The 54,112-nt window shown below is 67.4% G+C and carries 61 protein-coding genes and 3 pseudogenes (1 of these 64 cut by a window edge); 28 read left to right on the top strand and 36 right to left on the bottom strand.

Annotated elements, in window-relative coordinates:
* Positions 1 to 200 precede the first annotated feature (200 nt).
* The 7 genes from AC5Y6X_RS13065 (at position 201) to AC5Y6X_RS13095 (ending at position 5,713) form a co-directional block, all read left to right on the top strand.
* Entirely contained in the window at positions 201 to 485 is a 285-nt protein-coding gene (locus AC5Y6X_RS13065; RefSeq protein ID WP_499986813.1) for a type II toxin-antitoxin system Phd/YefM family antitoxin, read from the top strand.
* Positions 482 to 760, top strand: coding sequence for a type II toxin-antitoxin system RelE family toxin (locus AC5Y6X_RS13070; protein ID WP_499986815.1), 279 nt, complete (start codon positions 482 to 484; stop codon positions 758 to 760). Before AC5Y6X_RS13065 ends, AC5Y6X_RS13070 begins: the two co-directional genes overlap by 4 nt.
* A gap of 361 nt (positions 761 to 1,121) precedes the next feature.
* Positions 1,122 to 1,769: a cutinase family protein gene (locus AC5Y6X_RS13075; RefSeq protein ID WP_499986817.1), complete on the top strand. Its 648-nt coding sequence runs from the start codon at positions 1,122 to 1,124 to the stop codon at positions 1,767 to 1,769.
* A 9-nt stretch (positions 1,770 to 1,778) separates the two neighbouring features.
* The gene (gene lpqN, locus AC5Y6X_RS13080) at positions 1,779 to 4,073 is read left to right on the top strand and encodes an envelope biogenesis lipoprotein LpqN (protein ID WP_499986819.1); all 2,295 of its coding nucleotides are present in this window, start codon (positions 1,779 to 1,781) and stop codon (positions 4,071 to 4,073) included.
* A 209-nt stretch (positions 4,074 to 4,282) separates the two neighbouring features.
* Positions 4,283 to 4,459, top strand: coding sequence for a hypothetical protein (locus tag AC5Y6X_RS13085; protein ID WP_499986822.1), 177 nt, complete (start codon positions 4,283 to 4,285; stop codon positions 4,457 to 4,459).
* A gap of 25 nt (positions 4,460 to 4,484) precedes the next feature.
* Complete coding sequence (locus AC5Y6X_RS13090) at positions 4,485 to 4,727, top strand: hypothetical protein (protein WP_499986825.1); 243 nt, start codon at positions 4,485 to 4,487, stop codon at positions 4,725 to 4,727.
* A gap of 101 nt (positions 4,728 to 4,828) precedes the next feature.
* Entirely contained in the window at positions 4,829 to 5,713 is an 885-nt protein-coding gene (locus AC5Y6X_RS13095; RefSeq protein WP_499986828.1) for an alpha/beta fold hydrolase, read from the top strand.
* On the opposite strand, the gene AC5Y6X_RS13100 is transcribed toward AC5Y6X_RS13095, so the two are convergent.
* On the bottom strand, positions 5,702 to 6,904 hold the full coding sequence (locus tag AC5Y6X_RS13100; protein WP_499986831.1) for an ATP-grasp domain-containing protein: 1,203 nt from the start codon (positions 6,902 to 6,904) through the stop codon (positions 5,702 to 5,704). The two genes, AC5Y6X_RS13095 and AC5Y6X_RS13100, sit on opposite strands and share 12 nt — an antisense overlap.
* The gene (locus AC5Y6X_RS13105) at positions 6,901 to 7,668 is read right to left on the bottom strand and encodes a helix-turn-helix transcriptional regulator (RefSeq protein ID WP_499986833.1); all 768 of its coding nucleotides are present in this window, start codon (positions 7,666 to 7,668) and stop codon (positions 6,901 to 6,903) included. The genes AC5Y6X_RS13100 and AC5Y6X_RS13105 overlap by 4 nt, the downstream gene beginning before the upstream one ends.
* Before the next feature lie 389 nt (positions 7,669 to 8,057).
* Here AC5Y6X_RS13105 and AC5Y6X_RS13110 point away from each other — a divergent pair, with 389 nt between their 5' ends.
* Positions 8,058 to 8,492: a hypothetical protein gene (locus AC5Y6X_RS13110; protein WP_499986836.1), complete on the top strand. Its 435-nt coding sequence runs from the start codon at positions 8,058 to 8,060 to the stop codon at positions 8,490 to 8,492.
* Between the two features lie 112 nt (positions 8,493 to 8,604).
* Here AC5Y6X_RS13110 and AC5Y6X_RS13115 read toward each other — a convergent pair whose 3' ends face one another.
* The 5 genes from AC5Y6X_RS13115 to AC5Y6X_RS13135 form a co-directional block, all read right to left on the bottom strand.
* On the bottom strand, positions 8,605 to 9,063 hold the full coding sequence (locus tag AC5Y6X_RS13115) for a hypothetical protein (RefSeq protein WP_499986838.1): 459 nt from the start codon (positions 9,061 to 9,063) through the stop codon (positions 8,605 to 8,607).
* Complete coding sequence (locus AC5Y6X_RS13120; protein ID WP_499986839.1) at positions 9,047 to 9,262, bottom strand: hypothetical protein; 216 nt, start codon at positions 9,260 to 9,262, stop codon at positions 9,047 to 9,049. The genes AC5Y6X_RS13115 and AC5Y6X_RS13120 overlap by 17 nt, the downstream gene beginning before the upstream one ends.
* Positions 9,249 to 10,124 (bottom strand): alpha/beta fold hydrolase, encoded by an 876-nt coding sequence (locus tag AC5Y6X_RS13125; protein WP_499986840.1) that lies wholly within the window; start codon positions 10,122 to 10,124, stop codon positions 9,249 to 9,251. Before AC5Y6X_RS13125 ends, AC5Y6X_RS13120 begins: the two co-directional genes overlap by 14 nt.
* A gap of 112 nt (positions 10,125 to 10,236) precedes the next feature.
* Positions 10,237 to 10,725 carry a glutathione peroxidase gene (locus AC5Y6X_RS13130; RefSeq protein WP_499986841.1) on the bottom strand — a complete coding sequence of 163 codons (489 nt, stop codon included), beginning with the start codon at positions 10,723 to 10,725 and terminating at the stop codon, positions 10,237 to 10,239.
* Between the two features lie 19 nt (positions 10,726 to 10,744).
* A complete protein-coding gene (locus AC5Y6X_RS13135) occupies positions 10,745 to 11,740 on the bottom strand; it encodes a glycoside hydrolase family 6 protein (RefSeq protein ID WP_499986842.1) in 996 nt (331 codons plus the stop codon).
* Positions 11,741 to 11,831: 91 nt separating this feature from the next.
* Here AC5Y6X_RS13135 and AC5Y6X_RS13140 point away from each other — a divergent pair, with 91 nt between their 5' ends.
* Complete coding sequence (locus tag AC5Y6X_RS13140) at positions 11,832 to 12,731, top strand: TPM domain-containing protein (RefSeq protein ID WP_499986843.1); 900 nt, start codon at positions 11,832 to 11,834, stop codon at positions 12,729 to 12,731.
* On the opposite strand, the gene AC5Y6X_RS13145 is transcribed toward AC5Y6X_RS13140, so the two are convergent.
* From AC5Y6X_RS13145 to AC5Y6X_RS13165, 5 genes are all read right to left on the bottom strand, one after another.
* Complete coding sequence (locus AC5Y6X_RS13145; RefSeq protein ID WP_499986847.1) at positions 12,728 to 14,470, bottom strand: MFS transporter; 1,743 nt, start codon at positions 14,468 to 14,470, stop codon at positions 12,728 to 12,730. The genes AC5Y6X_RS13140 and AC5Y6X_RS13145 overlap by 4 nt on opposite strands.
* A 160-nt stretch (positions 14,471 to 14,630) precedes the next feature.
* Positions 14,631 to 15,716, bottom strand: a complete 1,086-nt coding sequence (locus AC5Y6X_RS13150; protein WP_499986848.1) for a hypothetical protein — start codon at positions 15,714 to 15,716, stop codon at positions 14,631 to 14,633.
* Between the two features lie 119 nt (positions 15,717 to 15,835).
* Positions 15,836 to 16,537: a Type 1 glutamine amidotransferase-like domain-containing protein gene (locus AC5Y6X_RS13155; RefSeq protein ID WP_499987046.1), complete on the bottom strand. Its 702-nt coding sequence runs from the start codon at positions 16,535 to 16,537 to the stop codon at positions 15,836 to 15,838.
* Entirely contained in the window at positions 16,537 to 17,247 is a 711-nt protein-coding gene (locus AC5Y6X_RS13160; RefSeq protein WP_499986849.1) for a VldE C-terminal domain-containing protein, read from the bottom strand. Before AC5Y6X_RS13160 ends, AC5Y6X_RS13155 begins: the two co-directional genes overlap by 1 nt.
* A 70-nt stretch (positions 17,248 to 17,317) precedes the next feature.
* Positions 17,318 to 17,821: a DUF2505 domain-containing protein gene (locus AC5Y6X_RS13165; protein WP_499986850.1), complete on the bottom strand. Its 504-nt coding sequence runs from the start codon at positions 17,819 to 17,821 to the stop codon at positions 17,318 to 17,320.
* Between the two features lie 402 nt (positions 17,822 to 18,223).
* On the opposite strand from AC5Y6X_RS13165, the gene AC5Y6X_RS13170 reads away from it, so the two are divergent.
* Positions 18,224 to 18,859 (top strand): class I SAM-dependent methyltransferase, encoded by a 636-nt coding sequence (locus tag AC5Y6X_RS13170; protein WP_499986851.1) that lies wholly within the window; start codon positions 18,224 to 18,226, stop codon positions 18,857 to 18,859.
* 153 nt (positions 18,860 to 19,012) lie between these two features.
* Here the strand turns inward: AC5Y6X_RS13170 and AC5Y6X_RS13175 are convergent, their stop codons facing one another.
* Positions 19,013 to 19,714 carry a histidine phosphatase family protein gene (locus tag AC5Y6X_RS13175; protein WP_499987047.1) on the bottom strand — a complete coding sequence of 234 codons (702 nt, stop codon included), beginning with the start codon at positions 19,712 to 19,714 and terminating at the stop codon, positions 19,013 to 19,015.
* Between the two features lie 46 nt (positions 19,715 to 19,760).
* Here AC5Y6X_RS13175 and AC5Y6X_RS13180 point away from each other — a divergent pair, with 46 nt between their 5' ends.
* A complete protein-coding gene (locus AC5Y6X_RS13180) occupies positions 19,761 to 20,684 on the top strand; it encodes a TIGR03619 family F420-dependent LLM class oxidoreductase (RefSeq protein WP_499986852.1) in 924 nt (307 codons plus the stop codon).
* Positions 20,685 to 20,696: 12 nt separating this feature from the next.
* Here AC5Y6X_RS13180 and AC5Y6X_RS13185 read toward each other — a convergent pair whose 3' ends face one another.
* From AC5Y6X_RS13185 to AC5Y6X_RS13195, 3 genes and pseudogenes are all read right to left on the bottom strand, one after another.
* On the bottom strand, positions 20,697 to 21,224 hold the full coding sequence (locus AC5Y6X_RS13185) for a lipoprotein LppJ family protein (RefSeq protein ID WP_499986853.1): 528 nt from the start codon (positions 21,222 to 21,224) through the stop codon (positions 20,697 to 20,699).
* A 10-nt stretch (positions 21,225 to 21,234) separates the two neighbouring features.
* Positions 21,235 to 23,186: pseudogene (locus AC5Y6X_RS13190) on the bottom strand (putative alpha/beta hydrolase).
* Complete coding sequence (locus tag AC5Y6X_RS13195) at positions 23,168 to 23,311, bottom strand: DUF2563 family protein (protein ID WP_499986854.1); 144 nt, start codon at positions 23,309 to 23,311, stop codon at positions 23,168 to 23,170. The pseudogene AC5Y6X_RS13190 and the gene AC5Y6X_RS13195 overlap by 19 nt, the downstream one beginning before the upstream one ends.
* 247 nt (positions 23,312 to 23,558) lie before the next feature.
* On the opposite strand from AC5Y6X_RS13195, the gene htpG reads away from it, so the two are divergent.
* On the top strand, positions 23,559 to 25,496 hold the full coding sequence (gene htpG / locus AC5Y6X_RS13200) for a molecular chaperone HtpG (RefSeq protein WP_324679153.1): 1,938 nt from the start codon (positions 23,559 to 23,561) through the stop codon (positions 25,494 to 25,496).
* 80 nt (positions 25,497 to 25,576) lie between these two features.
* Positions 25,577 to 25,792, top strand: a complete 216-nt coding sequence (locus AC5Y6X_RS13205) for a hypothetical protein (RefSeq protein WP_324679151.1) — start codon at positions 25,577 to 25,579, stop codon at positions 25,790 to 25,792.
* A gap of 33 nt (positions 25,793 to 25,825) precedes the next feature.
* Here AC5Y6X_RS13205 and AC5Y6X_RS13210 read toward each other — a convergent pair whose 3' ends face one another.
* Entirely contained in the window at positions 25,826 to 26,062 is a 237-nt protein-coding gene (locus tag AC5Y6X_RS13210) for a hypothetical protein (protein ID WP_499986855.1), read from the bottom strand.
* 34 nt (positions 26,063 to 26,096) lie between these two features.
* On the opposite strand from AC5Y6X_RS13210, the gene AC5Y6X_RS13215 reads away from it, so the two are divergent.
* The 3 genes from AC5Y6X_RS13215 to AC5Y6X_RS13225 all read left to right on the top strand — a co-directional run bounded on the left by AC5Y6X_RS13215 (position 26,097) and on the right by AC5Y6X_RS13225 (position 28,881).
* Positions 26,097 to 26,363 carry a hypothetical protein gene (locus AC5Y6X_RS13215; RefSeq protein WP_499986856.1) on the top strand — a complete coding sequence of 89 codons (267 nt, stop codon included), beginning with the start codon at positions 26,097 to 26,099 and terminating at the stop codon, positions 26,361 to 26,363.
* 173 nt (positions 26,364 to 26,536) lie between these two features.
* On the top strand, positions 26,537 to 27,325 hold the full coding sequence (locus AC5Y6X_RS13220; protein ID WP_499987048.1) for an acyl-CoA thioesterase domain-containing protein: 789 nt from the start codon (positions 26,537 to 26,539) through the stop codon (positions 27,323 to 27,325).
* Positions 27,322 to 28,881, top strand: coding sequence for a class I adenylate-forming enzyme family protein (locus tag AC5Y6X_RS13225; RefSeq protein ID WP_499986857.1), 1,560 nt, complete (start codon positions 27,322 to 27,324; stop codon positions 28,879 to 28,881). Before AC5Y6X_RS13220 ends, AC5Y6X_RS13225 begins: the two co-directional genes overlap by 4 nt.
* Positions 28,882 to 28,884: 3 nt before the next feature.
* On the opposite strand, the gene AC5Y6X_RS13230 is transcribed toward AC5Y6X_RS13225, so the two are convergent.
* A complete protein-coding gene (locus AC5Y6X_RS13230) occupies positions 28,885 to 29,274 on the bottom strand; it encodes a DoxX family protein (protein WP_499986858.1) in 390 nt (129 codons plus the stop codon).
* Between the two features lie 94 nt (positions 29,275 to 29,368).
* On the opposite strand from AC5Y6X_RS13230, the gene AC5Y6X_RS13235 reads away from it, so the two are divergent.
* On the top strand, positions 29,369 to 30,544 hold the full coding sequence (locus AC5Y6X_RS13235; protein WP_499986859.1) for a thiolase family protein: 1,176 nt from the start codon (positions 29,369 to 29,371) through the stop codon (positions 30,542 to 30,544).
* 10 nt (positions 30,545 to 30,554) lie between these two features.
* Here the strand turns inward: AC5Y6X_RS13235 and AC5Y6X_RS13240 are convergent, their stop codons facing one another.
* A complete protein-coding gene (locus AC5Y6X_RS13240) occupies positions 30,555 to 31,052 on the bottom strand; it encodes a hypothetical protein (protein WP_499987049.1) in 498 nt (165 codons plus the stop codon).
* 242 nt (positions 31,053 to 31,294) lie between these two features.
* On the opposite strand from AC5Y6X_RS13240, the gene AC5Y6X_RS13245 reads away from it, so the two are divergent.
* On the top strand, positions 31,295 to 32,023 hold the full coding sequence (locus AC5Y6X_RS13245) for a 3'(2'),5'-bisphosphate nucleotidase CysQ (protein ID WP_499986860.1): 729 nt from the start codon (positions 31,295 to 31,297) through the stop codon (positions 32,021 to 32,023).
* A gap of 6 nt (positions 32,024 to 32,029) precedes the next feature.
* Positions 32,030 to 33,058 (top strand): amidohydrolase family protein, encoded by a 1,029-nt coding sequence (locus tag AC5Y6X_RS13250; RefSeq protein ID WP_499986861.1) that lies wholly within the window; start codon positions 32,030 to 32,032, stop codon positions 33,056 to 33,058.
* A 5-nt stretch (positions 33,059 to 33,063) separates the two neighbouring features.
* Here the strand turns inward: AC5Y6X_RS13250 and AC5Y6X_RS13255 are convergent, their stop codons facing one another.
* Complete coding sequence (locus tag AC5Y6X_RS13255; RefSeq protein ID WP_499986862.1) at positions 33,064 to 33,969, bottom strand: haloalkane dehalogenase; 906 nt, start codon at positions 33,967 to 33,969, stop codon at positions 33,064 to 33,066.
* Between the two features lie 114 nt (positions 33,970 to 34,083).
* Between AC5Y6X_RS13255 and AC5Y6X_RS13260 the strand changes: the two genes are divergently transcribed.
* Positions 34,084 to 34,809, top strand: coding sequence for a DUF2652 domain-containing protein (locus tag AC5Y6X_RS13260; protein ID WP_324679132.1), 726 nt, complete (start codon positions 34,084 to 34,086; stop codon positions 34,807 to 34,809).
* An 82-nt stretch (positions 34,810 to 34,891) separates the two neighbouring features.
* On the opposite strand, the gene AC5Y6X_RS13265 is transcribed toward AC5Y6X_RS13260, so the two are convergent.
* Positions 34,892 to 36,034: a MalY/PatB family protein gene (locus tag AC5Y6X_RS13265; protein ID WP_499987050.1), complete on the bottom strand. Its 1,143-nt coding sequence runs from the start codon at positions 36,032 to 36,034 to the stop codon at positions 34,892 to 34,894.
* 66 nt (positions 36,035 to 36,100) lie between these two features.
* Complete coding sequence (locus AC5Y6X_RS13270; protein WP_499986863.1) at positions 36,101 to 37,198, bottom strand: NAD(P)H-dependent amine dehydrogenase family protein; 1,098 nt, start codon at positions 37,196 to 37,198, stop codon at positions 36,101 to 36,103.
* Between the two features lie 66 nt (positions 37,199 to 37,264).
* On the opposite strand from AC5Y6X_RS13270, the pseudogene AC5Y6X_RS13275 reads away from it, so the two are divergent.
* The 4 genes and pseudogenes from AC5Y6X_RS13275 to AC5Y6X_RS13290 form a co-directional block, all read left to right on the top strand.
* Positions 37,265 to 37,409: pseudogene (locus AC5Y6X_RS13275) on the top strand (LLM class flavin-dependent oxidoreductase); the annotation flags it as partial.
* A gap of 172 nt (positions 37,410 to 37,581) precedes the next feature.
* Positions 37,582 to 38,674 (top strand): annotated as a pseudogene (locus tag AC5Y6X_RS13280) (NAD(P)H-dependent amine dehydrogenase family protein).
* A gap of 37 nt (positions 38,675 to 38,711) precedes the next feature.
* Positions 38,712 to 39,704 (top strand): LLM class flavin-dependent oxidoreductase, encoded by a 993-nt coding sequence (locus tag AC5Y6X_RS13285; RefSeq protein ID WP_499986864.1) that lies wholly within the window; start codon positions 38,712 to 38,714, stop codon positions 39,702 to 39,704.
* Positions 39,701 to 40,891 carry a cytochrome P450 gene (locus tag AC5Y6X_RS13290; protein WP_499986865.1) on the top strand — a complete coding sequence of 397 codons (1,191 nt, stop codon included), beginning with the start codon at positions 39,701 to 39,703 and terminating at the stop codon, positions 40,889 to 40,891. Before AC5Y6X_RS13285 ends, AC5Y6X_RS13290 begins: the two co-directional genes overlap by 4 nt.
* On the opposite strand, the gene AC5Y6X_RS13295 is transcribed toward AC5Y6X_RS13290, so the two are convergent.
* Positions 40,888 to 41,673 (bottom strand): spirocyclase AveC family protein, encoded by a 786-nt coding sequence (locus tag AC5Y6X_RS13295; protein WP_499986866.1) that lies wholly within the window; start codon positions 41,671 to 41,673, stop codon positions 40,888 to 40,890. The genes AC5Y6X_RS13290 and AC5Y6X_RS13295 overlap by 4 nt on opposite strands.
* Before the next feature lie 160 nt (positions 41,674 to 41,833).
* Here AC5Y6X_RS13295 and AC5Y6X_RS13300 point away from each other — a divergent pair, with 160 nt between their 5' ends.
* Positions 41,834 to 42,466: a TetR/AcrR family transcriptional regulator gene (locus AC5Y6X_RS13300; protein WP_499986867.1), complete on the top strand. Its 633-nt coding sequence runs from the start codon at positions 41,834 to 41,836 to the stop codon at positions 42,464 to 42,466.
* 34 nt (positions 42,467 to 42,500) lie between these two features.
* On the opposite strand, the gene AC5Y6X_RS13305 is transcribed toward AC5Y6X_RS13300, so the two are convergent.
* The 8 genes from AC5Y6X_RS13305 to AC5Y6X_RS13340 all read right to left on the bottom strand — a co-directional run bounded on the left by AC5Y6X_RS13305 (position 42,501) and on the right by AC5Y6X_RS13340 (position 48,170).
* Positions 42,501 to 43,490 (bottom strand): alpha/beta fold hydrolase, encoded by a 990-nt coding sequence (locus AC5Y6X_RS13305; protein WP_499986868.1) that lies wholly within the window; start codon positions 43,488 to 43,490, stop codon positions 42,501 to 42,503.
* A 105-nt stretch (positions 43,491 to 43,595) separates the two neighbouring features.
* A complete protein-coding gene (locus AC5Y6X_RS13310; RefSeq protein ID WP_499986869.1) occupies positions 43,596 to 43,967 on the bottom strand; it encodes a HepT-like ribonuclease domain-containing protein in 372 nt (123 codons plus the stop codon).
* Entirely contained in the window at positions 43,967 to 44,419 is a 453-nt protein-coding gene (locus AC5Y6X_RS13315; protein WP_499986870.1) for a helix-turn-helix domain-containing protein, read from the bottom strand. The genes AC5Y6X_RS13310 and AC5Y6X_RS13315 overlap by 1 nt, the downstream gene beginning before the upstream one ends.
* 43 nt (positions 44,420 to 44,462) lie before the next feature.
* Positions 44,463 to 44,906, bottom strand: coding sequence for a lipoprotein LpqH (locus AC5Y6X_RS13320; protein ID WP_499987051.1), 444 nt, complete (start codon positions 44,904 to 44,906; stop codon positions 44,463 to 44,465).
* 53 nt (positions 44,907 to 44,959) lie between these two features.
* Positions 44,960 to 45,688 (bottom strand): hypothetical protein, encoded by a 729-nt coding sequence (locus tag AC5Y6X_RS13325; RefSeq protein ID WP_499986871.1) that lies wholly within the window; start codon positions 45,686 to 45,688, stop codon positions 44,960 to 44,962.
* Positions 45,685 to 46,557, bottom strand: coding sequence for a TIGR03619 family F420-dependent LLM class oxidoreductase (locus tag AC5Y6X_RS13330; RefSeq protein WP_499986872.1), 873 nt, complete (start codon positions 46,555 to 46,557; stop codon positions 45,685 to 45,687). Before AC5Y6X_RS13330 ends, AC5Y6X_RS13325 begins: the two co-directional genes overlap by 4 nt.
* Positions 46,554 to 47,336 carry an SDR family NAD(P)-dependent oxidoreductase gene (locus AC5Y6X_RS13335; protein WP_499986873.1) on the bottom strand — a complete coding sequence of 261 codons (783 nt, stop codon included), beginning with the start codon at positions 47,334 to 47,336 and terminating at the stop codon, positions 46,554 to 46,556. The genes AC5Y6X_RS13330 and AC5Y6X_RS13335 overlap by 4 nt, the downstream gene beginning before the upstream one ends.
* 36 nt (positions 47,337 to 47,372) lie before the next feature.
* The gene (locus AC5Y6X_RS13340; protein WP_499986874.1) at positions 47,373 to 48,170 is read right to left on the bottom strand and encodes an alpha/beta hydrolase; all 798 of its coding nucleotides are present in this window, start codon (positions 48,168 to 48,170) and stop codon (positions 47,373 to 47,375) included.
* A 49-nt stretch (positions 48,171 to 48,219) separates the two neighbouring features.
* On the opposite strand from AC5Y6X_RS13340, the gene AC5Y6X_RS13345 reads away from it, so the two are divergent.
* Positions 48,220 to 49,104, top strand: a complete 885-nt coding sequence (locus tag AC5Y6X_RS13345; RefSeq protein ID WP_499986875.1) for a 5'-methylthioadenosine/S-adenosylhomocysteine nucleosidase family protein — start codon at positions 48,220 to 48,222, stop codon at positions 49,102 to 49,104.
* 5 nt (positions 49,105 to 49,109) lie between these two features.
* Here the strand turns inward: AC5Y6X_RS13345 and AC5Y6X_RS13350 are convergent, their stop codons facing one another.
* Together AC5Y6X_RS13350 and AC5Y6X_RS13355 are read right to left on the bottom strand one after the other, a co-directional pair.
* Positions 49,110 to 50,294, bottom strand: coding sequence for an FAD-binding domain (locus tag AC5Y6X_RS13350; protein WP_499986876.1), 1,185 nt, complete (start codon positions 50,292 to 50,294; stop codon positions 49,110 to 49,112).
* Between the two features lie 128 nt (positions 50,295 to 50,422).
* Positions 50,423 to 51,277 (bottom strand): sulfurtransferase, encoded by an 855-nt coding sequence (locus tag AC5Y6X_RS13355; protein ID WP_499986877.1) that lies wholly within the window; start codon positions 51,275 to 51,277, stop codon positions 50,423 to 50,425.
* A 100-nt stretch (positions 51,278 to 51,377) separates the two neighbouring features.
* Here AC5Y6X_RS13355 and AC5Y6X_RS13360 point away from each other — a divergent pair, with 100 nt between their 5' ends.
* Both AC5Y6X_RS13360 and AC5Y6X_RS13365 read left to right on the top strand, forming a co-directional pair.
* Positions 51,378 to 51,791 (top strand): hypothetical protein, encoded by a 414-nt coding sequence (locus AC5Y6X_RS13360; protein WP_499987052.1) that lies wholly within the window; start codon positions 51,378 to 51,380, stop codon positions 51,789 to 51,791.
* 36 nt (positions 51,792 to 51,827) lie between these two features.
* On the top strand, positions 51,828 to 52,259 hold the full coding sequence (locus AC5Y6X_RS13365) for a hypothetical protein (protein WP_499986878.1): 432 nt from the start codon (positions 51,828 to 51,830) through the stop codon (positions 52,257 to 52,259).
* Here AC5Y6X_RS13365 and AC5Y6X_RS13370 read toward each other — a convergent pair.
* The 3 genes from AC5Y6X_RS13370 to AC5Y6X_RS13380 all read right to left on the bottom strand — a co-directional run.
* Positions 52,256 to 53,359: a glycosyltransferase gene (locus AC5Y6X_RS13370; protein WP_499986879.1), complete on the bottom strand. Its 1,104-nt coding sequence runs from the start codon at positions 53,357 to 53,359 to the stop codon at positions 52,256 to 52,258. The genes AC5Y6X_RS13365 and AC5Y6X_RS13370 overlap by 4 nt on opposite strands.
* A 223-nt stretch (positions 53,360 to 53,582) precedes the next feature.
* On the bottom strand, positions 53,583 to 53,870 hold the full coding sequence (locus AC5Y6X_RS13375; protein WP_499986880.1) for a hypothetical protein: 288 nt from the start codon (positions 53,868 to 53,870) through the stop codon (positions 53,583 to 53,585).
* Positions 53,871 to 53,984: 114 nt separating this feature from the next.
* A protein-coding gene (locus AC5Y6X_RS13380; protein WP_499986881.1) for a Na+/H+ antiporter crosses the window boundary here: on the bottom strand, positions 53,985 to 54,112 show its final stretch. Its footprint extends 1,465 nt past the window's final position; only the last 128 of its 1,593 coding nucleotides appear in the window; the start codon falls outside the window, past its right edge — the gene reads right to left on this strand; it ends in the stop codon at positions 53,985 to 53,987.

Genomic DNA, 54,112 nt, shown 5'->3' on the forward strand with positions numbered 1-54,112 from the left:
GTCTCCTCGGTTTGTGGGAGTGCTCCCTCGCGCTGGCTGGTGAATCTCGGACGGCTCCCGGCGACGTCAGCATCCGATTCCTGCCCCAATATGTACCCACCGGAAGGCGATGATTGAGCCCGCCATGTCGCGACGGTCGGTGAGGGCGTTAAGCGTGGCCCTAGTGGACACCGACGCAGGGATTGGTCATGATTGTGACTATGTCCGAAGTCAGCTCGTTGGCCGAGGTGAAGGCGCATCTGTCGGAGTTGGTGGCGCGTGTCAGCGCGCAGCACGACCGGATCACGGTAACGGTGCACGGACGCCCCGCTGCGGTCCTTCTTGCCGTCGACGATCTGGAATCGCTCGAGGAAACAATTGCAGTGCTGTCCGACCCGACGGCGCTACGTGCCCTTGGCGAGGCCGAGGCTGAAATCGCCCGGGGCGAGGGGGAGAGCCTGGACAGCCTGACTGCAGCCATGCAAGCACGCCGAGCTAGGACGTGACCGACCGGCGATTTGAGCTGGTAATTGCGCCGACTGCGAAAAAGCAACTGGCCGAGCAACTTCCGGAATCGGTCGCATTTGCTGCCTATGAGTTAATCATCGGTCCATTGCTCGATAATCCGCGCCGGGTGGGTAAGCAGCTGAGGCCACCTCTGCATGATCGGTATAGCGCACGCCGCGGCACTTACCGCGTGCTCTACAGAATTGACGAGGAGCGGCAGCAAGTCACCGTCGTAGGCGTATTCAGCCGCAGCGATGCCTACCGTCGCCGATGACAACAGCATCCGCGCGCACTACGACCCGCACGTGAGCCAGCCGGTCCTCGTCCGCGCCGCCAGTCTGCATTCCATCGTGCCCATTCGGAACCATCAGCAGCCCGGCCCCCGCGTCGGAATCGACGCTTGCGTGACGTCCACCGCCTCAGACTTTGGCGCGCTGACGACGACCTCGGCGTCGGCGGCGGAAAAAGGTGTCCCCTAGGACGGGTGTCGTTGCTCCTACTTGTCAGAGCTGCCAACCGGGCGGCGACCACACCAAGGACAACCACCATGAGCTTTCATCGCTGGACCGACGCGTCCTGGCCAGCAAGGCGGCCCACCGGATCGTTCAAAATCGTGTTCGAAGCGACGACATGACATGCGTGCCGCACGTCGGATTTCTGGTCTGCTCTGTGCAGCTGTTGTCGCAGTGTGGGCGGCACTGACCGCTGCCTCGTCCCTGCCGTCCGCTGCCTCGGCTCCCTGCCCCGACGTCGACGTGGTGTTCGCCCGAGGCACCACCGAGCCGCCTGGCGTCGGCGGGGTCGGACAGGCGTTCGTCGATTCGCTGCGTTCGCGAGTGGGGCGGAGAAGCGTCGGGGTATATCCGGTCAACTACCCCGCCACCAACAATTTCGGTAGTTCCATCCCCGCCGGTGCCAATGACGCGAGCGCTCATGTCCAGTCCATGGCGGCGAACTGTCCCAACACCAGGATGGTCCTCGGTGGGTACTCCCAGGGTGCGGCCGTGATGGACGTCGCCACCACGCAGATGCCACCGGGTGTCGCCAATCATGTCGCTGCCGTCGCTGTCTTCGGAAATCCGAAGGCGTCGGGCTCATTCGGGCGGAGATTGGGGGCGGGCGGGCTTCCCGCCATTGGCCCGCTGTACGCCGCGAAAACGATCGACATGTGCATGCCCGGGGATCCGATATGCACCAACGGTGTGAGCATGGCGCCACATGGTCAGTACGTTCAGTCGGGAATGGCCGACCAGGCAGCGGCGTTTGCCGCTGGTCGGCTGTAGGCTTCGCGCATGCCGTTGAAAAACGGTGAGGTTTTCGCCGGCTTTGTGATTCGGCGATTCCTCGGCGCTGGTGGGATGGGCGAGGTTTACCTGGTTCAGCATCCCCGGCTGCCGCGCCTCGAAGCGTTGAAGGTGTTACCGCCGGCCCTGACGGCCAACGCGGAGTACCGTTACCGGTTCAATCGCGAGGCCGAGTTGGCCTCGACCCTGTGGCATTCGAATATCGTCGGCATTCACGATCGCGGTGAATTCAACGGCCAGCTGTGGATTTCGATGGATTATGTCGATGGCACCGACGCCGACCGGCTGGTTGAGGAGAGTTATCCCACGGGCATGCCCATGCTCGAGGCGCTCGAGATCGTCACCGGTGTCGCCGACGCCCTAGATGCCGCCCATCAGCACGGCCTGCTGCACCGCGACGTCAAACCGGCCAACATCATGCTGGGAAAGGCGCAGGGGACCCGCCGGCGGATACTGTTGGCCGACTTCGGTATCGCCCGTCAAGCCGACGAGGTCAGCGGTTGCACCGGCACGAACATGACGGTCGGCTCCGTCGGCTACGCGGCGCCCGAACAGCTGATGGGCGAACCGATCGATGGGCGAGCCGACCAATACGGCTTGGCGGCCACAGCTTTTCACCTTTTGACGGGCACGAGGCCATTTATGGACTCCAACCCGGCCGTCGTGATCAGCAAGCAGCTCACCACGCCGGCTCCGATGCTCTCCGAGCGCCGCCCTGATCTTGCGAACCTGGATCACGTGCTGTCGGTGGCGCTGGCCAAAGACCCCGATCAGCGGTACCCGCACTGCCTCGACTTCGCCGAGGCGTTAAATCGAGCCGGCCGCCGACCTTCCACTCGGGCCGACGAGACCGAGGCCCTCAGCCCGCTGCCAACGGGTTCGGGCGCGCGACCGGCCGCGGCTACACCCACGGCGGCTGCCACCCGGCCGATGATCGCGGCGTCCACATCCGTTGAGGTCCCGCCGCCCGCCGCGGGCGCCGCGGTGGCCCAGATGGTATTGGCGGACCACGACGCAGAACCGCGCAGTGCGCAGGGAGTCGCCGCCGACGTGCATGAGGAGCAGTCTTCGACTTCACCGGGGCCACCTGTTGAGCGGCGCGAGGCGTCCGTCGCTGAGCGTGACTGGGACATCGTGCTGAGAGCGTTGGAAAATCTGCCCGCCCCCCAGCAACGCAAAGCACTGGTGGATGAGATGACGGCCCTGCATCAGGCCGGGCAATGGAACGCCGTCGTGGCCGCCGCGCGGGAGCTCGCTCGAATCGACGCGGACGACCTCGACCCGGGTGGCATCGTCTCCGACGCGCGGGCCAAGATTCGCGAAGCCGAACTCGCCGACCAGTATGCGCAGGCACTCGACCAGCTAGACCAAGAACACTGGCAGCAAGCCACCGGCCTGCTAGCCGCGATCGAGCAGGAGCAGCCGGGCTACGGTGACGCCGCCGCGCTGCTCGAGACGGCCGAACAGAAACTGCGCGAGACAACAGAAATTGCGCAACGAGCCACCCCACCATCACTGCCACTACCCCAGACGACGATCCCGACACCGAGAACCGCTGCACCGCCGGATTTCGTTGCCGTCCAAAGACACTGGCAAACCCGCAGCTGGTTTGTCGCCGTTTCCGTTGTGGTCGTCGGCGTGGCCCTCATCGGCGGGCTGATCACCTTGGCCGTAATTCAAAACTCGGAGTCGTCCAACACGTCGACGTCGACATCAACGTCCAGGGCAACCACTTCGGCTCCCCCGGCATTCGCTCCGGCGTCGGGTCCGAACGAGACGATCGGCGACTACATCAGGAAGAACAATATCCGGGAGACGACGATCACGCACGGCACACCGGGCGCGCCGAAGATCGACCTCCCGGTTCCCATGGGCTGGACGTCGATTCCCGAAGGCGCCGACGCTCCGTATGGCGGGATCGTCTTCGACACCCCGGCCGATCCCAAGGACCCGCCCAAGATCATCGCGATCGTCGCGAAGTTGACGGGCGATGTCGATACGGACAAGCTGCTGGCCGTCGCACCCGGTGAGGTAAAGAACTTGCCAGGCTACAAGGCCGGCGACGAGCGAAAGAGCACGCTGAGTGGCCATCCCGCATACCAGATTGCCGGCTCGTACACCAAGAACGGCGTGACGCGAATGGTCGCCCAGAAGACAGTGGTCATCCAGAGCAACGACGGGGTCTACGTACTGCAGCTCAAAGCCGAGGGTCCGCAGGCCGACGCCAACGCATTGAATGACGTGACCGGCGTGATCGACCAGCAGACCACGATCACGCCCTGATTCTCGGAAGGGCTTGGCGCAGAGGAGGCGTGCGCGATGAAGGTGTCCACCAGCTACTCTCGCCGCGATGGAGCAGCACCCCCGCCGCGATACCGGCGCCTCGGTGTTCTCATTGCGGCTTCCGCGCTAACCGCGGCCGTCGGAATTGTCATGTCGGGGTCGGGGGAACCGGGCGCCGCGCCGGGCGGCACAACCGGGACGAGCACCCCGTGGTCGGCGAGATTCTCGCTCATAGCGACCGGGTGGTGGACACCGGATTCGACGGCACCCCCGGCGGCGGAACCCCCCGCGGCGGCACAGGAACACCCACCCGCGGCACCCCAAGTGGCGACACCCCCCAGGGCGGCACCCCCGGCGGCCGTACCGCCGCCCCCAGCGCCTCCTGAGCTGAAGCTACGGCAGGACCACTCGGTGGCGGCCGCCTTTGTGTCGATCACCAATAACGCAGACAAGCCTGCGGTGAATTGCGTGTACAGATCCGTCGCGGTGGCGGGTAGGGCCGCCGCCATCCACTGGAACGACTCCGTCAATTTCACCGTGACCGGCTCGCAGGAGACACAGATCAAATATCGCGGACCCGCGACGGGCTCGACCTTTCACGACACCGTGACGTGCGACAACGGCCTGTCGACCAGCATGGACAATGTGTGGTGAGTGAGTCTTCGCTCCTGGGCTGACACAGCCCCCTGCGCAACGGGGTGCCTGGCTTTGGCAACCGGTGCTGCTCTCGCAGCGCCGTTATTACAGTTGAACTGATGACCCATGCAGCGGGCGCAACGCCGAACGACGGCTTCGAGTTTGTCATCGCAGAACCGGGCGTCGAGCTCTCGGTGCAACGGTCGGGCGAAGGCCCGACCGTGCTATTGGTCGGCGGCCTCGGCATGCCCAGCATCACGTGGAACATCTGCGGACTTCCCCAGGCTCTCGTCGACGTGGGATTCCAAGTCATCGCATACAACGCGCGCGGGATGTCACCATCCTCCGCACCGGCCGCGCCGTATTCGGTGGCAGACCTCGCCGCCGACGCCGCTGCCATCCTCGACCATTTCCGCGTCGACCAGGCCACCGTCGTCGGCTACTCGATGGGCTGTTATACCTCCCAGGCGCTACTGCGTAGCCGACCCGAGCTCGTGCGTGCGCTGGTCTTGTTCGCCGGTCTGCAGCCCTCGCCGGTGGGGGCGATGGTCGGTGAGATGGAACTCGGCCTGATCGAGCGTTACGGTGAATTGCCGCGCGAGGTATTGGTTTTCGAGCAGTTGCTGACCACCCTTCACCTGCCGATGCTGCAAGATCCGGCGACCGTGCGGGGCTGGCAGCAGGCGCTGTCGGCCGGCTATGAGAGCGGTTGGGCAGGACCGGAGGGTTTCAAGGGCCAGCTGACGGCGTCCCAGCAGTGGATCACGTCCGGCGAACCGACGCCGGACCATCTCGGCGCGATCGACGTGCCCACGCTCGTCCTGGCGTTCGAACACGACCTGTTCTTTCCGCCGGCCCTCTGCGAGGCGACGGCTCGACTGATCCCCGGCGCGGAGTTCGTACGGATTGACGGCGCAGGCCACGGCGGTATCTTCACCGCACCCGGCGACAGCGTCGCCCGGATCACCAATTTCTGCCGCGCGCGACGCGATTCACAGCGGTAGGTCACCGCCGTCCCAGTCGTGGTCGTGCATGAACGCGGCCGGGATATTCACCCGATAACGAGCGGCCTCGGTGAGAATGGTTGCCGCGACGAGTGGCAGCGCCAGGGTCGGCCTGAGATCGCTGCGGGTGAAGACGGCGTCGTCGGTGCGACGGTAATCTCGCATAAATCCGCGGAAGGTGTTGCCGTTCAGCGACGATTTGCGCCACCCGTACATCAGCATCCCCGGGCCCAGCATTTTGCTCACACCGGGCCGCGGCGTGATGAGCTCGTCGTTCACGCCGAAGAATGCCCTGTCGACCCTCGTTTCCGGATCGAACAACAGGATTCCGCTGGTTGCCCGCGGATTGCACTCGACCGTGAAGAGCCCCCGGCCGGGCACCTCGATGAAGTCCAGCCCCATCTGGCCGGTGAAATTGAACGCCTTGACGCATTCGCGCGTCCATTCAGCAATGCCCTCGTGCTGGACGGACTCGAACAACACGCACGACGTGCCGTCGATCGCGTAACGCACCGGGTAAAGCGCATGTGCTTTCACCTGGCCGTCGTGGCAGACGGAATACGAGCAATAGTTCGTGCCATCGGCCCACTCCTGCGCAATCCACGGATTGTTTTCTTCGAAACTCAGGCCGGGCGGCAGCTCACCCGGACGCACTTTGTGGACGTCCTGCGACCCGCGCGAGTAGACGCGCTTGAGGGCGAACGGCTGGTCGAAGTCCAACGCTTCGAGCTCCTCCTGGCTGCGGACGAGCGCGAAGTCGAGGGTGGGCATGCCCAGCGTCTTGAGTGCGGCCTGGAACTCGTACTTGTTTTCCAGCCGGGCCTCGAGATCGAAACTGGACAAGAACAACCTCTGGCGGTCCGGGAACAGGTCGGGGTATCGCTGGATCGTCTTTGCCAGGATCTCGGTCCCTTCGTGGACCGTCACGACCAGATCCACGCCCTCCTCGCGGACGATGTGCGCGAGCGCCTGCGTCCACTCGACCGGTTCATACCTCGGGCGCGGTGCCCGGAACGTCTTCCTGACCGCCGATGAGAACCTGGTCACGGGAAACCGCACCGAGTCCGTGATCAGCACGTCGTGTCCCGCGGCACCCATCAGGCGGGCCAGGTGGAGTGACAGATATGACCGACCGAAGGTGATCAGCACGGTCTTTCGACCGAACCCGGGAATCGGACCTCCCGATGTCATTGGACCGGCGAAGCTGCGATAGCGGGCAGCAGGTCGCTTGGAGCTGCTCCGACCATCTCCCAGCACACCCGGTTGGCGTGTGAACCGTCGGCAAATCCAGCGAGGTGGGCGGCGTCGGTGACTGGCACACCGTCGACGAGATAGCGCATAGCGGTCAACAGCCGCGCCCACCGCGTCGAGGCTGAGAAGGACGCCCCGGTGTGCCGTTTGAACAGTCGACCCAGGTAGTCGGGCGAGATTGCCACTGCATCGGCAATTGATGCGAGATCGATGGTGGCCGGTACGGTGCTGGAAATCAGACCGATCGCTTGATGCACCTGCGGGTGAACGGAAGGTCCGCACTCGTGGCGGGCGTCCGACAAGTTGCATAGTTCATTTACGAGGAGGTCGGCCGCAACGCGCGGACCACTGGTCGTCACCGCTTCGGCTGCCGCCTCGGCCAGGCGTTCACCGGCTGCAACGGTCCAGATACCGCCGTCCTGGGTAACATTGCGGGTCAACGCATTCAGGGCGACGCCCTCGCGCGTTGCCGGCCCAAGGTAGATCGACAAAGCCGCCGATCCTGCATCCGACCGCACCGAGTGTCGCGTGCCGCTGGCTACCACGACGAGTCGGCACTCGGTGCGGTCGCCGTCGGTGTCGATGACGGTCAACGGGCCCTTTGTGCCAACCGCAATCTGAACCGCTGGATGGTGGTGAACTGCAAGGTCGCTGAACGTGCCGGACACCATGAGTCGATCCGGCCCCAGGTTCCACACGTGCATATCGAAGGGTACCTCCGGCCTGTGAAGCGTCGCACCAGCCGACACGACGGATCTGTCCAAGCGACCGCGATTTGATCACTTCATACTCGACGTGTGTATCCGAGCTTTCTGACCTCACCAAACGACGTCTTCTCAGGCTGGCTCGAGCGCAGTCGGGGGGTCCGGCGAGTGCGGCCTATGGACCGTGGCCGCACAACGTACCGAAATGTGCTGGGTAGTGTCGGCCAATGGCACCGACTTGCCGTCGAAGGCAACCTTGTGGTGATCACCCCGCGTGCGACAACCAGACACCGGATGGTATCCGAATGAGTCTCAGCCGCTGGGCATTTCGCATTGGTGATCAACGGCTCCGGGCAGCGGGCGTTGCTTTCGTCGGTTACACGGCGCTAATGCTGTTGCTGGAGCGACGTATGCGCGCAACCGGGGGACCGGGGATCATTCCTTTTGAGCTGGCCGGCAGCGGCGCCCAAGCCGAGCGCATCATGACCCGCTGGGGCCCGGACGGTCAACGCGCCGCGCGAGTATCCCTGTGGCTCGACTTCGGATACATGGCAACCTACGGAACGTTGACCGCGCTGCTCGTCGACCACGCACGTCGACGTCGTGGCCATCCTCCTGCCCTGCCCGCAGCCGTGATCGTGGCCGTTGCAGCCGATGCGGCCGAGGGGGTTGCGCTGCTCAAGGTGCTCAAGCGCGCGGATATCGCAGTTCACGCTCGGCGCGCGCAGGTTGCGGCTCTGGTCAAATTCGCAGTTCTGGTCCTCGCCCTCGCATACGTCGCGGCCGACCGTGCCATGAAACCCTCACAACGCCGTCGCCGTTAGAACATGTCGAAAGGCGCACGCTGCGTCCTGCACATCGTGGACGATGATGGCGCCCTTTGCAGCCGCGTACTCGTCGTCGCGGCCAACGTCTCGCGCGATAAAAGAGGAGTTGCTAGTGGACCAGGTGCGGCGCGAGCAGATCGACCATCCACGCGACGAGACGTGCGAGCGGGCGACCCACCAATACGATCGCCGGAAAGACGCCGCCGCGCCGCCGCGCAAGTCCGAGACCGAAGGCCTCCGATAACCTGACCGCCACCGCAAAGGGTCGCGCCTGCCACGTCATTTCGCGAACCTTTCCCGTCCCGTCGAGCCGCAGCACCCAGGCCGCTTCGCCACGTACACCTTGTACCGTGAATTCGCAGATCAGCACGGTGGTGCTGGAGTCGCCGAATTCCTCGTGAACCGCGAGATCGTCGACGGCATTCAGCAAAATCGCCAGGATGTCGGCCACCACCGCTTCGCGTACCGGGTTGCGCATCACCGGGGAGTGGTACGTGACCTCCGCCGACAGACAGGCAAGCAAATTGTCGAGGTTCTTGTTCGCAAGGGCGTCAGCGAATGGATGCATGGCCTGTGGATCGATCCTCGATCGCGCTACGTGTGCGGTCCTGGGCGACGGCTTGGGCCAGTGCAGCGTGCACTTGAGCGGCTGCGATCAGATTGCGCTGTTCCGTGCTCGATGCGGACGGGTCCAGTTCGAGTGCGACGGCCAGCAATCGCAACGCCTCATCGCGATGCTCCTCGACACGGATATCAGTCGCGGACACCGTGCGCTCCGGCGCAGTGTTTCGCGACAAAGCCCGCCAACAAATCTGTGGTCAGGTCCGGTTCTTCCAGCATCGGCGTGTGTCCGATACCGGGCAGCAACTCGACGGCCACATTCGGCACCGTGGTGTATCCAGCGGTTGACGACGATCGCCAGCGTCGGTCCTCGACCCCGAAAATCACCAACACTGGGAGCGTCAACTCAGCTAGGCGGTCCGGCAGACTGCGTCGGGCGAGGTATTTCATGGTCTCTTTCGGCGTCGCGGTGAACGCCCGATGATTCATGCTTCGCACATCGGCGACGACCTGTGGGGCGATATCGACCTCTCGGGTGAACGCCGAACTCAATCCCTTGCGGATCGTGGACTCGCTCCGCAAGGCCCATAGAATGCGCCCGATCACCGGTATCGATATCAACCGGCCAAGAGCGCCTGGCTGAAGATAAGCGTCGACGCTCGGTCCGCTATCGATGAGCGCAAGCGCAACGACTGGCCCGCAGGGACGCTCCGCGAGGGCAGTCGCGATCACACCGCCGGTGGAATGACCAACGGCGATCACCGTGCGTACGCACAACTCCGACAGAACCGACGCGATCGTATCCGCCTGCGCCGCAATGGCATAGCCGTCGGTCGGCTTGGCCGATCGTCCGTGCCCAAGGAGGTCGACACGGATGACGCGATGATTCTCCGCCAGCCGCGGGACCAGACGATCCCACCAGACCGTCGATCCTGCGTAGCCATGGATCAGCAGGAGCGCCGGATCGCTATGCGGTCCGTTCTCGACGACATGGATATCGCGGCCGTCAACACTGACCACGTGATCATGCGCGCCGGCCAGTGGTTCGTGCGGTGCGTCGTCTGCCATCCGGCCTCCTCGGTCACGACGCGCTCTGTGTTCGAACCGTCGCCGACCACGAGCCTGCACCAACCGGCTCGTTTCTGCTTGGACAGATCCGTCGTGTATGACGGCACGCCGTCTATCGCGGCAGCACGGCCTCGATGGCGCTGATCACCTCGGGCGCATCTGGTTCGGTCCGAGGCCGAAACCGATTGACCACCTCGCCGTCGGGCGCGACGAGAAACTTCTCGAAGTTCCACTGAATGTCGCCCGCCTTGCCATCGGAATCGACGGTCTTGGTCAGCTCGGCGTAGAGCGGATGGCGGTCGACGCCGTTGACGTCGGTCTTCTCCAGCAACGGGAACGTCACCCCGTAGTTCGTCGAGCAGAACTCCCGGATCTCCTCGGCCGTGCCCGGTTCCTGGCCCATGAACTGATTGCACGGGACCCCGACGACCGTCATGCCGCGGTCGCCATAGTCGTTGGCCAGCTTCTCCAACGCCGCGTACTGCGGAGTGAGTCCACACTTGGAGGCAACGTTCACGATCAGCGTTGCGCCGTCGGACAATTCAGCCAGCGTGGTCGGCTTGCCGTCGAGGGTGGTCAGGGCGATGTCTTTCAGAGTCACGCCGATGACGTTAACACCCCTACTGGCCCGCGTTGTGGGCCATGTCGATGGCGTACTGGCTCACGAAGGTGCCCGCCGGTGGATCGCCCTTGTCGCATGTTCCGTCGGATTCACCGGGACGTTTGATCCACAGGTAGGCGTCGGCGTGCGCGCCCGCGGTTGCGGTGGTGGGCGAGGCGCCCAGTCCTCGGCCGCTGGGATTGCACCAGTTGAGCCCGGAGTCCGGCGCCGGTCCGGCGCCGTTGCGCGACGTGTCGATCACGTAGTGAGAACCGTTCGTGAGCCCCGAAATCGCCTCCCCGTAACCGATTTCGTCCCCGGTGGTGTAGAAGTTCGCAGTGTTGAGGCTGAACCCCCGCGCACGCGCGACGTCGACCTTGTTGAGGCGGGCGGCCATGTCCTCGGCGCTATGCCAGCGTAGGTGGCCGGCGTCGACGTACACGGCCGTGGCCGGGCTGCGCGTCAGCGTGTCGACGGCGTAGCGAATCAAGTCGTAGCGTTCTTCGCGCTGACCGGCCGACAGGCAGTCGGCCATGGCGAGCGCATCGGGTTCGAGGATGACCGCCGTCCGCGTGCCGCCCACGCCCGACGCGATGGTGTCGATCCACCCGCGGTAGTCGTCGGCCGTCGCCATGCCACCCGCGGCGAAGCTGCCGCAGTCGCGGTGCGGGATTCCATAGATCGCCAGAACCGGGATGGCGCCGGCAGCCGCCGCGTCGCCGGTGTACTTCGCGACCGTCCCCGCGGAAGGCCCCGGGACGATCCAATACGCCTGCGGCGTGTTGGCGATGGCGGTCAATTCGGGACTCGGCGGATCGGCGTGCTGCGCGGCGCGCATGGCCGCCGAGTTGGGATTGACGTAGAAGGGCATGCCGGCCAACGGATTGGCGTCGTCGGCCAAGCGCACCGCCCGGGCGGGACCGACCTTCCCCGGGTTGGCCAGAAAGGCAACGGCCGCAACCGTGAGGAAGACGGTTACCCACCGTGCGACTGCACCAGCAGCTGAGAACATCACCCCAGGGAAATTAGTGCATCGAGCGCCGGTTCCCGACGGCAGGTGCTGCCGCGGCCGAGCTTCGGTGCCGTCAGCGGGCTAAGTTACCCCTATGCGCGTTGTCCGCCCGATCGGTGCAGTCCTGACGATCCTCACAGCGGGGTTCCTGCTGGCGCCCCCCGCCGCAGCGCAACCGCCGTCCAAGCTGACGGAGCACATCACCGACAGCGCCGGCGTGTTGACGAATCCCGATCGGGCGGCGATCAACACCGCGATCGAGCGGCTCTCCCGTGACCGGCACATTCAATTGTGGGTGGCCTACGTCGACAACTTCTCCCGGTTCAAACCCGACAACTGGGCGAGCCAAACCCGCAGCGCCAGCGGGATGGGCGACCAAGACGCGCTGCTGGCCGTGGCCATCAACACCAAGTCGTACGTGTTCAGCGCGCCAGCGCTAGCGGCTGCCGAGTCAAACAGTCTGCAACACAATCAGATTGAACCCAAGGTGGGCGCCAAGGACTGGAGCGGTGCCGCGGTCGCCGCGGCCGACGGTTTGGACCAATCGGCCAAACCGGCCAGCTCGTCGAAGCGGACCTGGCTGCCGATCGCGATCGGCGTGGCCGTTGTCGTGGTCGTCATCGTGGTGGTTCTCCTGCTGTATCGCGCGCGCCGCCGCCGGCGCGCGGCGCGGGCCCAAACCGATGGGCAGGTCAGCATCGACGGGCGCGACAACTCAACAGCACAGGCGTTGTCCACCGCGGACGCCCGGCTGCGCCAAATCTCCGATTACGTCGCCAGGCATCGCGACAGCATCGGCGCCGAGGTCCAAACGCGGCTCGAAGAGGCGAAACGACATTTGGCGGCGGCGCGCGGCAAGCAAGCGACAAACGACACCGAAGCGATCGCCCACGCCAACAAGGCATCGACGCTGGCCGCTCAGGCGCAGACGCTGGCCAACGACAACGTGCTGGCGGCGCACCGCACAAAACGACGTCGGGGCAAGACGACCTAGAATTCCTCGACCTGATCCGCGTAGCGGCCAGGATGGACGAGCGACGCCAGCGCGCCGGTCACCATCATCAGCGCCGCCGCGACGAACACCACCACCAGCCCGGCGTGGAACGGCCCGGAGATCAGCTCCGGGAAGAACGACTTACCGGTGAGCACGCCGGCGTTGACGCCGGGTTGCTGCAGCGCGTGGGTCGGTGCGAGCAACGCGGCGATCGGGTTGTAGCCCAGGAAAGCCGCGAAGAGGCTGCCCACCGGGGGCAGGTTCGCGACGTCGTGCGCCGCCGTCGCCGACACGCCCTGCGCCTCAAGCCCGCTGCTCAGCGTCTGCGGCAGCGTGTTCGCCAGACCGATGACCATGAGCGAGAAGAAGACGCCGATCGACAGCGCCGCGCCCGCGTTGAAGAATGTCGCCCGAACACCGGACGCGGCTCCCCGCTCCCCGGGCGGCACGCTCGACATGATCGCGGCGGTGTTCGGGGCCGTGAAGATGCCGCCGCCGAACGCGTTGAGGAAAATCAGCAGCGCGAAAACCCAGTAGTCGAAATCGACCGGAATCAGCAGCAGCCCGATGAACGTGACCGCCATCAGCAGCATCCCGGCGACGGCGAACGGCCGCGCACCGAACCGGTCCGCCAGCCACCCCGCCACCGGCGCCGCGATCAGGAACCCGAGCGTCGCCGGCAGCATGTAGATGCCCGCCCACAGCGGCGTCGACTCGAAGCTGTATCCATGAAGCGGCAACCAGATGCCCTGCAGCCAGATGATGAGCATGAACTGCAAGCCGCCGCGGCCGCTCGACGACATCAGGTTGGCCAGGTTGCCCATCCCGAATCCCGTCGACCGGAACAGCCGGATGTTGATTATCGGTTGCGGCACCCGTAACTCGATGGCGCAGAACGCAATCAGCAGCAGCAGCCCGAAGGCGATCGAGCCCAGCACCCACGGATTCGTCCAGCCCGTCGGCTGGCCACCGTACGGCTGAATGCCGTAGGTGATACCGACCAGCACGACGGTCAGCCCGACGCCGAACGTCACGGTGCCGGGCCAATCCAACGGACCCGGTGTGCGCACGCCGATCTCGTGCAACGAGCGCACACCCCAGACCGTGCCCAGCACGCCGATCGGCACACCCACCCAGAAGATCGCGCGCCAGTCCCACTCCGCCAGCAACCCCCCGAACAGCAGGCCGAGGAACGATCCCGCGACCGCCGCGACCATGTTGAACCCGAGCGCCAGACCGCGCTGATTGCTCGGGAAGGCGTCGGTGAGAATCGCCGCCGACAACGCCATCAGGATCGCGCCGCCGATGCCCTGGATCACGCGCCAGCCGATCAGCCACAGCGCGCCGCCGCTGAGGTGGAAAGGGTCGAACGACAACGCGATCGCCGCGACGGTGAACACCGCGAAGCCCACGTTGTAGATCCGCACCCGGCCGAACATGTCGCCGAGGCGCCCGACGAACACCACCAGGACCGCGGTGACCACGAGATAGCCCATCAGCATCCACAGCAGATAACCGATGTTGGTCGGGGCCAACGGATCCAATCCGATCCCGCGGAAGATGGCCGGCAACGAGATCAGCACAATCGACGAGTTGATCATCGCCAGCAGCATGCCCAGCGTGGTGTTCGACAGCGCGACCCACTTGTAGCGCGGGTGGTCGCGATCCCAGCGGAGCCGACGACCGGCCGGCGGGGCGGGCGCCAGCGTCGGATTCGTCGCGGTGCGGCCGTCAGCCATCTACGTCTCAGCCGTCATTCTCAGCGCCTACCCATCGATCCAGAAACACACCGTTAGATATACGAACAAATTGGAGCCATGAGCATCTTCGCTTATCGCCGCGCCAGGAATTCAACCGCCTCTGAACGGCCCGATGGGCGACGAGGCGCCCAGCGGACGGTCAGTCGCCCTGAGGGGCCCGTCGGGTCTTGGCTTCCGCCTCGCGCCGCAGCCGGATCGCCCGCGCCCGCGCCTCGGCGGCCAGCGCTTGGGCTTCGGCGGCTTCCGCCCCCGCCCACACCTCGGCGGCCCGGGCCTCGTTTTCGGCGGCCTCTGCCCGCGCCCGCGCCTCCGCGGCCCGGGCCTGCGTTTCGGCGGCCTCTTCCTGTGCGCGCTCGCGCGCCCGCGCCTCGGCGGCCAGTGCCTGGGTCTCGGCGGCTTTGGCTCGCGCCCGCGCCTCGGCGACCAGAGCCTCGGCCTCGGCGGCTCTTGCCCGCTTGCGCGCCTCGGCGGCCAGCGCTTGGGTCTCGGCGGCCTCGGCCTGCTTGCGCGCCTCGGCGGCCAGGGCCTCGGCCGCGGCGGCCTCGGCCTGCTTGCGCGCCTCGGCGGCCCGGGCCTCGGCTTCGGCGGCCTCTGCCCGCGCCTGCGCCCGCTTGCGCGCCTCGGCCGCCACGGCCTGGGCTGCGGCGACCTCCGCCTGCGCCCGCGCCTCGGCGGCCAGCGCCTCGGGTTCGGCGGCCTTGGCCTGGGCCTCGGCGGCTTCGGCCTGAGCCCGCGCCTCGGCGGCCAGCGCCTCGGCCTCGGCGGCCAGCGCTTCGGCCTCGGCGGCGAGGGCTTCGGCCGCGGCGGCTTCCGCGCGGGCCCGCGCCTCGGCGGCCACCGCCTCGGCTTGGGCGGCCAGGGCCTGGGCTCTGGCGGCTTCTGCCTTCGCCCGCGCCTCGGCTTCTAAGTTGGGTGAATCGGGTAAATCGGGACGCCGCGGCGGCTTCGGCTTGGGCTGCGTCCTCGGGGGGTGGGTACGGGATTGGAGGCTCCGCTGCCGGCTGCCCACGGCGACCCGCACCGGGCGCTCGGCCACTCTTTGCGGGCCCCCGACGAACTCGGCCACCACCAAGACCGCGCCGGCCAGCACCAGCAGCGGCAGGGACAGGGCCGGGCGAGCGACCATCCCCCAAAAACCGACGACCGTCAGCGGCGCCGCCAACAACACCGCGGCACCCGGATGCCGATCGTCCCACGCACGCCGATGCGGCCGACTGATGACCATCCTCGGAGACCTCTCGATCCCTCTGCTTGGCGGAGATGCTGGCACATAAGCGTACTGCCAGGGTGGTCGCGCCGGTAACCCAAACGTTTGTGTGTCGGCGGCAATGTCGCCGAGCGCCGTCAGGCGTTTCCGGGCACGGCCGACCGCTCGTCCACGGGCAACAGCGAGTGCGCGACGCGCCCGCCCTCGAAACGCAATTCGTGCGCGGCACGGCGCAGCGGCTCGACGGTGTTGTCCGCGTGCACGACGACTCCGCCCCCGGAGGGGATTCCGATCCCGGTGACCGCTCCGCGGAGCAGCCCAACCGCGCGTGACAACCGCGCCCAGTCGGCGCGCTCGTCGTGCACGTCGACGATCGCGGGAGCGAGGTTGAACACGTCGAGCAGCCCGGGTGCGGGGGCATCGACGACCCCGCAGCGTCCGAGCTGGACCGCGCCCGCCGAAACGCCCACCAGCACAGCGCCTTTCGCGTGCCGGTCCAGAATTGCGTCCTTCATGCCGGTTTTCTCAAATGTGTTCCAGCCCAAGCGGACATCGCCGCCCGCGAGGACGATCAACCGGGCGCGCGACAGGAAGGCGCGGTCGTCGGGGCCGAACGATGAATCGATCATGCGGCGCTCGGTGATCCCGACCCCGTCCACCGCGGCCTCGAAGATCTCGTAGTACTCCGGACGATCCCCGTTGGAGGCGCCGACGTAGGCCGCGTTCAGTGGTGTGTCCCGGGCCAATCCGTCCAGGGCCGTCTCGAGGAACGGCCGGCCGCGCCGCTTCCAGAACAGCAGCTGACTGTCCGCCAGCAGATAGAGCGGTTGGCGCTCGATCACTGTGACGGCGCGGGGCTCATCGATGCGATGTAGTAGGTCTCGTGCCCGGTCGGGTAGCCGCCGCCGTTGGTGGCGATGTGAACGTGGTCGTAGTGGTTGGCGGTTTCCGACCCCATATCGGCCGTCCAGCTGCCCGAGGTGGGGCCCGGGTAGATCTTCTGCCGCCAGATCACGTGGTTGATTCCCCAGCGCTTCGCGTTCGCCAGGGCATACCCCGCGATTTGGTTGCCGAGCTGGATGCCCTCGGGCGAGTGCGGGTTCGGGATCATCACGTCGATCGCCAACCCGTTGGGATGCCACGGCAGCGGATCTTGCCGGTAGCCGTAGATGGTCTTGATCTCCGGAAACAGCACGCTGATGACGCGGGCCGCCCAGATCGTCTTGACCTGCAACCTGTCCTCCGGCGCGACGCCCGGCGACAGCGGGAACTGGAATTGCTGGGCGGTGCCGGGCGCGGTTGTCGCCAACGCGGCCAACGATTCCACCTCCGCCTGACTGGCGATGCGTGGCGCGCCGGGCGGCGCGGATGCCTGGTCTTTCGGGGGCGCCGCCGCGGTCGGCGTCGGGGCCGGCGCCGGGGCTTCGGCGCAGCAGCGGGGCTTGGTGTCCTGGGCGTAGATCATCCCGCCGGCCACGACGAGTGAGGCCACGATTGCCAGCCATCGGCCCCGGCCGTTGGCCAACACCTGCGTGCTCACCAACAGCACTTTAGTGTCGTGTGCGGCGCGTGGGGCGACGTTTTGCGAGTTGAGTGCGCCCGATGCCGGTCAACCGCCGTCATGCATGTTCGGCGATCCACGCGGTGGTGAAGCGCTGCACATGGGGAATGCCCTGGGCCAAATCGGCTCCCATGGCCCTCTCGAACTTGCGGCCCAGCAGCGGGATCTTGACCTCCACTCGCACCGCGAGGCGCAGCTGCGAGCCGTCGCCCGATGGTTCCAGCCACCCGTCGGCCCGTCCGGATCCCAACCCGCCGGTCGCCGACACGCGCACCTGCCCCCGCACCTTGCCTTCGCCAGTCGGTGTCCACGTCTCGGTGTGCACGACCTTCAGGTCGCCGGGAATGAGTCGCGCGACGGGCCCGGGCAGCAGCTGGCGGCCCAGGTGCTGGGTGACGCACGCCGTCACGGCGCCGTCGGCGTCGACGATCAGCGAATCCAGCGTGGTGCTGGCGCGCGCGGGCTCCAGGCGGGCCAGCCAGTAGTCCTCGCGACCGAACGCCGCGTGAATCTGTTCGACGCTCGCGGGCGATGCGGTCACGATGTCGAATGAGCGCGCCATGACGGACATTCTGACAAAGCGGGGACGACGCCCGCCGCGAGTTGGCGATTCGTCGAGCGGCAACCGAGAAGATGGCCAATCCGGAACGCCAACGGGTCGACTCGGGCAAAATGACCGGATGAGCCACTATCTGCGATGTTGCGTGATCGGCGGGTTCGCCCTTGTGCTCGCGGGATTGCCTGCGGCCGCGCTCGCCTCGCCAGCGGTGAGCCGGGCCGACGATTGCGCCCCCGGCTGGGCCTGGAGCGTCGAGTTGAATCAATGCGTGTTCGTGCTTCCCGCCGTAAACGGACCCGGCGGTCCGGGAGGTCCGGGCGGGCCCGGTGGGCCAGGGGGGCCGGGTGGACCGGCCGGGCCCCTCGGCCCGGGTCGCTAGGCCGACCCGATCGGGGGGACAAGCGAATGACGGCACCGCAACGCCGGGGACTCAACGACGCCGTCACGCGATTGTGGAGCTTCCTGGCCCCGGCCTACGACCTGCCCTTCTTGCAACAATGGGTCTACCGTCCCCCGCACGACGAAGTGATCGCACAGCTGCGCGACCATGGCTCCCGCAGGATCGCTGACATTGCTTGCGGCACAGGGATTCTCAGTGACCGCATCGAGCGGGAACTGCGGCCCGACGAGATCTACGGCATCGACATGTCCGACGGCATGCTCGAGAAGGCCCGCGCCAGATCCGACCGGGTGAAATGGTTGCGCGCGCCGGCCGAGCAACTGCCCTTCGACGACGGGGCGCTCGACGCCGTCGTCACCACGTCGGCGTTTCACTTCTTCGACCAGCCGGCGGCGCTACGGGAATTCCATCGCGTGCTGGCCCCCGGCGGCCTGGTGGCCGTCAGCGCCCTGAGCACCCGGCAGCCGCGGCTGCAGGCCCCCTCGGCCAACAGGTGGAAGCCTCAGCACAACGCGTCGCCGGCCGAGATGCGGTCGTTGTTCGAGAACGCCGGGTTCGCCGTCGCCGATCAGCACCGCATCCGCAGGCCGTTCTGGACCCAGATCGTGTCCGACCTGATCACCGTCGGCACCAAGAGCTAGAGCGTCGTGAGTCGTTAGTTCGCCGGCAGAGTTCGCTTCGACTCGCCGAACGTGGGGGCTATGGACGAAGAGTGGTCGGTTTGTGTGCATATCCCACACGCTCGACGCGGTTTCGACTGCGCCGATCGACACCAGGCGCGACACATTAGGGCGTCAGCACGGTGGGGGATCGGCGTCCCATTCGGTCAATGTCCAGCCGCCGGAAGGGTTTCCGGTGATCACCACCCGGCCGACGTTCGGCAGCGGCTTTGTGTTCAACAGCGACGGGTCGGCGTTGCGCGCGTTCATCAGGACCCAGAACATGATTGCCGCGCTGTGTGAGAACACCACCGGGTTCTGCTCGCCGCTGTCGTAGATGCGTTGGACGGCGTCGTCGAACCGCGCGTCGAATTCGTTGCCGTCCACCGAACCCGGGATCCGCGCATTGCGGTCGCCCTGCAGCCACCGCTTCGGGACGACGAGGTAGGTGTGCGGGCTGTCGGCCTCGGGCGTGCCGTCGTACTGGCCGGCCTCGATCTCCTGCAGCCCGGGCAGCACCGTGACGGGCTCGCCGAGCGCCTGCGCCGTCGCCGCGGCGGTCTCCTGCGTGCGGATCATGCTCGATGCGTAGATGCCGTCGTAGTGGTTTGGCGCCAATTGGGTGGCCGCGAGCGTCGCCTGGCACCACCCCCTGGCCGTGAGTTCGGGGCCGGGCGTGGAGGTGTCGATCACGCCCGCAGCGTTGCCCGCCGATTGAGCGTGCCGCACCAGCGTCAACGTGATCGTGTGCGGGCCGGCCGCGTGCGCCGATCCGCAGCCCACCGCCAACACCGCGACGGCGACGACGGCGACGAAACGTCGCAGCCTCACCACGATTTCACCGGATTCACGCGAGCAGTCTAGAGCGTGCCATCATGACGGGATGAAACTGGCGTTCGCGCTGCCGCACACGCTCGAGTTGCCGGCGATCACGGCCAAGTGGGAGTTCGCCGTGACGGGGCCGCAGCAAGCGGCGATGCTCAAGCGCGCCGACGAGCTGGGCTACGACATGGTTGCGGTGCCCGAGCATTTCGTCGTTCCGCATTCGCACCTGGAGTTGTCCGGCCCGTTCTACTTGCATTCGACGGTCGCGCAGGCGTTCGTCGCGGGCGCGACGCAGCGGATCCGGGTCAACTCCGGCATCACGATCCTGCCGTTGCACCACCCCGTCGTGCTGGCGAAGGCGCTGGCGACCGCGGACTGGATGAGCGGCGGCCGGATCACCGTGACTTTCGGGGTGGGCTGGGACGCAGAGGAATTCGACGTCCTCGGGGTGCCGTTCCATGAGCGGGGCCGCATCGCCGACGAGTCCCTCGAGGCGATGATCGAACTGTGGACAAGCGAGTCACCGAGTTTTGCCGGCAAATACGCGTCGTTCGACGGGATCGCATTCGAGCCGAAGCCGGTGCAACGGCCGCATCCACCGATCTGGATCGCCGGCGACGCGGACGCCGCGATGAGGCGGGCGGCGCGGTTCGGATCGGGCTGGTGGCCGTTTCTGTCGAAGGTCGAAGACCTTCCGGCCAAGATCGACTTCATCAAGTCGCAGCCGACGTATGACGGCAGGCCGTTCGACATCGTGTATCCGCTGGGCATGGGCCGAGTCGGGGAGGGCCACGTCTCGACCGACGATCCCAACTACCGCCCGGAGATGAGCAAACAAGAGATCATCGACCAGCTGTGCCGGTTCGCCGAACTCGGCGTGACATACAGCTCGGTCCCCGCGCCGCGGGTGGACGGGCCGGAGGCGTACCTGGAGTTCGCGCAGTGGGTGATCGAGGAAATCAAACCGCACATCGCCGACTGAGCGGCCGGGCGCTCAGCGCAGCCGGTCGGTGATCTTCACCCAATTGGTCTTGCCGTCGTTGTGGTGGTCGGTCATGTTCCGGCATTCGCCGTAGACCTGGATGCGGCTCCAGCCGGGATTCGGCCCCCAGGACATGACCGCCATGACGCCGCTCTTGTTGATGACCCTTCCGTTCGGATGCAGTCCGGGCGGGGGCCCGTCGGTCCACCCGTGCGCGACCATCGTCGCGGCGACCTGATTGAAAAACGCGTCCGGGTCGCCCCCGGCGGGTTTGAAGCTCATCTCGACAACCCCGCGATAGGGCGGGTCCCCTTGGTCGTTGCACGATTCAAACGCGAAGCCCCCGTACATGTCTGGCAGGGTCACCAGCTGCGCGATCTGCTTGGCGGCGTCGACGACCTGGGCCTGGGCTTGGTCATCGGACAGCGGGTTCGCCGGGTGGGCGGTGTCGTGCCGGTTGGGAAACATCAGCGAACACCCTCCCAAGGCGATCGACAGGACGATTGCTACCGCGGTGAAGACCGCGGACCGCCACAGCATTTGGCGGCGATCAGCGAGGGGCGTACGCGCGGTATGCATGGTTATCGTGGATCGTATCGCGCGGGCGGTCGTGCTCCGGGTCGATATACGCGGGCAGCCCGGGTATTCGGAAGGGCCCGACGTGTGGCTGGCGCCTGCCGTCGGCGAGCAGGTCGTCGCTTGCCAGGCGCTCGGAGTGGCCGCTGGCGATGTCGGTCATGCTGCGCAGCGCCTCGCTGCCCATGTCGTAGTAGTGCGAATGGTCGTACCTGTCCATCTCGTCGGAGCCCGCCACTTCGGCGTGGAAGCGGATGGATCCGTAGCCGTCGCCGGCCGGGTCGCGGCCCAAACCGGCGTCGAAGGGAATCGGCAGTCCGTATTCCCTGACCTTGTTCTTGAGCCATTGTTCGGGCATGCCGCTGCCCTCGCCGATCCAGCTGACCGGGTCGGTGGAGGCCGCGCCGACGTAGACATGCCCGCCGTCGAGGTGGAAATCCGCGGCGCTGCGCGCCAGATCCGTTCCGGGACAACCGATCAGCACGGCGTCGTTGGCGTGCATGTTGCCGTGGGCGAACGCGTCGGCGACGGTGGTCGAGCCGTAGGAATGCCCGATGACGGTGACGTGCTGAGGTGTGAGGCTGTTGTGGGTCACCCACAGGCCGTTGACGTCGGCGGCGAGCAGGTCGCCACCGGCTCGCGCCAGCCCGGGTTCGCTGACCCGCAGATCGGAGAAGCCGTGCGGCGCTTCGTAACCCATCCACGCGATCACCGAGGTGTAGTGGTGCTCCGGGTCGGCCGCCAGGGACTGGTCGTACAGGTTGACCGCGTCCTGGTGGCCCGACATCCAGCCCTGCGCCACGCTGCTGCCGGTGCCCGGGACGATGACCGCGGTGTTGCGGGCGTAGTCGGGATTGCCGATCGCGATCGCCGCCTTACCCCAGCCGTTGAATGCCAACGGGTCGTAAGCCCACAGCATGACCGGCCTCTGGTTGGGGCCTTCCGGCCCCCTGTCGTAGTTCAGGCCGTCGCGCGTCTTCACGGCGTTGCCGTAGCGCGTGACATCGGTGCCAGAAAGCCCGTACATTCCCGGGTTGGCGAGCACGTCGGCGGCCGAGACCCCGCGCTGTCTGGCGATGTTCTCGACGCGGTCGATGTCGTCGTTCATCACCGCCTGATTGACGGTGTCGCGGACGATGGCGTTGATTCCGTTGAGGTTGCCCAGCTCCGGCGGGTGCTGGGCAACCAGCCGGTCCTTCTGCTCCTGGCTCAGCGAATCCCACCACCTCTGACATCCTCGGGCTTGCTATCGGGCGGTGGAACCTGAACCGGCCCTTCGGGTTTGGGCGGCGACTCCTTGGCGTCCAAGCCCTGGACGGGTACGGCGTCGTACCCGTCGGCGCGCAGGGTGGCCGTCGCCCTGTGCAGATAGTCGGAGTAGCCGTCGCGCAGCGACACGAGCTGGCCCAGCGCCGATTTGGTGTCGTCGATGGCCTCCTGTTCGAGCCGGGAGATCAGCGCGTCGAGCACGGCCCGATCACCCGCGGTGAGGCGGGCGTCCTTCTCCTGTTCCACCGCCTGGCCGAGTTCGTCGTCGAGCCGCCGGAGCCGGCCCTCCAGCGCCGAGGTCAGCACCGCACTGGTGTGCTGCGCCTCGGCCAGGGCGGCGGCGATGTTTTCCAGGTCGACGCCGATCTTGGGCAGCTGCAGGGACTGGGCGCCCAGCGACGCGGCGACCCGTTGCACTTCGGCGGAGTCGTTGATCGGGTTCTCGCCGTCGTCCCGATTCCAGGACGCCTCGAAGCGGCGGCGGGCCTCGTCGAAGGCGCTGCTGGACTCGGCGGTGCACCGGCCCGCGGCGTGAAACGCCTGCGCCAGGTCGGCGATCCGGGCGGGACGGCCCGCCTGCAGGCTGCGGTCGATCACCCAGGGATCACCGCCGGCCTCGGCGATCAGCGCCTCGATGCTTATGTAGCGCAGCCGCATCGCACCGCCCGCGGTTTTGCGGCGCTGCGCTCATCCATGTCGGCGAAACCCGTGGCAGCACAATGCGCCTCGCGGCCGAGCGACTCGTTGGCGCCCGACCGCGGCACCTGCCTGCCGACGACCACCGCAACCCCTTATTGAGCTCGAGACAACGCTACTACCGGCCACCCGGCCGTCAATTCACCTCGGTGGGGTGCCTGGTAGCCCCGGTCCCCAGGCGCGGCTTCGTCGGCGGAAGCTTGCCTTCGGGTCCGCCCGACGCCGTTCCGGCTGGTCGTCGCCACTTATGCCGGCGGGGCGCCTTCGCTCGTCGCGGGCGAATGTGTGGGGTCCCGCGGTTTCCCGGATCGGGATTTCGGTAAATTTCGGTTCATGTCGAACACCGGTGTAGAGCAGTTGGAGTTTCAGGCCGAGGCGCGACAACTGCTCGACTTGATGGTCCACTCGGTCTACTCCAACAAGGACTCGTTCCTGCGGGAGTTGATCTCCAACGCCTCGGACGCACTCGACAAGCTGCGCATCGAGGCGTTCCGCAACAAAGACCTGGACGTCGACACCTCCGATCTGCACATCGAGATCGAGGTCGACAAGGAGGCGCGCACCCTGACGGTTCGCGACAACGGCATCGGAATGACCCGCGACGAGGTCGTCGACCTCATCGGGACCCTGGCCAAGTCGGGCACCGCCGAGCTGCGGCAACAGCTGCGCGAGGCCAAGAACGCCGCCGCCTCCGAGGAATTGATCGGGCAGTTCGGCATCGGCTTCTACTCGACGTTCATGGTGGCCGACAAGGTCGAGCTGCTCACCCGCAAGGCCGGCGAGAGCGACGCCACCAGGTGGGAGTCCAGCGGCGAGGGCACCTACACCATCGAATCGGTCGAGAACGCACCGCAGGGAACGTCGGTCACGCTGCACCTCAAGCCCGAGGACAAAGAGGACGAGCTGCACGACTACACCGCGGAGTGGAGGATCAGGAACCTGGTCAAGAAGTACTCCGACTTCATCGCCTGGCCCATCCGGATGGAGGTCGAGCGGCTCACCCCCGCCACCGAGGAGGGTGGCAAGGAGGTCGTCACCATCGAAACCGAGACCCTCAACTCGATGAAGGCGCTGTGGGCCAGGCCGAGGGAAGAGGTGTCCGACGAGGAGTACAAGGAGTTCTACAAGCACATCGCGCACGCCTGGGACGACCCGCTCGAGGTGATCGCGATGAAGGCCGAGGGCACCTACGAGTACCAGGCCCTGCTGTTCATCCCGTCGCACGCCCCGTTCGACATGTTCAGCCGGGACGCCACCGTCGGGATACAGCTGTACGTCAAGCGCGTGTTCATCATGGGCGACTGCGACCAGCTCATGCCCCACTATCTGCGGTTCATCAAGGGCGTGGTCGACGCACAGGACATGTCGCTCAACGTGTCCCGCGAAATGCTGCAGCAGGACCGGCAGATCAACGCGATCCGGCGCCGCCTGACCAAGAAGGTCCTCTCCACGATCAAGGACCTGCAGTCCGAGCGGCCGGAGGACTACCGCACGTTGTGGACGCAGTTCGGCAAGGTCCTCAAGGAGGGCCTGATGTCCGACGTCGACAACCGGGACACCCTGCTGCGCATCTCCTCGTTCGCCTCGACGCACAGCGAGGAGGAAGCCACCACCCTGGCGGAGTACGTCGAGCGCATGAAGGAAGGCCAGGAGCAGATCTTCTACGCGACGGGGGAGACGCGGCAGCAGATCCTGAAGTCGCCGCACCTGGAGGCGTTCAAGGCCAAGGGCTACGAGGTGTTGCTGCTGACCGACCCGGTCGACGAGATCTGGGTGGGATCGGTGCCGGAGTTCGACGGCAAGCCGCTGCAGTCGGTGGCCAGGGGCGAGGTGGACCTGGATTCCGAGGCGGAGAAGAGCGAGGCCGAGCGCGAGGAGCAGCAGAAAGAGTTCGCCGACCTGCTGGAGTGGTTGAAGGAAACCCTGAGCGAACACGTCGCGGAAGTGCGGCTGTCCGCCCGCCTGACCGAGTCGCCGGCCTGCCTGATCACCCCCACCTTCGGCATCACCCCGGCGATGGCGCGGATGTACCGGGCGTCGGGACAGGTGGTTCCGCCCAGTAAGCGCATCCTCGAGCTGAATCCGACCCACCCGCTGGTCCTTGGCCTGCGGGAGGCGCAGAAGAACGCCGACGACGACGCCGCGCGCGCCCAGGTCGCCGAAACCGCCGAATTGCTGTACGGCACGGCGCTTCTCGCCGAAGGCGGCGCGCTCGAGGACCCGGCGAGGTTCGCCGAGCTGCTCGCCGACCGATTGACCCGCACGGTGTAGCCCGGTACCGGCCCTTTTGGGCACTTGTCGGCGGACGCTACTTGCGATTGAATGCCGATAAGAAGGGATAACCACACCGGATGGCCAGGTTTCGAGTTATCGGCCCGCATGGCGAGATCGTCGCGACCAAGAACTTCGCCAGCGCGGAGGAAGCCCACGCCTGGTTCACGAACTCCGTTCCGCGCAGCTCCGAGCTCGGTTGGCGCATGGAGGTCGACGACGACGGCCAGTGGGCATTCTTCGACGACACCGGGGGCTTTACCGCCCCGGCCAGCCGCCGTCCTCGACCGCGCTGATCCGTTCCGAACTGGATTCGGCCCGTTGGGCTTTCACGGTCCGACGACGAAGCAGCGGCCGCCGCTCGTGTTGAGCAGCACCTCCTGGACCGACGACTTGTCGACGGCCGGAAACTCGAAGCGATGCACTTGCTGCCCGGCGTCGATGTTGGCGTCCTGCGACTCGCTGGTGCCATCCTTCTTGCGGACGACGGCGGTGACCTTGTCGGGCTTGGACATGTTCTGCGGCTCGTGGAAGTACCACACCTCGATGCCCGCGCCGGGGTCCATGCCTCGCCAGCCGTCGGCGTAGTAGCACGCCGGGTTGCCCTCGGCGTCCGGCGGTGGCGGCGGACAGATCGACAACCCGACGCAATCGGGCGAGCTGGTGGGCGCGCTGGCGGGCGCGCTGGCCGCGCTGGGCGCGCTCGTCGAAACGGTCGTGCTGGTGGTCGCCGAGGGCCTCGCCGAGCTCGATGCGGGTGGCGGCGACGCGTGCTTTGACCCGCACGCGGCCACGCCGAGACAAGCGATGAGGCCAATGGCTACCAATCGGATCGCTTTGGACATGGCACCTCTCTTGCCGAGCTAACACTGTAAAGCACCCTCCCGGCAAGCAATGCGGAATCGGGAAACCGGCGCTGGGTGGCTGGCCACGGAGCCAACGCCACCCGACTGGAAGGGGATACTGTAATATCTTCCGTTGTGACCGAGGCGAAGATCGCGCCCGACGCCGTCGCGGCGGCGGCGTCGAAGCCGTACTTCGTGCGCGACGGAAGCCGTTACGTGCCAACCGAAATCGCGCGCGGAGGGTGGGGCCCCACCCTCAGCGGGCACGTCGCCGGCGGGCTGTTGGGCTGGGCCGTCGAACAGGCCGTCGACGACCCCGAACTGCAACCCGCGCGGCTCACCGTCGACCTTCCCGCCCCGACCGCGCTGGAGCCGATCGAGGTGCACGCCCGCGTGCATCACGAGCGACGGCGATTGCGGCTCGTCGAGGCCGTCATGATGCAGCGCGACGTCCCGGTCGCGCGCGGGAATGCGCTGTTTCTACGGCGTGGGCCGCAACCCGACGGGGACGTGTGGTCGCAACCGGTGCAGATGCCGCGGCTGCCGATCGAGGAGGACGGCATTCACCCGTCGCTGTTCATGCGGACCTACGGCTGGGGCTCCGGGGTGCAAAACCCCGATCCCGAATGGGTCAACGTGTCCGGCCAGAAATACACCTGGCTGCAGGAGACCCGCCCGCTGATCGACGGCGTGCCGCTGACCGCCTTCACCCGGGCCGCGATGGCCGCCGACGTCACGGCCGCCATCGCCAACTGGGGCACGAACGCCCTGCAGTTCATCAACGTCGACTACACCCTGACCCTGAGCCGCCTGCCGGAAGGGCCCCATATCGGGCTGGCCGCGCTGACCCACTACAGCCACGACGGGGTGGCCACCGGGTCGGCCGTCCTCGTCGACCACAAGGGCCCCGCCGGCAGTGCCGTGTCGGTTGCCATAGCGCACTCCGGGTTTCGCCCGCCGTCCGCCGATCAGCTGGCGAGATGACGATCGGAAGCCTGTCAGACGATACGACTTTCTGGGCGTTGATCGCCGGTGCGGTGCAGCGCGAACCGAACCGCCGGCTGCTCGCCGATGAGCACGGCCGCAGCCTGACCGCGCGTGAGTTTCACGACGCCGCGTGCGCGACGGCCGCCGCGTTCGCCGAGGGCGGGATCGGCGCGGGAACGGTGGTGTCCTGGCAGCTGCCCACGACGCTCGAGGCCATGGTTGTCATGGCGGCGCTCGCTCGGCTCGGTGCGGTGCAAAACCCGATCATCCCGATACTGCGGGAACGCGAAGTGGACTTCATCACCGGGCAGCTGGCGACGGAATTCCTTGTGGTGCCCGAATTCTGGCGTGGTTTCGACCACGGTGGGCTTGCCCGGGCGTTGGCCTCGGACAAGGGCTTCCAGGTGATCGCCGTCGATCTGGAGACACCGCCGGTCGCCGGCGAGCTTCGGCTGCCCCGCGGGAGCATCGACGCCCTTGCGGCGCCAACGGGACCCACGAGCGACACCCGATGGATCTACTACTCGTCGGGAACCACCGCGGCCCCCAAGGGAATCCGTCATACCGACGAGTCGGTGATCGCGGGCTCGGCGGGGGTGGTCGGCATGGTCGGTGCCACGAGCGGTGACGTGGATCCGATCGCCTTCCCGATCGCGCACATCGGCGGGGCCGCGATGCTGGCCGCCGCGCTGCTGACCGGCATGCGGCTGGTGCTGTTCGAGGCGTTCGATCCGGCCGCGACACCGCTTTCCATCGCCGCGCACAACCCGACATTCCTGGGCACGGCAACACCTTTCTTCGTGGCATTCCTGGAAGCCCAACGGGCCCATCGCGATCGGCCGCTGTTCCCCGCGCTGCGGGGCTGCCTGGCCGGAGGCGCGCCGATCACGGCCGAATTGGGGCGTCAGGTTCGCGAAACCTTGGGAGTCGCCGGCATTGCCAACGCCTGGGGGCTCACCGAATTTCCATGCGCGACCTCGCCGCCCCTGACCGCCCCGCCCGCGGTGCTCGACCACACCGTGGGCCCACCCGTGCCAGGGGTCAGCGTCCGCGTGGTCGGTGGCGGGGAGGTCGAACTGCCCGCCGGGCGCGAAGGCGAGTTGCGGCTCAAGGGACCCCAATGCTTCCTCGGCTATGCCGACCCCGCCCTCGACGCCGACGCATTCGATCGGCAGGGCTGGCTGCGCACCGGCGACCTCGGGCTGATCGACGCCGACGGCAACGTTCGCATCACCGGCCGGATCAAAGACGCGATCATCCGCAACGCCGAGAACGTCTCGGCCCTCGAGATCGAGAACGTCCTGGTGACCCACCCGGCGGTCGCCGACGTCGCCGTCATCGGAGTGCCCGACCCCAGCGCCGGCGAGCGCGTATGCGCCGTCGTGGTACCTGTGTCAACCGACGGTGTGTCGCTGGAATCCCTTGTGCAGCACTGCCGTTCGCGCGGGCTGAGCCGCTACAAGCACCCCGAACGGCTCGTGGTCGTCGATGCGCTGCCGCGCAACCAGTTCGGAAAGGTGATCAAGAAAGAGCTTCGCGACGCCTTCGGGTGAACCTCAGCTGTTGCGCCGGATCTTCAGCACGGTGGTGATCATCGGAATCTGCAGCGGCAGCCGCGCCAGGGCGGCGATGCGCATCGGCCAGGGCTTGTCCCACCACAACCGGACCATGTTGACGTTGGCCGGGAACACCGCGACGAACAGCAGGGCGGCCGCCAGCGCCGCGAAGCGCCGGGTGCGTCGCGGCAGCAGCAGCGCACCGACGGAGATCTCCGCGACGCCCGATGCGTAGGTGTACAGCCGCGCGTCTCCGGGCAGCTCGGCGGGGACGATCGTGTCAAACGGTTTGGGCGCCAGGAAGTGCACGGTGCCGACGCCTATCAGCATCGCGCCGACGCGGTAAGCGGCCGTCTGGGTGGCATCACGCTGAGCTACGGGTGTGGTCATGGCTGTCAGCCTAAACTCAGGCCGTTACTATTGCCCATACGGTATCTGATACGATTCGCCGCGTCCGACCGCCCACCGCAATGAGGTTGAAACCATGGCCACACCCGTGATCGTCGGCGCAGTCAGGACGGCGATCGGGCGCTCCTTCAAGGGGACGCTCGTCAACACGCCGCCCGAGACGCTGGTCACCACGGTGCTTCCCGAGATCGTGCGCAGAGCCGGCGTCGACCCGTCCGCCATCGACGACATCATCTTCGCCGAATCGCATTACGGCGGAGGCGATTTGGCGCGGTACGCCGCCGCCGCAACCGGCCTGGAGGACATTCCCGGCCAGGCCGTGAACCGGCACTGCGCGGGCAGCCTCACCGCCATCGGCAACGCCGCGGCCCAGATCGGCTCCGGGATGGAGCGCGTGCTGATCGCCGGTGGCGTGCAGTCGTTGTCGATGACGCCGCTGATGAACCAGCGGATTCCCGGCCCCGAGCTGAAGTTCGAGGAGCGCTGGCTGCCGCCCACCCACGTCGAGACGCCGGACGCGCCCACCAAGGACATGTCGATCACGGTCGGCTGGAACACCGCGCAGGCCGTCGGCATCAGCCGCGAGGAAATGGACGCCTGGGCCGCCCGGTCGCATCAGCGCGCCATCGCGGCCATGGACGCGGGCAAGTTCGTCGACGAGATCGTGCCCCTGAAGATCACCCAGCCCGACGGTTCGGTGACGGAGTTCTCGGTCGACGAGCACCCCCGTCGCGACACCACCGTCGAGAAGCTGGCCGCGCTCAAGGTCCTGCACCCCGAGATCGAGGGATTCTCCATCACGGCGGGAAACAGCAGCGGCACCAACGACGCCGCCGCGGCGGTCGCGCTCGTCGACCGCGACTACGCCAACGCCGAAAAGCTCGACGTGATGGGCACGGTCAGGGCGTGGGCCGCTGTGGGTGTGCCGCCCAAAGACACCGGCCTGGGCGCCGTCAAGGTGATCGGTAAGGTGCTGCAGCGGGCCGGGCTGTCTGTCAACGACGTGGCGCTGTGGGAGATCAACGAGGCGTTCGCCTCCGTGCCGATCGCGGCGTGCCGCGAGTACGGCATCGACGAGGAACTCGTCAACTTCTCCGGAAGCGGCTGCAGCCTCGGCCACCCCATCGCGGCGTCGGGCGCGCGCATGGTCACCACGCTGACCTACGAGCTGGCCCGCCGCGGCGGCGGCATCGGCGTCGCCGCCATGTGCGCGGGCGGTGGCCAGGGCGGTGCCGTCGTCGTCGAGGTGTGAGCGGCCGCGACTAGTTACAGAACGTGTAGCCGATGAATTGCGTGTCGCGGCCGTTGCCGACGGAGTAGTTCACGTAGTGCACCGCCGGCATCCCGTTGTACTGGGTGGTCATCTTCTGCGCGGTCGGCGGGGGGACACCCTTCGGGAAGGCCAGGATCATGTCGGCGAAGATCCTGAGCCCCACCTGGCAGATGGCGTCCGGGCGCGGCGGCTGCGGATTCCATGCGTGCACGACGACGGGATCCGTGAGCTGATAGCCGGTTGCGCAGTTGGGATCGCACATCTTGAAGACGGCGGTGCCCGTCCCGTCGGCGCCCTGCGGCCCCCACGAGCTCCAGGACATGTCCTGCAGCGCAACGGCTACGCTCGCGCATCCCAAGACATTGAGCTTCTTTGGGCGCTCGACGGGTTGAACCGACGGGTTGTAGCAGCCCGGAATGGCGAAGCTGGTCGGCGGCGCCGCCGGGGGCGTGGTCGGACGCGCGGTGCCGCCCTGGTGCTGGGTCAGCTTAACCGCGACGAAGCCGAGCACGACGATCAGCAGGAGGGCCAGGGCGACACCGATCACGGTCCGGCGCCCCCGCGGAATGCGCCGCAGCCGGCTCGATGAAGAGACGTTGCCGCTCACGTTCACCAGGTTATGGCAGAAACGGCACCGCCGGGGCGGCGACCGCCGCGACGATCCCGGCGCGGTAAGTTTGGTCAGTCCTACCAACATATCGAGGATGGCCATGATCTCCGGAGCAACCGATGAATGACCACGCACTGGCCGCGCGGCTGGCCACCGAGGCGGGCCGGCTGCTGCTCGGGGTGCGCGAGGAGTTCGCCGACGCCGATGCGAGCGAGCGGAAAGCCGCGGGGGACAAGCGATCCCATGACTTCCTGATGGAAGCGCTCGCCGACGAGCGGCCCGACGACGCGGTGCTGTCCGAGGAGGGCGCCGACGACCCGGTGCGCCTGCGCTCGGAGCGGGTGTGGATTGTCGACCCGCTCGACGGCACGCGGGAGTTCTCCGAGCTCGGTCGCGACGACTGGGCGGTGCACGTCGCCCTTTGGCAGGGCGGTGAGCTTGTCGCCGGTGCGGTGGCACTACCGGCGCAGGGCACCACGCTGGCCACACCCGACGTCGCCGCACCGCCCGCCGCGCCGGGCAAGCCGCGCATCGTGGTGTCACGCACCCGGCCACCCGCGATCGCGTTGGCCGTTCGCGACGCCCTGGACGGCGTCTTGGTGGAGATGGGTTCCGCCGGCGCCAAGGTGGCATCGATCGTGCAGGGTTTGTCCGACGTGTACGTCCACGCCGGCGGTCAGTTCGAGTGGGACTCGGCCGCCCCGGTCGCGGTGGCCCGGGCCGCGGGATTGCACACGTCCCGCATCGACGGTTCGCCGTTGGCATACAACCAGCCGGACCCGAAGCTGCCGGACCTCGTGGTCTGCCGTCCCGAGCTCGCTGCGGCCGTGCTCGCCGTCACCGGCTGAGGTCCGATGCGGATAGACACCCACCACCACGCCATCCCGTCGTTTTACCGAGACTCATTGCGCAAGGCCGGGATTGACGCGGCCGGCGGCCGCGACCTTCCACAGTGGAGCCCGGAGGCGTCGCTACAGACGATGGCCGAACTCGATGTCGCGACCGCGATCCTGTCGGTGTCCACGCCGGGCACCACGTTCCTGCCGAACCCGGCCGACGCGGCCTCGCTCGCGCGCGACGTCAACGACTACCTCGCCGAACTCGTCAAGGCTCAGCCCGGTCGGTTCGGATTCTTCGCCACCGTGCCGATGCCACACGTCGAGGAGTCCGTCGCCGAGACCGTCAGATCGCTCGACGAGCTGGGCGCCGACGGCGTGGTGCTGCTCGCCAACAGCGAGGGCAGCTACCTGGGCCAGGATGGCCAAAGGGAGCTGTTCGCCGCCCTCGACGCGCGGTCGGCCGTGGTCTTCGTCCATCCCGCCGAATTGCCCGGCCCCTCGGTGGACGGCGTCCCGCCGTTCGCGGCCGACTTCCTGCTCGATACCACCCGGGCGGCGTATCTGCTTGTCCGCAACGGGATTTGCCGCAGGCACCCGAACATCAAGTTCATCCTCAGCCATGCCGGCGGATTCGTGCCCTACGCCTCGCACCGAATGGCGGTCGCCATCATGGGCGACACCGGGCGCAGCGTGGCGGACAGCCTGGACGACTTCGCGGGCTTCTACTTCGACACCGCGCTGTCCTCGAGCGCCGCCGCGCTGCCGAGCCTGCTCGCCTTCGCCAAACCCGGACACGTCACGTTCGGCTCCGACTGGCCGTTCGCGCCCGTCGCGGCGGGCAAGCTGTTCGCCGCCGGCCTGGAAACCTATCCCGGGCTCGACGCAGACGCCCGGACGGCGATCGATCGCACCAACGCGTTGCGGCTGTTCCCCCGGCTCGGGACGGCGCCGTCGCCAAACGCCGGGTCGCCGCTCGACCGGGTGCGCCGCACGCTGAGCAGGGCGGTCATGCGCGGCGTCGCGCGACTGATCAAGACGGGATAACGCGCTCAGCGCACCGCCTGCTGCCAGGACACAATCCGGTCGGCGAGTTCCGGGCCGCTGTCCTCCTGGATGAAATGGCCGGCATTGATGCGGGCGTGCGGCTGACCCGCGGCGCCCGGGATGTGCTTGATCAGCGGGCGATCCGCGCGGCCGAGGATCGGGTCGCGATACCCGAAGATCGTCAGGCAGGGTTTGTCCCACTCGCCCAGGGCTTTCCACGCGGCCCGGTTGGCCGGAATCGCCGGGTCTCTGGATGACGTCGGCACCAGCTGCGGGAACGCGCGGACCCCGGCCTGATAGGTCTTGTCGGGGAAGGGCGCGTCGTAGCCGGCCCGCACCTTGGGGGGAACCCTGCGGACGGTGCCGGCGGCCACTAGGAGACCCGCGGGCAGCATGGGGGAGTAGCGCGCGAATGCCCGCCACACGTGGAAGGCGGGCGGGGTGCGGTGCTGGGCGGTGGGAAGAAATCCGTTGGCGATCACCAGCCGCGATATCCGGTCACCCTGCTCGGCCGCGATGCGCAGACCGATGAGTGATCCCCAGTCCTGGACGAACAGCGTGACATCTCTCAGGTTGAGCCGCTCGATCCACGACGTCACCCACTCGACGTGCCGCAGGTAGGTGTAATCCTCGATCCGGCTGGGCTTGTCGGAGCGGCCGAAGCCGATCAGGTCGGGTGCGAGCACCCGGTTTCCGGCGTCGGCCAGCGGCGGAATCATCGTCCGGTACAGGTAGCTCCAGGTGGGCTCGCCGTGCAGCAGCACGATCGGCGGGCCGTCCGCCGGGCCCTCGTCAAGGAAGTGCATCCGCAGCGGCTGGGTGTCGCCGGCCGCCACGTCGAGGTAATTCGCTACGAACGGATAGTCCTCCAGGTTTTCGAATCGGGAGTCCGGGGTTCGCAGCACATGCACATTCAGCTCCTCGCGGTGAGTGGCATCTCTGCAAGCCTCTCTCTCCGAACACCTCTTCGTCCAGTGCGAGATTTCATTGAGGTGGGCACGGCCGGCCACTAGACTGCAAAATTCATGGCCATCCGGCGTGCCGTCCTGCTGATCGCCGACATCAGCGGATACACGGACTACATGCATTGGAACCGGACGCACCTGGCACACGCGCAGCAGACGGTGGCCGGGTTGCTGGAGTCGGTCATCGACGCCGGCAAGGGGCTGAAGCTGGCGAAACTCGAGGGCGACGCGGCGTTCTTCTGGGAGCCGGACGGCAACGCCAAAGTGCTGGTGTGCGACCGGCTGTCACGGATGCGCCGGTCGTTCCTGGCGAAGCGGGAGCGCTTCAAAACGGACATCTCCTGCGAGTGCGCCAGCTGCGCACAGCTGGACAAGCTGTCGCTGAAGTTCGTCGTCCACCAGGGCGAGGTGGCCGAGCAGCGGGTCAAACGCCACGTCGAGCTCGCCGGAGTGGACGTCATCCTGGTGCACAGGATGCTGAAAAACATGGTGCCCGTAGTCGAATACGTGCTGATGACCGACCCGGTCGCGGAGTGCCTCGACGAGCCGACGCGCGGCCTGTGCAAGCCGCTGATCCACGACTTCGAAGGCATCGGGGAGACGTCGACGTACTATATCGACCTCGCGACGTCCGAGGTCGTACCGGCCGCCCCGCCGCGCGGGTTTCTCGGCCGGCTGGGAAAGACGGCGAAGTTCGAATTGAACACGCTGCCGTTCCTGCTCGGTATCAAGAAGCCCGCCGAGGGTTTCCGAAATCTGGGCCGCGGCGAGGAGATTCCCGCGTAAATTCCCGCGTAAATTCTCGCCGAGCGTGGGCCCTATGGACGAATGCGAGGCGGATTCCGTACGTAGGGCCCACACTCGGCGCTCAGCGCTGCTCGACGGCCCGGCCCATCCGCGACACGGCCTCGGTCAGAATCGCTTGCGAGGTAGCGAAGTTCAACCGCACGTGCCCGGTTCCGCCGGTTCCGAACACGTGGCCGGAACTCAGCGCGACCCGGGCGTGGTCGAGAAACCAGCGGGCGGGCCCGGCCAGGTCGGCGACCACCGCGAGGCCGTCGCCGACCTCTCCTTCGTCGAAGCCGAGCCGTCGGCAATCCAGCCACGCCAGGTAAGTGCCTTGCGGCCGTAGGTATTTCACGCCCGGTAAGTGTTCTTCGATGAGATCGCCCAGCAGGGCCCGGTTCTGGTCCAGGCCCGGCAGCAGCGCGTCGAGCCAGTCGCCGCCGGTCCTGAACGCCGCGGCGTGCGCGATGATGCCGAGGTGGCTCGGCCCGTGGCTGACCTCCTCCGGCATCCGGCACAGGTCCGCGGCGGCCTCCGGGCCGGCGATGGCCAGGGCCGCCTTCAGCCCGGACAGGTTCCACGCCTTCGACGCCGACGTCAGGGCGAACGCGTCCTCGGCGCCGGGAACGCTCAGGTACGGGACGAACCGTGCGCCCGGCAGGATGACGGGCGCCCAAATCTCGTCCGACACCACCCGGACCCCGAACCGGCGGGCGAGTTCGGCGACGCCGCGCAGTTCGTCGAACGTGTGCACCGCCCCCGTCGGGTTGTGCGGATTGCACAACAGGTAGGCGACCCTGCCGCCCGACGCGCAGGCGTGCGCGAACGCTTCTTCCAAGGCGCCCAAATCGATTCGGCCGTCGGCGTTTAGCGGCGCCTCGACCACTCGGCGGCCGTCGTGCGAGACGAAAGCGTAGAACGGGGCGTACACCGGTGGGTTGACGACGACGGCGTCGCCGCGGTCGGTGACCAGGCGCAGCGTCTCGACCGCACCGAGCATGACGTCCGGAACGATCCGCGTGTGGCTCACCGCCAGGTCGGCCCATTGCCAACGCCGCGAAGCGAATTCGCCGACCGCCTCGGCCAACGCGTGGCCGGCGGGGTAGCCGGTGTCGCCGATGTCGATGGCCGTCCGCAGGGCGTCGGCCACCGTCGGCGCGAGCATGACGTCCATCTCCGCGACCCACAACGGCAACACGTCGGCCGGGTGCGCGCGCCACTTCATGCTGGTGCGCAGCCGCAGCCGTGGCAGCGTGAGCTCCTCGAGCGGATTAAACGTCACTCGGGCAGATTAAGCCATGGCGAACGCGTGCCTTGGAATCGTCAACGGTAGGTCGACAGAGCTCACCAGCCCGGGTTCCGCGGCAACGACATACGGTACGGCGTTGACGACGCGCATCGCGGTGGCGACCATTGCGCCGGCGCCCGAGGTCATTCCGCCGACCCCGGCCTTGCGGGGATCCTTCAGCGTCGCCGCCATGGTGCAGTCGATGTCGGGATCGCCGGTGATCATGACGCGGTAGGACAGGTCGCCGATGCCGGTCGGCCAGTCGGGGGCGACGTCGTGCGCGAGCCGGGTGACGTGCTCGATGACGATGGCCTCGCGGCCGTCGACCACCCCGATCGCCTTCATCCGCAGCGCGCCGCACGTCCCGGCCTCGACGGTTCCCATCGCGACCTCGAGCGTGCGGTTCGTGACGGCGCGGTCGAAATCCTCACGGACTTCCTGGATTTCGACGCCGAGCGCGTCGGCGACCAGCCGGAGCTGTCCCTGCCACTCGCCGGTGATGGCGCCGGGGTAGCCGATCCACGGCTGGTAGTCCAGCGGACGCCCGAAGCCCAGCGCGTCGCTCATGATGTCGGGAACCCCGTAGTCGTCGTACAGGCCGATCTCGAACGAATGAATCTTCTCGATGGACGACGACTGGGTGGACAGCACCAGTGGCAGATAGTCCGCGGCGAAGCCGGGCTCGATGCCGGACGCATACAACGACACCTGGCCCCGCTTGGCCGCGGCCAGCAACTGGTCACGCCACTCGGCCGGCTCGTAGGCGTGCGGATTGACCAGCCGGGTGGTGCTGGTGGTGACGACATTGATGCCGGATTCGAGCAGCCTGACGTAATCCGGGATGGCCAGCGCGTCGCGTTCCGGCCCGCTGGCCGCGTAGATCACGCAGTCGGGTTTCAGGGCGATCAGCGCGTCCGCATCGTTGGTCGCGACGAGGCCGATCGGCTCCCCGTTGGCGAGTTCGCCCGCGTCCCTGCCGACCTTGTCTTGGGAGTGCACCCACACACCGACCAGGTCCAGGTCGGGGCGTCGGTGGATGGTGCGGATCGCGATCGACCCGATGCCACCGGTCGCCCACACGACCACCCGCTGAGCCGTCATCCCGTTCCTCCTGTTAAGAGAGTGCGCACTATCCTAACGAACAAATCTTAGGTTACTCTGCGGGTGATGTTCACGCTCAGGTTCGACATGCGCGCTCCGGCGTGGGCCGGACCGGCCGCCGACCTCTACGCCGCGGCGATCGACATGTGCGCGTGGGCGGACCCGGGGTGCGGTACTCGCGGTCCTCTCCGAGCACCACGGCGCCGACGACGCGGCCCGTATCGGATCTTCACACCCGACGAGGCGGCCGACTACGTGCGCGGCGGCCGCCTTCTCCCGCTGCACCCGCTCTGCGGCGGGGTACCACCCGACGTGGCGTGGCCATATCTCGAACGCGCCGCGTCGGCCGTCCATGAGGAGACATGAGTAGAGAGGAAAGCTCGATGCGCACCGTCGTGTGGTCGACCGGGGGAGTCGGGGCAATCGCGATCGATGCGATCAGCCGTCGACCGGACCTGGAACTCGTTGGGGTATGGGTGCATTCGCCCGACAAGGTCGGTAGGGACGCCGGCCAGCTGGCCGGCATCGAGCCGCTGGGCGTCGCCGCCACCGACGACGCCGACGCGTTGATCGCCCTGGCGCCCGACTGCGTCGTCTACGCCGCGAGCGGTCCCGAACGCGACGGCGCCGCCGTGCCCGACTACGTGCGGCTGCTGCAGGCGGGGATCAACGTCGTGTCGACGTCGTCGACGAGCCTGGTGCATCCGCCGTCGTATTTCGCGCCGGACTGGCGGGGACCAGCTCGAGGCTGCGGCGAAGGCCGGCGGCGCGTCGTTGTACGTCTCGGGCATCTTTCCGGGGTTCGCCTCCGATCAGCTCGCGCTGCTGATGACGACGCAGTCGAAGAACATCCGCACCATCACGGCCAGCGAGGTCGCCCTCAACGATCACTACCCCGTGGCCGACGTGATGATGGACGGATTGGGATTCGGGCGTCCCCTGGATTTCGAGCCGATGATGAAGACGCCGGGCTTCATCGAAATGGCTTGGAAGGCACCGATATGCTTGATCGCCGACGGCCTCGGGGCCGAGCTGGAGGGGGTGCGCGGCACCTTCGACCGCGAGTTGACCCATCGCGACATCGAGGTGGCGTTCGGCACCGTCAAGGCGGGCACCTGCGGCGCCGTGCGAACCCGGGCGGCGGGCGTGGTCAACGGCCGCGAGGCCATCGTCATCGAGCATGTCATCCGGATGGCCCGCGACGTCGCGCCCGACTGGCCGGCTTCGGACTGCGACGCGACCTATCGCGTCGACATCGAGGGCGACCCCGACATTCACTGCGTGCTGACGCTCGGGGCGGCCGAGGGGCACGGCGCGGGGCGCGCCGCCATGACCTCCACGGCCATGCGGGTGGTCAACGCGATCCCGTACGTGGTCGAGGCGCCGCCCGGCCTGCTCAGCTCGCTGGACATCCCGACGACGCTGCCGCGGCACGTATTTGATGGAACGTTGACGTCGATCGCGGGCCCGTCGTAGCGTACGGGGACAAAGATTAGGTCATCTAGGAGTCGCCTTGTACACATTGCGTTTCGACATGCGGGCCCCTGCGTGGGGAGCGCCGCCGGCGGCGCTGTACGCCGCCGTGCCCGAGATGTGTGCCTGGGCCGAGGAGCACGGTGGCCTCGCCGCCGTGCTGTGTGAGCACCACGGGTCCGAGGACGGCTACCTGCCGTCGCCATTGATCCTGGCGCCGGCCATCGCGGCGCGCACCCAACGGTTGGCGATGAACCTGATCCTGATCCTGCCGTTCTACGACGCGGTCCGGCTGGCCGAGGACATGGCGGTCCTCGACCTCGTCAGCGGGGGGCGGGTGTCCTACACCCTGGCCCTTGGGTACCGGCCCGAGGAGTTCGAGCACTTCGGCGTGGAAATGAGCAAGCGAGGCCGGATCGCCGACGAAAAGCTCGGGCTGTTGCGCCGGTTGCTCGCCGAAGAATCCGTTGACGACGACGGGCGTCGCATCACGGTGACACCCAGGCCGCTGACCGCGGGCGGCCCGCCGATGATGTGGGGAGGCGGAACGGTGGCCGCGGCCCGTCGGGCCGGCAGGTATGGCCTGGGCATGCTCGGCAACGCCAACGCACCCGGCATGCAGGAGGCCTACGAGGAGGCCTGCCGCAAGCACGGTCATACGCCCGGCCCGACGATGTTCCCCAGCCGCGACACCCCCTCGGTCGTTTTCGTCGCCGACGACGTGGACCGGGCGTGGCAGGAGATCGGCGAGCACCTGCTGCACGACGTGCGGATGTATGCGTCATGGAATCCCGGGGACGAGACGACGGCCGGCTTCTCGCACGTGCAGACCGTCGACGAGCTGCGCGCCGCGCCGTCGTCGCACGTGATTATCTCTGTGCCGGAAGCGATCTCGCGGGTCCGCGACGGCCAGATGCTCAACCTTTCGCCGCTGTGCGGCGGACTGCCGCCCGAAGTGGCGTGGCCCTACCTCAAGCGGGTGGGCGAGGTCGTCTTGCCCGAGGCCCTGTCGGAGAGAAAGGCGTCGCTATGACCAGTGCGACCGACGTGTACTACGACCCGTTCGATTTCGCCATCGACGACGACCCGTACCCGATCTGGAAGAGGCTGCGCGACGAGGCCCCGCTGTATTACAACGAGAAGTACAACTTCTACGCGCTGAGCCGCTACGAGGACGTCTCCCGCGAGCTGATGAACTTCGACACCTTCCGGTCCGGCCGCGGCACCACCATGGACATCATCATGAGTGGCATCGAGGTCCCGCCCGGGATCATCCTGTTCGAGGATCCACCCATTCACGATCTGCATCGCCGTTTGCTCTCAAGGGTTTTCACGCCGCGGCGGATGGAGGCGATCGAGCCGCTGACCCGCGACTTCTGCGTTCGTGCGCTCGACCCGTTGGTGGGCACGGGCAGGTTCGACTTCATCGAGAATCTCGGTGCGATGGTCCCGATGCGCACGATCGGCTATCTGCTGGGCATCCCCGAGGACGGTCAGGAGTCGATCCGCGACCGCGGCGGTCGTCAACTAACCCTCAAAGAAGGGACGTTCAGGCCCGCGACGAAGGAGTTTTTCGAGCAGAGCTATCAGATGTTCGCCGACTACATCGACTGGCGGGTCGACCATCCCTCCGACGACCTGATGACGCAGTTGCTCAACGCCGAGGTCGAGGACGAGGGCGAGGTTCGGCGGCTGACGCGGATCGAGGTGCTGCAGTACACCAGCATGATCGCCGGTGCGGGCAACGAGACCACCACGCGCCTGATCGGATTCATCGGCCAGCTGCTGGCCGAGCACCCCGACCAGCGTCGGCAGATCGTGGCCGATCCGTCGCTGATTCCGATGGCCATCGAGGAGGTGTTGCGCTACGAGGCGCCGTCGCCGGTGCAGGCGCGCTACGTCGCACGCGACGTCGAGTGTTGCGGCACAACGGTTCCCGAGGGTTCGATCATGCTGCTGCTCAACGGGTCGGCCAACCGCGACGAGCGCAGGTATCCCGATGCCGGCAAGTTCGACATCCATCGCAACGACACCCACCTCAGTTTCGGCCACGGCCTGCACTTCTGTCTGGGCTCGGCCCTGGCGCGGATGCAGGCGCGGGTCGCGCTCGAGGAGGTCATCAAACGCTGGCCGGACTGGGAAGTCGACTACGCCAACGCCAGCAAGGCCCACACGTCCAGCGTGCGGGGATGGGCGAAGCTCCCCGTCATCACGGATTAACGAGGTTGGTTCGGTACGCCCGGGAACAACTGGCCCGTCGGCCCCGCGGTCACCCAGCCGCCCAGCTTCGTCACGAGGTGCGGCGCGAAAACCGCGCCGTAGAGCAGGTTTCCGATGACGACGATGGCGACGACCGACAGCACCGACGACTGCAGACGCGTCTTTGATCGCTTGTCGGCCCACGCCTCGACGACGTTTCGCCCCTCCGAATCGGTGCGCCCCAGAAGATAGGTGAAGACCATCATCTGTATGCCCATCGCGAGGGAGTCGTAGAGCGGATACTGGTGCGGGGTCCCCTCGCGTATCGCGAGCCCCGGAATCACGCGGCCGTAGTAGAAGACGCCGAGCTTGGCGCCGAGGAACCCGTTGAAGAGCAGCGCCCAGCAGAAGCCGACGACGAGCCCGACGATGAGGAGCGTGGTTGGCCTGCGCCACTGAAACTTTGCGCTCAACCGGCGTCCGATCGCCGCGCCCGTCACGGCCGGCAGCACGAAGTAGGAGATGTAGCCGATCGGAACGAACGACGGCAGTCCGCCCCACGTCATGTTCAGCGGCCACCACGACGGCATGCGGGGGATGGCGGGCGGGAACTGCGCGTACATGGCCCAGTCGTAGGGTGCTTCGATCCACGAGAACGACATCGCCGAGATGCACAGCAGCAGAAGGGGATGCAGCCGGCGCCGGCGAAAGCTCAGATACACGCCGATCGCGGTGAAGGTGATGCCCCCGACGATGGCGAAGCCACTGGCCGCCTGCATCACCGGCGTCATCCCGGTGCTCATCGCTCGTGACTTCGACGAGCTTCGGGATCGAAGCGAAGCACCAGGCCGAATATCAGGACGATCAGCCCGAACAGCGTCCCCAGCATGATGACAGCACCCACGTCCGCACCCCTTTCGCGACGGGTCGATCCTCAAGATAGTGCATGCTATCTTAAAAGTCATGTCCCGAAGACCGCCCACGGCGACCCGCCGGCCTCGCGGGGCGCCGCGCAAACTGCTGCTCGATGCGGCCCGAGATCTCTTCGCGCGTCGGGACTATCGGGGCACCACCACGCGGGAAATCGCCCAGGCCGCAGGCGTGACCGAGCACTTGCTGTTCCGCCACTTCGGCTCGAAGGCGGCGCTGTTCCGGGAGGCCCTCGTCTTACCGTTCACCAGCTTCGTCGACGAGTTCGGCCGCGCGTGGCAGTCGGTCGTGCCCGAGGAGACCAAGGAGGAGGAGCTGGCGAGCCATTTCGTCGGGCAGCTCTACGACGTGTTCGTCGAGCACCAGGGTCTGCTCTTGACGCTGATGGCATCGGAGTCCCTCAGCGACGAGGAGAAGGCCGACGCCGGTATCGATGACGTGCGGCGGGCCCTCACGGTGCTCGGCCAGATCAGTGCCGAGGGCATGCACTTGCGGGGGTTGCGCTCGGATCATCCCGACCTGCCGGCGCATTCGACGGTGGCGATGATCGCCGGCATGGCCGCGCTGCGTGCGACCTACTTCGGGGCCAGGCAGCCGTCGCGGGCGGTGATCGTCGAGGAGCTCGTCCAGGCGATCCTGCACGGCTTCCTGCACCGGAACGATTGAAGGGCCGGGAAATGAGGGGCCGGATTCGCCGCGGCTACGAGCCGCTTTGGTCCACCAGGACGGCGCCGTCGGGCTGGTTCCCGAGGGTTTGAAGCGCAATGTCCTCACCCGTTGTGGTGAGGCGGACGATCTGGGCCAGCTGCCCGGGGGCGTCGCACTGCAGGTAGTGGTCGGCGCCCGGCACCACCCAGTAGCGGTTGCGGCCGGGCTTGTCCTTCAGATACGCCCGCCACACGTGGTTGGGCACGCGCAGCGGCGCGACGTTGTCGTGCAGGCCCCACACCACCGTGGTGTTGATCTCACTGCTGGAAAGCGCCTCGAGCCAACCGGTTTCACCGGCCGCGCGCTCGTTCAGATACTGGATGGTGTCGGGCAGCACCCGGATTCCGTCATTGTGGGCAAAGCATTTCGCCAACGCGGCGATCTCCGGATCCTCCGGCGTGCGCCGCGGCATGAAGGTGCTGGCGCCCAGGCCGGCCGCGAGTAGCTCCGGCGTCGTGGCCGCCGCGGTGGCGCGCCCGGTGGCGGGGTCGAGCAGCGCGGTCTGGAACGCGGTCAGGTTCGACAGCGGCAGGTAGATGTTGGCGTTGGTCAGGATCAGGTCGACGGGCAGGGCCGGTGGATCGTGGGCCGCCAGCATCTCCAGCGCGATCATGCCGACGCTGCTCCCGCGATCGTGGGTGAGCATGCGGTATTGGCTCAGATTCCACACCTGGGTGATCGCGTGGACGAGCAGGCGCGCGTCGTCGTACAACGAATAGACGTACGGCTCCGGCGGTTTGTCGGACAGCCCGTAGCCCGGAAAGTCCAGCAGGTACATGTCGAACTCGGAGCCCAGCTCACCGGATAGGGCGAAGTAGTCGATGCTCGACGTCGGAAAGCCGTGCACCAGCACCAGTGCCGGCGCCCCCGGTGTGCCGCAGCGGCGGCTGAACACCGTGACTTCCCGTCCGTCGTTGGCGGCGGTGGTCGACCGCCAACGAAGTTCGGTGCCGCCGTTTTGCCACTGCGCGAAGATGTCCAAGCTGCCAGCATCTCAGAGGGGATCGCGGTTGGACAACAGGCGTCACAAGACTTTGGGAACCCTACTGAGACGTACGCGGTGTGAAGCAGCTGTGCGACGAGGACATCAAGGGCAGCCCAGTATCTCCTCGACATAGCGCTTTACCTCCGCAGCCTGGGTGAGAGAGATCCAGACCTGGTTGTAGTCGAGGGCCCTGTACTTGTGATCGGTGATGATCCTTACGCCGATGATCTGTTGCCAAGGCTGAGCGGGATACTCTTCACGAAACTCGGAAGGCAGATGGGACGCGGTCTCGCCGATGCGGCCGAGAACGGCCTCTGCCGCCCGTTGCTGGCGCCAGTGCGTCAACAAGCACTCCCGGCCGTCAGCCACCAATTCAGCTGCCTCCCCGCAGGATTCGCGTAGATCATCGAGTCGGTCAACGAGACGATCGCCATATTTGTCCACAAGGTAATCGCGGCCGGTGCGCGGTGGCATCAGACGGGCACCGCGTCTGCCGCGACTCGGTGACCGAACCGCCCCTGCAGGGCGCCCTCGCTGACGACTTCGACCGGCACGCCGAGCAGTTCGCGCAAATCGTCCTGCAGGAGCGCAACATCACCCAGCGATGCACCCGGTCGAAACCTCACCACCAGGTCGATGTCACTATCGGGAGTGTCCGTTCCACGCGCGACCGAGCCGAACACCCTCGGGTTGTCTGCACCGTACCTGCGGACAAGGGCCCGGATCTCGTCGCGGTGCCGACGCACCAGTTCCGATGGGCGCACCCGTGTCGCCTCCTCGATCATGTCCAAGACTCGCGGGGTCACCGTCCGTGCTCCGCTTTCGTAGGCGGACAGGTGCGGTTGCGCGATGCCGGTGGCGTCGGCGAGTTGCGCCTGGGTCATTGCGGCCCGTTCGCGAAGGGCCCGAATGCGGTCGGCGCTCATGGATTTGAATATACCACCTGTGGTATGTCGGCGGATGCGATGCTCACGGGCACGTCACGTGAATACCGAATGTCACCTGACGCGTGCCGCTTTGGCCGGGCGCGCTCCCTTGGCCCGCGCCGGTCACCGTGTAGCTCTTGCCCTCCTTGCTCGCCTGGACCTGGGTCGGCGACTGCACCGCCTGATAGGGCAGCTGGTATTGGCCGTTTCCCACCTTGAGCGAGATGGCGAAGCCGTCGACGCTCGGCGGCACCTCGTCCGACAGGGCCAGCGATATCGACGCCGAATCGTCGTAGGCGGTGATGCGGGTGGTCAGGTCTCCCGACTCCGCAGGCGTCGCACTCGGTTTCGCCGCCGAGCTGTTGCACTCGACCTGGCCGTAGATCGTGTGCGTGTGCTGGTCCAGCATGACGGTAGTGGCGGAGGCGGCCGGGCTCGAGGTCGCCGGAGAAGCTGGCCGGTCGGTCTTTGTTGAACACGCCGACATGCCGGCCGCCAGGACGACGAGACCGACGGCGATTCGCCGCGCGACCGCAACGCTCACGGCCACGCTTCCCAAGCGACCATGGTCCGCAGCGGCCCGGCGAATACCGGCCGCACGGCCGTCGATCGCCACCGCTCCTCGACCAGCGGGGCCAGCGCGCCGGTGACGGCGAGCGGATCGTCGTCGAGGTACACGACGGTGATGTATTGGTGGTCCGTCCGCCAGCCGCGCGGAATCCGCCACGCGACGGTCGAACCGAACGTCCAGGCGCCCGCCGTGCCGGGCACGCCGAGCAGCGCCGGATAGTGTTCGGCGTGCAACCATTGCAACCACCCGTCGGGGCGGCCGTCGGTGGGTTCCTCGACGATCAGCAGGATCCCGCGGTGCGGCCGAAACGGCACCACCTCCGCGGAAACCAGTGCGCGCGGGGCGGATTGCCATTGCAGCAGGCGTAACCCGGCCACTTGCAGGGACGGCCGGGTGACGGGGAAGCGGCCGTTGTCGCGCAGCGCGCGACCGAGCGCGACGAAGTCGTCGAACGTTTCCTCCACGGGGTCGCCGACCAGATAGTGCACGGCGTTGCCGACCTCGCCGAGCGGCCCGTCGGCCGCCAGGCGGTGGTCGACGTAGTCGCCGTCCGCGATCCAGCGCAACCCGTGCACGATGCCCGGAAGCTGGTATTGCTCCGGCATGTGATCGAGCAGGTGCCAGCGCAGGTAGCCGCCGTCGTCGTCGGGTGGCGCCGCGGCGGTGAGGCTGAAAATGCCTGCCCTGACCCGGTTCACGTCACACCTGCGGGCGGATGCAACTCGGCGAGCGCGTGCAGCTGCTCGAGGTAGTGCCGTAGCGACGTGTGGGTGAACATGGCGCTGACGATGGTGGCGCCGTGCGCGGCGGCGTCGGCGAGGACGTCTCGGGTGCGGTCCGGCTCTCTGAGAGGGTCCAGGAGCGCCGCGGGCGGCAGCACAACCTCGAACCCGGGCCGAAGTTCGAAGCGGCCCAACCAGTCTCGGACCTGCCGCGGGCTCACGTTGAACGGTGCCCAGCCGTCGGCGAGGGTCGCGGCCCGGCGCAGCGAGCGCAGCGTGCGCCCACCGATCCAGATGGGGACGCGCTCCTGGACGGCGCAGGGGTCGACGACCATGCCGCCGAACGAATAGAACTCGCCGTGGTAGGCCGGCTCGTCCACCGACAGCGAGGCGCGCAGCGCCCGCAGCGCGTCGTCGCCGCGCGGTCCGCGGCCCTCGAAGGGCGCCCCGATGAGGTCGAACTCCTCTTTGAGGCTGCCCACGCCGACCCCGAGGATGAGGCGGCCGTCGCTGACCTTGTCCAGGGTTCCGTAGCGCTTGGCGATCTCGAGCGGATGGTGATACCCGAGCACCAGCACGTGGGTGGCCAACCGGATTCGCCGGGTGCGCGCGGCCAGGTAGCCCAGGGTGGCCAGCGGATCCCAGTAGCGGGTGCCGCGGCGATCCCGTTCGGCCGCGGGCAGCGCGATGTGCTCGCTGCAGGTCAGGTGGTGGTAGCCGAGTTGATCTGCGGCCTCGGCGATCTGGGCCAGGTCCTCGATCGACCCGGTCTTCTCCCAGTCGCCGCTGGCCCCGGGCAGCATCGTCACGATCGGCGTTGCCACCGACAGCCTCACGGTGCTCATCCCTGCATGTATCCTCCGGCGTCGACGGGAATCGATTGTCCCGTGATGGTCCGGCTTTCGTCGCTGGCCAGGAACAGCGCCAGGTTGGCGACGTCCTCGGGGGTGGAAATATCTTGTAGCGCAACGCCTTTGAGTGACCTGGCGCGCTGGGTTGCGATGTCGATGCCTTGCTCGTCGGCCGTGCGCTTGAGCCAGTTGCGCCACAGCTCCGTGTCGATGGCGCCCGGCACGATGCAGTTGCACCGGATTCCGTACGGACCCACTTCCAGCGCAACGGCTTTGGTGAACGCGCGAAGCGACGCTTTCGCGGCGACGTAGTGGGTCTTGCGGACCATGCCGGTGTAGCTCGCCGTCGAGGAGAAGTTCAGGATGACGCCGCGACGGCGCTGCAGCATCGACTGGTTGAGCACCTCGCGGGTGCACAGCATCGCCGCGGTGCTGTCGATGGCGATCGTGGCGTTCCAGTTTTCCAGCGTCTGCTCCCAGATCCAGCGGTCTCGTCCGGGCGCGGCGGCGTTGTTGCACAGGATGTCGACCTGACCGAACTCGTCGACCGCCCGCGCCACCATGGCGGCGACGTCACGCTCGTCGGTCACGTCGGCCCGCATCGCGACGGCACCGGCACCCGCGGCGTCCGCGGCCTGACGCACCAGTTCTTCGCGTCGCGCGGCGAGCAGGACCCGGGCGCCCTCGCGGACGAACAACGATCCCAACACCGGTCCCAGCCCGGTGCTTGCCCCGGTGATGATGGCGACCTTCCCGTCCAGCCGGCCCGTCATTGGGCAGAGCTTACCGAGCGGGCGGCCGAGCTCCCGTTACCGTGCCAGGTCACGTGTTTCGAGCCATTCGTGAATGCGCTCGGCCACGGCCTCCCAGCCGGGTTCGAGCATCATGTCGTGGCCCATCTTGGGAAAGAATTCCGCTTCCACGCGATACGCGCGCGCGGTCGCGCGGATTTCCCGCTGCGTGAAACAGCCGTCGTTCTCGGTGCCGATCACCAACAGCGGGGCGGTGATGCGATCGGGGCGCGGCAGGCCCAGCACCAACATGTCCAGCACGTGTTTGCCCAGATACTCTTCCCCGAGCCGCGCGGTGTAGCGCACCAGGTCGGCATGCGGAGTCGAGTCCGAGAAGAAGGCTTCGCGGGCCAATTCGGGTGTTGCGCCGATGCTGCGGAGCGATTTGGTTTTCGCCAGCTCCGACGCGGTCAGCCACGGGTGGCGCCTGAACCTGCGCAGCAGGAATCCGGCGACCCCGGTCACGGGCGCGGGGGCGAGCAGCACGCCGGCCGGAGCGTCGTGCGATTCCAGGTACTTCTGCACCACGAAGCCACCCATGGAATGGCCGATCACCACCGGCCGCCGGGGCAGGCTCCTGGCGACCGAGTCGACGTCGTCGACGAGATCCGCCATCGAACAGAACTGCATGCGCCGCGGGGCGGGGCTCTCGCCGTGGCCGCGAAGGCTGACGGCCAGCGACCGATGGCCCTTTTCCGCGAAGAAGCCGAGGAAGTGCTCGTCCCAGCACCACGCGCCGTGCCAGGCGCCGTGGACGAAGAGCACTGGCGCCTTGCCGGATTCGCGGGACGGCCGCTTTTCGATCACCTCGAGCACGCCGCTGAGATTAGCCTTCGGCCACCGTCGACGGAGCGGAAATTACAATGTGAGCGCCGCCGAGCCCGAGGGAGTGCCCACCGTGACGCCGGATTCACGCGAACAGCGCACGCTGGTGTTGGTCGCGTTCCCGGCCGAGGCCGACGCGGTGCTGTCCCACACCACGCTGGACCCCGACCCGGTGCTGGTCGCCGACCGCCGGCACTTCTATCTCGGGTCGATCGGCGGCAAGAAGGTGATCGTGGCGATGACCGGCATCGGCATGGTGAACGCCACCGACACCACCGAGGCCGCCCTCGCCCGCCTGACCGATCGTTACGCCATTGCGGCAGTGCTGTTTTCGGGGGTCGCCGGCGGCGCCGGGCGCACCAGCATCGCGGACGTCGCCGTGCCGGCGAGGTGGACGCTGGACGGCGGCGCGACGTTTCATCCGGTCGACCCCGGCATGCTGGCGACGGCCGGGAAGCTGTCCGTCGGATTGACGCACGTCAACCTGCAGCGCCAGCCACAGGTGGTCGTCGGCGGCGACGGGTGCAGCTTCGACAACAACAACGGCGTGGCGTTCCCGTGTATCCCCAACGGCGGCAGCGTGTTCGGCTGCCAACCCGGCGGCGCGCCCGACCGGTCACGCCTGCACACCGGCAACTTCTTCCAGGCGGCGGGGCCCTGGCTGAGGAAGGCGCTGCTGAGCAACCTGAAGATCAGGTCGACGGCCGACCCGGCCTTCGACGCGACGGACATGGAGACCGCGGCCGCCCAGGCCGTCGCCGACGCACACGGCGTCCCATTCCTGGGCATCCGCGGGATTTCGGACGGCCCCGGCGACCCACTTCACCTGCCGGGCTTTCCATTCCAGTTCTTCCACTACAAGACGATCGCGGCCGGCAACGCCGCCCGGGTGGCCGAGGCGTTCCTGCGGAGCTGGGACGTCTGAACGCGCTACGCGGCATATTCGGGTAACGCGATGTCGTCGCGGAATTCACGCCCGACGGCCCAGTCGGCCACCAGCGGGATGTTTAACAGTTTGGACGCCTGATTGCGCGTCCACACACCGAGCGACGTCTTCGGGGCGAACATTGAGGCGAATCCGCGCGCCGACCGCTGCCTGGCCTCAACGATCGGCCGCAGCCGGCGCTCATAGCGACGAAACGCTTCGCGGTGATCGACACCCGTGCGGCTGAGCTCGCCGGCCAGCACGTAGGCCTGCACCATCGCCAGACCAGCTCCCTCGCCCGCCAGCAGGGACACGGCGGCCGCGGCATCACCGATGAGCGCTACCCGACCGTTCGACCAGTGATCCATGACGATTTGGCTCGCGCGGTCGAAGTACACCTCGGAGGACCCGTCGAGATTGCGTAGGATCTCAGGGCATTCCCAGCCGGCGTGGCCGAACACTTGACGCAGTGTGGTCTTGATCTCCGATGAGTCCCGCGGGTCGGGGCCGCTCATGTGGTCGGTGGCGAAAACGAAGAGAAACAAGGTCTTTTCGTCACGCATCGCGAATCGCGCGATCATTCGCCCGGGCAAGCTGTACGCGAGATAGACGAGTTCGTCGCGCGGCTGATAGCCATCGGCTTCGAAAGCGGCCACCCGGTAGCCGAGGTCGGTCTCGAATCTAGACTCCGGGCCGAACACCAAACCACGCACGGGCGAATGGATGCCGCCGGCGCCGATGACCAAGTCGAACAGTCGTGGCCGGCCGTGCTCGAGTGCGACCTCGACACCCGAGTCACCTTGTGTGATGGCCGAAACGCTTTCGCCGAACAGGGTCTCGACGTCGTCGCCGATCGCCCGGTAGATCATGGCCGCGAGATCACCGCGCGGCACGGTGACGAACCGGCCACCGACGTTCCGTCGGAACAGATCTGCCGAAAAGCCGCCCACCTTCCGCGAGTGCCGGTCCACGAGTCGCACGTCATGAACCACGTACCCCGCGTCGTGCAATTCGGCGGCGAGTCCCATGCGTTCGGCGACGGTATATCCGCCACCCCAGAAGTCGACGACATAACCGCCGGTGCGGAGTCGTGGCGCCTTTTCGATCAGCGTCGGCTCATGGCCGTAACGCCACAGCCAGTACGCGAGCGTTGGGCCGGCGATGCCAGCACCGACAATGGCGACCTTCATGTGCGTACCTCTTCCGCAGCAGGGATCGTAACTACTATAGCACTATGCAATAGTTGCACTAGGAAATAGAGCTGGATCGGCGAGGCCAAAAGAGGGCGGCCTCGGCAAGCTTGTCATCTCGGAAGGTGTTACGCGGGACCGCTGTTGACGCCGCGGCTCGGGTCCGAGCACCATTCGGACCACGACCCGGGAAACAGTGCCGCCTCGCGGCCCGTCGCCGCCAGCGCAGCGACAGTGACGGTCGCGGTGACGCCCGAGCCGCAGTAGGCGCCCACCGGGCCGTCGGGTTCGATGCCGCGGTCGGACAGCAGCCGGGCGAGCGCGTGGTCGCCGACGAACGTGCCGTCGGGCGCCAGCATCGCGGTGCTCGGCAGGTTCTTGGCGCCGGGAATGTGCCCGGCGACGGGGTCGAGGGGTTCGACGTCGCCGCGGAAGCGCTCCGGCGCGCGGGCGTCGAGCAACGTCACACCTCCGGCCGCGGCCTGGTCGGCGGTCAGCGTGGGCTGGTTGCCGGCATATAAATCGTTTTGCGGCACAGTCACATTCCCCGGTTGCGGCTCGACCGGGCCGGTGTCGAGAGCGTGGCCGGCCGCCCGCCACGCGGACAGGCCGCCGTCGAGGATCCGCACATTCGGCAGCCCCGCCGCCGTCAACACCCACCACGCGCGCGCGGAGCCGGCGCGATTCCAGTCGTCGTAGACCACGACCGACGAGTCTCGCCGGATTCCCCAGCGGCGCGCGGCGGCCTGCAGATCGCGCCCCGACGGTAGCGGGTGGCGGCCGCGGCCGGCGAGCGTGTGATCGCTGAGTTCGTCCTCGAGTGAGACGTACACCGCGCCCGGGATGTGGCCCGCCAGGTAGGCCGGTCGCCCGTCGGGCTCGTCGAGCCGCCAACGCACGTCCAGCACGGTCAGCGGGCCGCCCGCCCGGATCAGGTCGGCCAGCTCCGTGGCGGTGATCAGCAGCCGGTCGCGCGCTTCCACCGATCAAACCTCCTTCTCCCGGAAAAAGCGTAGCGTCACGCGAGTGGGTTATGTACGGGCATTCACCAGGTGCCTCGCGGTCGGCGTCGCGTTGGCCACCGTGACGGCGGCCCGGGCCGAGGCGGAACCAAACACCCAGTGCGCCTTGGCAACCCCCGTTCAAGAAGTGCACAGCGTATCCCAGCTTCCGCCCGAACTCGTGAAGATCCTGCCGCCCATCGCCGACATCGGCGCGCCGTTCAATGCGACCGACTCGGTCAGCGATCCAACGCTGCCGTTCCGCCGCCTGATTCGCGCCGGCCATCGCGGCACCGACTGGTTCGTCTGGTACGAGCACGGCGGCGTCGGCTATTCCTGGCAGGCGGTCGTCGCGCGGATCGTGCCCGGCGGCGCCGCACAGGTGTTGGCGAACGCGGGCACGATCTCGGACACGCTGTGCAAACTCACCGACGGCGTCTTTGCCGGCCAGGTGCCGCCCTACCCGCCCGGTTCGTGGGCCGTCGCCGACTTCTAACGACGGTCCGACCGCCAGACAACGGAGGTGAGAGAAATGAGCGCATCGCAGCAGTCGCAGATCCGGACCCGCATGTTCGCCCGCGTATTGGGGCCGTTCTTCACGATCGTCCCCACCACGGTCGCCGTGCGCGGCTCCTACATGCAGACCCTGTTCAACGAGTTCAAGGCAAATCCCATGTGGCCGTGGCTGTATGGCGCCATCCTGCTGATGTTCGGCTTGGTGATCATCGCGTTTCACCAGTATTGGCGCAGCCCGGCGGCGGTCATCGTGTCGGTGGTCGGCTGGTTTCTGGCCATCCGCGGCGTGTTGTTGCTGACCGTTCCCCGGGCCTACGACGCCGCCGGCAACGCCATCTACAGCTCGGGCGCGACCGTGGCGATCTGGGTGCTGTTCGGCTGCCTGGCCGCGGCCGGCCTGTACATGACCTACGTCGGCTGGAAGCCCGAACGGTCGACGGGCGCTTAGGTTCCCAGCGACGCCAGCATGCCCGCCGCGGCCCGCTGCCAGGTGAAGTCCTCCGCGCGACGCCGCGCGGAGCTGCGCCGGTGCGGCTCGGGGCGATTGACGATCGCGCCGACGGCCCGCGCGATGGCGAACGGGTCGTTGTCGGCCAGGGCGCCGCTGTCGGGGGTGACGATCTCGGTCAGCGCCGACGTGCGCGACACCACCGCGGGCGTTCCGCACGCCAGCGACTCCAGCGCGGCGAGGCCGAAGGTCTCGTGCGGGCCGGGCGCCAGCGTCACGTCCGCCGTGGCGAGCAGGCCCGCGACGGCGCGGCGGTCGGTGATGAAACCGGTGAAGTCGATCGGCAGCCGGGCGGCCTGCCGTTGCAGCCGGGCCCGCAACGGGCCCTCGCCCGCGACGACCAACCGGGCATCGACACCGGCGTGGCACAGGGCGCCCAGTGCGTCGATGCTGCGGTCGACCCGCTTTTCCACCGACAGCCGGCCGCAGTGCACCAGCAGGATCTGATCGGGCGTGGCCCATCGCCGCCGCACCAGGTGGGAGTGCCGGCGAGGGTGAAAGGTGTGCAGGTCCACGCCCAGCGGCACGGTGACGGTGTTCGTCGCGCCGATGCGGTCGAATTCCTCGCGGGCGAAACCAGTGGTGCACACGATGGTGTCGTAGTTGGCGGCGGTGCGCCGGTTGGCGAAGTCGGCGAACCTCTCCGCGGGTCGACGCGGAAGTACCTGCCCCACAAGGCGATCCAGGCGCTCATGGGAGATCATCACCGTGTTGGCGCCGCGTTCGCGGCCCCACGGACCCAGTGACCGCAGCGTGAGCCGGTCGGAGACCTCCAACGCGTCGGGCTTCAGCGACTCCAACACTCGCTTGACCGGCCACGGCAGCACCGCCCGGTAGCCGCCCGTGAACGGAATCAGTCTGGCGGGCAACGTGATTCGCACGACGCCCGTCGGCAGCCGGGTGCGCTGGGCGCGCGCGCCGGGAACGATCAGAAACACCTCGTGCCCGGCGGCGCAGTACTCCGCGCCGAGGCGATCCACCGCGGTGCGAAGGCCGCCGGAGCGGGGGCCGTAGAAGTTGGCGACCTGTGCCACGCGCATGCCGTGAGGACAGCCGCCGCGCGTGTGCGGACAACGATGTGGAATCGACGCGCGCCTGAACAGTCCGTGAATGCTTGTTGCAGCGTGGGCCGGGGCCGCTAGTCCTCGGCCGGAGCGATCCAGCGCGCGTGCGGTTGCCGGGCAGCGTGAACATCTACCGCTGAGGCCTCGTCACATCCGTCACGTTGACCTCTCGCGGGAAGGGGTGGTCGTTGTGCCCGCCTCACAGCGACTGTTTCGCTGCCGCCCGCAAAGACAGCACGCGTTGGTGGATCCTGTATTCGGTAGATCGCGGGATACACCCAGGCCCGTACCGGCCGCGCCCAATTCGGCGCGCTCTGTCGCGTCCTGTCTCCCAACGCAAGGCATCGGAAATGACCTTTGATGCCCTGCCGCGGATGCGGAAGCCCTGCCCATTGAGCGCCTCGATCATTTCGCCGATGGTCGCTGGTCCATTGTGGGCAAGGTGCATCGTGAGCACGTAACGCAACTCGATTCCTTGAAGGTTCATGCGGGAACGATCGCCTCCGGGTATGACAACAATTGCCGTTGTCGCTACGAGGCGGGCACAAGGTGTGCCGCCAATCCGGCGAGATTCGTGAGGCGGATGTGACGTAAGCAGGACTCAGTGCTCGTCGGCCTCGCCGAGCAGTTGCACTTCCTCCAGGTCCATTTCGTTCTGCAACTCGCGCAGCACGATGTCGTCGATCAGGTTCTGGTTTCGCAGCGCGGTGATTTCCCGGCGCTTGTGCT

The sequence above is a fragment of the Mycobacterium sp. NGS26 genome, assembly GCF_059813025.1.

Bases quoted from the DNA above. Each gene is read 5' to 3' on its own strand.
- AC5Y6X_RS13065 (WP_499986813.1), top strand. From the start codon at position 201: ATGTCCGAAGTCAGCTCGTTGGCCGAGGTGAAGGCGCATCTGTCGGAG.
- AC5Y6X_RS13075 (WP_499986817.1), top strand. From the start codon at position 1,122: ATGCGTGCCGCACGTCGGATTTCTGGTCTGCTCTGTGCAGCTGTTGTC.
- lpqN (WP_499986819.1), top strand. From the start codon at position 1,779: ATGCCGTTGAAAAACGGTGAGGTTTTCGCCGGCTTTGTGATTCGGCGA.
- AC5Y6X_RS13095 (WP_499986828.1), top strand. From the start codon at position 4,829: ATGACCCATGCAGCGGGCGCAACGCCGAACGACGGCTTCGAGTTTGTC.
- AC5Y6X_RS13100 (WP_499986831.1), bottom strand. From the start codon at position 6,904: ATGACATCGGGAGGTCCGATTCCCGGGTTCGGTCGAAAGACCGTGCTG.
- AC5Y6X_RS13105 (WP_499986833.1), bottom strand. From the start codon at position 7,668: ATGCACGTGTGGAACCTGGGGCCGGATCGACTCATGGTGTCCGGCACG.
- AC5Y6X_RS13110 (WP_499986836.1), top strand. From the start codon at position 8,058: ATGCTGTTGCTGGAGCGACGTATGCGCGCAACCGGGGGACCGGGGATC.
- AC5Y6X_RS13115 (WP_499986838.1), bottom strand. From the start codon at position 9,063: ATGCATCCATTCGCTGACGCCCTTGCGAACAAGAACCTCGACAATTTG.
- AC5Y6X_RS13125 (WP_499986840.1), bottom strand. From the start codon at position 10,124: ATGGCAGACGACGCACCGCACGAACCACTGGCCGGCGCGCATGATCAC.
- AC5Y6X_RS13140 (WP_499986843.1), top strand. From the start codon at position 11,832: ATGCGCGTTGTCCGCCCGATCGGTGCAGTCCTGACGATCCTCACAGCG.
- AC5Y6X_RS13145 (WP_499986847.1), bottom strand. From the start codon at position 14,470: ATGGCTGACGGCCGCACCGCGACGAATCCGACGCTGGCGCCCGCCCCG.
- AC5Y6X_RS13150 (WP_499986848.1), bottom strand. From the start codon at position 15,716: ATGGTCATCAGTCGGCCGCATCGGCGTGCGTGGGACGATCGGCATCCG.
- AC5Y6X_RS13165 (WP_499986850.1), bottom strand. From the start codon at position 17,821: ATGGCGCGCTCATTCGACATCGTGACCGCATCGCCCGCGAGCGTCGAA.
- AC5Y6X_RS13170 (WP_499986851.1), top strand. From the start codon at position 18,224: ATGACGGCACCGCAACGCCGGGGACTCAACGACGCCGTCACGCGATTG.
- AC5Y6X_RS13180 (WP_499986852.1), top strand. From the start codon at position 19,761: ATGAAACTGGCGTTCGCGCTGCCGCACACGCTCGAGTTGCCGGCGATC.
- AC5Y6X_RS13185 (WP_499986853.1), bottom strand. From the start codon at position 21,224: ATGCTGTGGCGGTCCGCGGTCTTCACCGCGGTAGCAATCGTCCTGTCG.
- htpG (WP_324679153.1), top strand. From the start codon at position 23,559: ATGTCGAACACCGGTGTAGAGCAGTTGGAGTTTCAGGCCGAGGCGCGA.
- AC5Y6X_RS13205 (WP_324679151.1), top strand. From the start codon at position 25,577: ATGGCCAGGTTTCGAGTTATCGGCCCGCATGGCGAGATCGTCGCGACC.
- AC5Y6X_RS13210 (WP_499986855.1), bottom strand. From the start codon at position 26,062: ATGGACCCCGGCGCGGGCATCGAGGTGTGGTACTTCCACGAGCCGCAG.
- AC5Y6X_RS13225 (WP_499986857.1), top strand. From the start codon at position 27,322: ATGACGATCGGAAGCCTGTCAGACGATACGACTTTCTGGGCGTTGATC.
- AC5Y6X_RS13230 (WP_499986858.1), bottom strand. From the start codon at position 29,274: ATGACCACACCCGTAGCTCAGCGTGATGCCACCCAGACGGCCGCTTAC.
- AC5Y6X_RS13235 (WP_499986859.1), top strand. From the start codon at position 29,369: ATGGCCACACCCGTGATCGTCGGCGCAGTCAGGACGGCGATCGGGCGC.
- AC5Y6X_RS13245 (WP_499986860.1), top strand. From the start codon at position 31,295: ATGAATGACCACGCACTGGCCGCGCGGCTGGCCACCGAGGCGGGCCGG.
- AC5Y6X_RS13250 (WP_499986861.1), top strand. From the start codon at position 32,030: ATGCGGATAGACACCCACCACCACGCCATCCCGTCGTTTTACCGAGAC.
- AC5Y6X_RS13260 (WP_324679132.1), top strand. From the start codon at position 34,084: ATGGCCATCCGGCGTGCCGTCCTGCTGATCGCCGACATCAGCGGATAC.
- AC5Y6X_RS13265 (WP_499987050.1), bottom strand. From the start codon at position 36,034: ATGAAGTGGCGCGCGCACCCGGCCGACGTGTTGCCGTTGTGGGTCGCG.
- AC5Y6X_RS13270 (WP_499986863.1), bottom strand. From the start codon at position 37,198: ATGACGGCTCAGCGGGTGGTCGTGTGGGCGACCGGTGGCATCGGGTCG.
- AC5Y6X_RS13290 (WP_499986865.1), top strand. From the start codon at position 39,701: ATGACCAGTGCGACCGACGTGTACTACGACCCGTTCGATTTCGCCATC.
- AC5Y6X_RS13295 (WP_499986866.1), bottom strand. From the start codon at position 41,673: ATGAGCACCGGGATGACGCCGGTGATGCAGGCGGCCAGTGGCTTCGCC.
- AC5Y6X_RS13300 (WP_499986867.1), top strand. From the start codon at position 41,834: ATGTCCCGAAGACCGCCCACGGCGACCCGCCGGCCTCGCGGGGCGCCG.
- AC5Y6X_RS13310 (WP_499986869.1), bottom strand. From the start codon at position 43,967: ATGCCACCGCGCACCGGCCGCGATTACCTTGTGGACAAATATGGCGAT.
- AC5Y6X_RS13315 (WP_499986870.1), bottom strand. From the start codon at position 44,419: ATGAGCGCCGACCGCATTCGGGCCCTTCGCGAACGGGCCGCAATGACC.
- AC5Y6X_RS13320 (WP_499987051.1), bottom strand. From the start codon at position 44,906: ATGTCGGCGTGTTCAACAAAGACCGACCGGCCAGCTTCTCCGGCGACC.
- AC5Y6X_RS13330 (WP_499986872.1), bottom strand. From the start codon at position 46,557: ATGAGCACCGTGAGGCTGTCGGTGGCAACGCCGATCGTGACGATGCTG.
- AC5Y6X_RS13335 (WP_499986873.1), bottom strand. From the start codon at position 47,336: ATGACGGGCCGGCTGGACGGGAAGGTCGCCATCATCACCGGGGCAAGC.
- AC5Y6X_RS13350 (WP_499986876.1), bottom strand. From the start codon at position 50,294: ATGAAGGTCGCCATTGTCGGTGCTGGCATCGCCGGCCCAACGCTCGCG.
- AC5Y6X_RS13365 (WP_499986878.1), top strand. From the start codon at position 51,828: ATGAGCGCATCGCAGCAGTCGCAGATCCGGACCCGCATGTTCGCCCGC.
- AC5Y6X_RS13370 (WP_499986879.1), bottom strand. From the start codon at position 53,359: ATGCGCGTGGCACAGGTCGCCAACTTCTACGGCCCCCGCTCCGGCGGC.
- AC5Y6X_RS13375 (WP_499986880.1), bottom strand. From the start codon at position 53,870: ATGAACCTTCAAGGAATCGAGTTGCGTTACGTGCTCACGATGCACCTT.